Genomic DNA, 54879 nt, shown 5'->3' on the forward strand with positions numbered 1-54879 from the left:
CTGCAGCAACGATCGTCGAATCGAAGTCGCTCAAATTGTTTCTCGGCTCGTTCCGCAATCATCAGGCCTTTCACGAAGATTGCACGGTCGAGATCGGCGAACGACTGTTTGCGGAAATGCAGCCGCAATGGCTGCGAATCGGTGGTTATTGGTATCCGCGCGGTGGCATTCCGATCGACGTGTTCTGGCAATCCGGCGCCCCGCCCGAGGGATTGTGGCTGCCCGACCAAGGCGTGCCGGGTTATCGCGGGCGCGGTTGAGCGGGCATTTCGTTCATCCTGCCGCAAGGTTGATTTGTATCAACGCGATTCCCCACGTTGCAATGCAACATCGGTGCAACCATATTGAAACTTGGCCGTTCGTGGGAGGTACTTCGGGGGGTAGCCCGGTTTTGTTTTGAGGATTGCGAACATGATGCATCAGGCGGATGGCGTAACCCCAATCGATCACCTTGCGTTGATCGGCAATTTTCTGCCGCGAAAATGCGGCCTTGCGACTTATACTACCGATACATTCACCGCGCTCAAAGGCCGATTCCCGGATTTGCAGATCGACGTCTATGCGATGGACGATCATCCCGGGCGGTATGACTATCCGCCGGAGGTGACGCGCAGCATTCCCGACCAAGATCGCATGGCCTATCTCGATGCCGCCCGCGCGATCGAAACGAGTGGTGCGCAGGCGCTGTGGCTGCAGCACGAATATGGCATTTTCGGCGGCCCGGCGGGCGAACACATCCTCGCCCTGCTCGATCGTGTGTCGATTCCGGTCATCGTCACGCTGCATACCATTCTTGAAAAACCCGATGTCGATCAGCGCCGCGTGATGGAAGGCCTGTTGCGCCGCGCCGCGCGCGTGATCGTGATGGCGGAGCGTGGCCGCGAAATTCTCGAGCGCGTTTATGGCGCGAGCGGTCGCACTATCGTGATGATCCCGCACGGCGTGCCCGATCGCAATTTTGTCGATCCCGATTCGCTAAAGGCGCGGTTTGGTTGGGCCGGGCGTGAGGTCGTGCTGACTTTCGGCTTGCTCGCGCCGGGCAAAGGGATCGAAGTGATGATCGAGGCCTTGCCGACGATTGTGGCCGAGCATCCGAAGGTCCTCTACACCGTGCTTGGCGCGACGCATCCCAATCTCGTCGCCCATGAAGGCGAGAAGTATCGCGATGGATTGAAGGCGCTCGCCGCCGAATTGGGGGTTAGCCAGAATATCGAGTTCATCGATGCCTTTCTCGAGCATGATAAGCTGATCGATTATCTGCAGGCGGCGGATATTTACGCGACTCCGTATCTCAATCCCGCGCAAATCACCTCGGGTACGCTCAGTTATGCGGTCGGTGTTGGCAAGGCGGTGGTTTCAACCCCCTATGTCCACGCCACCGAAATTCTTGGCGACGGGCACGGCGTGCTGGTGGATTTTGGCGACTCCACGGCCTTTGCGCGTGAGATCAACGCACTGCTCGGCAGCGATCGCAATCGCCTCAAACTGTCGGAGCGCGCGTATGCGCGGGGCCGCACGATGATCTGGCCGCGCTTGGCCGAACTGGCGATGGGGGAAATCACGCAGATGGTGGCGGCCAAGCCGCGACGTCTGCTCAGCAGTGCTATGCCGCTCACCCCGCTGACGCCCGATTTCTCGGCAGTCGAGCGGATGAGTGATTCGACCGGCATGTTGCAGCATTCGATCTATTCGGTGCCCGATCGCCGTCATGGCTATTGCATCGACGACAATGCGCGCGCGCTGATGCTGGTGAGCCAGATGCCGGCGATGGAGGAAGGCGAGCGCGACAAGTGGATGACGGTCTATGCGTCGTTTCTGCAATATGCCTGGAATCCCGAGGCGCGGCGCTTTCGCAACTTCATGAATTTTGACCGGACGTGGTGCGAGGATTTCGGCTCGGAGGATTCGAACGGGCGCACGCTCTGGGCATTGGGCGTGACGGCGCGTGACGCGCAACTCGCCAAGCATCGCGCCTGGGCGGTGTCGATGTTCGACACGACCGCCTCGCTTTCGCTCGAATTAGGGTCACCGCGCGCCCATGCCTTTGCGATGCTGGGGGCGGCTGCGATCCTGGACGCGTTTCCGGGTCATGCGCTGGCGCGCACGATCCTGGCGCGCTTCGGCGAGGAATTATGCGGTTTGCTGGCAGAAGCACGGCGCCCGGAATGGGAATGGTTCGAAATCGTGCTGGCCTATGACAATGCTCGCCTGCCCGAGGCATTGATTCGGGCAGGACAGGCGCTTGGACGGGATGACATGGTTGCCTGTGGCCTGAGCACGCTCGACTGGATCGTCGGCAAGCAAACCTCGCCCGATGGCCGTTTTCGCGCGGTTGGCAGCGAAAGTTTCGGGCGCATCTATGCCGAACCCTTGCAGTTCGACCAGCAACCGCTGGAGGCACAAGCCACGATCGATGCGTGCAGTGCGGCCTTCGATGCTTCGCACAATGCCCGCTGGGTCGAGGAGGCGCACCGTGCCTATCGCTGGTATTTGGGGCAGAATGATCTCGATCTACCGCTGGCCACCGCGCAGGACGGAGGATGTTTTGACGGACTGACGCCAACCGGCCTGAACCGAAATCAGGGTGCCGAGTCGATTTTGGCACTGCAATTGGCCGGATGCACCATTTCTGGGCTGGCAAAGCGGGCGGAAAGCGTGGCAGGACCACAGAGCGCCGTCGCGTAGCCTCGCTCGTGACGCCGCCAAGGCGTTGCGCGAGGCTTTAGACCGTGATCGATTTGTTCCAACATGCCCTGCGGCTCCATGCCGACCCGTCGCGCGTTGTGGTGCGGCCGTTCCATCTCGCCTGGGGCGGCAATGGCGGCAACCGGACCGAACGGATCGTCAGCGCGGTGCTCGCGCTGGATGCCGCCGAGACACGCGCCGAGCTTGAGCTGGTGCTCAAGGATTTCGAGGCGCGCCATTGGCAGACGCGCCGCGTGTTCATGACGCGCTATGACGAGATCGAGGACATGCTCGGCATCGACGGCAGCGAGATTGGCGACGAGAAGCGCCAGTTGATCGGTGCCTATTTTTGCCATGAATATAGCTATGCCGCCGCGGCGTTGATGAACCCGAGCGCGGTGCCGCATTTCGACCAGTCGGGGATGCCCGCCGGATCGCAGCGCATCCTGATGAGCCTGCGCGCGGTGGGGGAGGGGCACATCTCCTCGGTCGCCTTCCGCGAAGGCATCATCACCGACGACAATCAATTGAAGCTCGCGCCAGAGCCGCCCTTTGCCACCGCGACCGATGCGGTCGGGCTGGATGAGGAAACGCTGCCCGAGGGGCCGATCACGGTCTATCGCCATCGCGATTCGACCCTGTCGGGCACGGTGATCTTCCCGATCACCGCCGCGCAGTCCAAGGGGCTGGAGGATCTGCGCCTCGTTCAGTTCCATCATGACAATGGCGATGTCGAATGGCTGGGCACGTACACCGCCTATAACGGCTCGACGATCCAGTCCGAGCTGCTGCGCACGCGCGATTTCCGTGCATTCGATCTGGTGCCGATGACCGGCCCTGCCGCGCGCAACAAGGGCATGGCGCTGTTTCCGCGCAAAGTCGGCGGGCAGTATATGATGATCGGGCGGCAGGACGGCGAGAATCTGTTCCTGCTCAAATCCGATACGCTGACGCATTGGGACGAGGGGCAGAAGCTGCTGGTGCCCGAATTTCCGTGGGAGCTGGTGCAGATCGGCAATTGCGGGCCGCCGATTGAGCTCGATGAAGGCTGGTTGCTGCTTACCCACGGCGTCGGCGCGATGCGCAAATATGCGATTGGCGCGGTGCTGCTCGACAAGCGCGATCCGTCCAAGGTGCTGGGGCGCACGCCCGAACCGATCCTGGCGGCGGCGGACCAGGACCGCGAGGGCTATGTGCCCAACGTCGTCTATACCTGCGGCGCGATTCGGCATGGCGAAACGCTGTTCGTGCCGTATGGCGTGGCGGATAGCTCGGTCGCGTTTGCTTTCATCAAGATCAGCACGCTGCTCGCGGCGATGTGACCCACTTGTCCCTCTCCCAATGGGAGAGGGAGTCTGTTACCGCGAGACCGTGATAGTCCGGCGGTACAGGGCCGCCGCAATCGCGAGGAACAACACCGTCCCGCCGATCAACGCCGCCGTCTCATGGCCCGCACCGATCAGCGCAAGCGGCGCATCGCTGCCACTGGCCCATACGATCAGCGCGAACAGCACGCCCCACAGGCTTTCGCCGACGATCAGCCCCGTTGCGGTCAGCGTGCCCATGCGCTCGGCCACTTCGGGGTTGGCGGTGGTGCGCGCCCAGCGGTCGTAGAACCAGCCGATCACCGAGCCCAGCACCGTCGGCAGGATCACCGACATCGGCAGGTAAATGCCCAGCGCCACGCCGAGCGGGGGCAGACGCAACAGCTTCAACCGCCCGAGCACTTCGTCGAGGACGATCAGCACCACGCCCGCCGCCACGCCATAGCTCAGCATCCGCCAATTGGCGTCGCCCGACAGCACACCCTTGGCCAGCGCCGAGATCAGCCCGGCTTGCGGCGCGGCGAGTGCATTGGGGCCGGCACCGGGCACGCCGACAAAGCCCAGGCCGCTGTTGAGCACGTTGAGCACGGGCGGGATGATGAGCGAACCGAACACCACGCCGATCACCAGCGCGACCTGCTGCTTCCACGGCGTCGCGCCGACCAATTGGCCGGTCTTGAGGTCCTGCAGATTGTCGTTGGAAATGGTGGCGACGCCGAACACGATGCCGGTGACGATCAGCGCATACGCGATCAGCGCGCGCGTGGTGTCGGCACCCGGATGCTGCCCGAACAGGCCGACTAGCATCAGCGAAGACCCGATCACCGCGAGGATGCCGATGCCCGAAACGGGCGAATTGGACGCGCCGATCAGCCCCGCCATATAGCCGCACACCGCCGCGATCATGAGGCCTGCGACAAGCACGAACACCAGCGCCCCCGCGATCAGCAGCGCCGCCGATCCGACCAGCGCGCCACCCGCGATCACATCCCACAACAGCCAGGCGATCGGTAGCAGCGTGAGCAACGCGACCCCTGCCACCCACACGATTGGCAAATCCTGCTCTTCCAGCGCCAGCGCCTCGCCCTTGCCGCGCGCGGTGCTTGCCGCCAGCGCCGAGCGCACGCCGCCGATGACGGGCCCGGCGATCTTCACCAGCGTCCAGATCGCCGAAATGCCGATTACGCCAGCGCCGAAAAAGCGCACGTCGCCCTTCCAGATCGTGTTGACCCAGGCGGCCATGTCGCCGGGCATGGGGTGGGCGGCAGTGAGCAGCGGCACCAGCACGAACCAGCCGATCACTAGCCCCAGGCCCATCGCGGCGCCGACCGAAATGCCGACGAGATGGCCGACGCCGAGCAAGGCGAAGGACAGGCTGCCGGAAATGCCGGTCGCGCCCGCGCCGACGCGAAAGGTGGTGGCCGCGGTGTCGGTGATGATTTTGGTCTGGGTAACAATCGCGAAGCCCGCCGAGGCAATGCTGTTCCAGATCAGCACGAACAGCCCGGTACGTGCTTCGGCTTCGCCCTCGCGCGAGCCCGCGCCGATTTGCAGCACTTCGGCGGCGGCGACGCCCTCGGGATAGGGCAGATCGGTATCGACCACCAGTGCGCGGCGCAGCGGGACCGAGAACATCACGCCCAATATGCCGCCGGTCGCGGTGATCATCGCGGTCTGGACATAAGGGAAGCCGTGCCACCAGCCGATCATCACCAGCCCCGGCAGCACGAAGATGATCGCCGCCAGCGTTCCCGCAGCACTCGCCACTGTCTGCACGATGTTGTTTTCGAGGATCGTCGCGCCCTTGAACAGCCGCAGCACCGCCATCGAGATGACGGCGGCGGGGATCGAGGTGGCGAACGTCAACCCGACCTTGAGCCCGAGATAGACGTTGGCGGCGGTGAACAGCAGCGTGATGAGTCCGCCAAGCAACACGCCCCGCAGGGTCAGTTCGGCGATCGGGCTGGGGCGTGTGGTGGTCATGCGGCTATCTGGCACAGCGCCGGGCCTCCGTGACAGAGATTTTTGCAGCGGAACCAATTCAGCCGCAGCGGCATTTTGCGGTGCAGCAAATCAGGCTATAGATAATCTAAGCATACTTATTATATGGGCACTATGCAGGATTCGATCGGATTTTTGATTAGCGACGTCTCGCGCCTGATGCGGCGGCGGTTCGATGAGCGCGCGCGGCTGATCGGCGTGACGCGCACGCAGTGGCGCGTGCTCAAGTTTCTTCAGCGCGACGAGGGCATCAATCAGGGCGGGCTGGCCGATTTGCTCGAGGTCGAACCCATCACCTTGTGCCGGATGATCGACCGGCTCGAAGAGGCCGATCTGGTCGAGCGGCGGCGGGATCCGTCCGATCGGCGCGCGTGGCAAATTTTCCTGACCGAGCGCGCCCGCCCTTTACTCGAAGAATTGGGGCATCTTGGCGAGGTGGTGCTGGGCAGCGCGTTGGCGGGTGTCACTCCCGCTGAGCATGATGCCGTGATGGCCACGCTCCAGCGGATCCGCAGCAATCTGTCTTCCCCGGATAAAACCCATGAGGCCGCAAATGGCTGATGCCGATCCCAAGATTGCCCATGCGGCGGCGACCGACACCGTGGTCATCTCTCCGCCGCCCGGCGCGATGATCGAAACGCCGGTCAAACGGCGCGCGTGGCTGCGGCCTTTGCTGATGCTCAGCGTGCCGCTGTTGCTCATCGCGATCGCGGGCTATTTCTGGCTGACGGCGGGGCGCTTCGTCTCGACCGACAATGCCTATGTCCAGCAGGACAAGGTGTCGGTCTCGTCAGACATTGGCGGGCGTATCGTGAAAATCAACGCGCGCGAGAACCAGCCGGTCAAGGCGGGCGACCTGTTGTTCCAGATCGACCCCGATCCCTATCGTATCGCTTTGGCGCAAGCCAATGCCGCGATCGCAACCGCGCGGGTGCAAGTAAGCACGCTGGCGACCGACAGTGGCGGCGCGGCGGCGGACATTGCCAGCGCCAAGGCCGATATTGCGCTCGCGCAGGCGACCTATGATCGCCAGGCGGCGCTGATGAAGCAGGGCTTCACCACGCGCGCCAGCTTCGACGCGGCGGCGCAGCAAGTCGCGGCGGCGAAGGCGCGGCTGGCGACGGCCAATGCCAGCGCGGCCAAGGCGCGCACGCAAGTCGGCAGCGGCACCGACGCATCGGGTGTGCCCGCTGCCGTGCAGGCGGCGATGGTCCAGCGCGACAAGGCCGTGCTCGATTTGCGGCACACCTCGGTCTATGCGCCGGTATCGGGCACGATCAGCCAGTCCGATCGGCTCCAGGTTGGGCAGATGATGATCGTTGGCTTGCCCGCCGTCAGCATCGTGTCGAACCATCCGGCGTGGATCGAAGCCAATTTCAAGGAAACCGAGCTCAATAAGATGTGCGTCGGGCAACCCGCCGAAGTCGCGTTCGACGCCTATGACGGCCTGAAATTGAAGGGCCATGTTCAGTCGATTGGGGCAGGGACAGGTTCCGAATTTTCGGTGCTGCCGGCGCAGAATGCGACGGGCAACTGGGTCAAGGTGACGCAGCGTGTGCCCGTGCGCATCGCGATCGACCAGCCAAGCAAACGCCCGCTGATCGCGGGGCTGAGCGCCAACGTCACCGTGGATGTGCGCAGTGGCCACTGCTAATCCCGATGCGGGCGAGGCCGATCGCCTCGCCCGCATCCCCTCGACCGAGGAGGCGGTGCCGCTGGAAGAGCGCGCCTCGCTCCACACCCGCAACCGCCCGTTGCTGACGATCGGGGTGATGGCGGCGACGATCATGCAGATCCTCGATTCGACCATCGCCAATGTGGCGTTGCCGCACATGCAGGCGTCGCTCGGTGCGACGTCGGACACGGTCACCTGGGTGCTGACCAGCTATATCGTGGCGTCGGCGGTGGCGATTCCGTTGACCGGCTGGCTCGCCGACCGGCTCGGCTCGCGCAATCTGTTCCTCGGCGCGGTGGTCGGGTTCGTGATCGCTTCGATGCTGTGCGGTCTTGCGTCCAGCCTGCCCGAAATGGTGCTCTTCCGCGTGCTGCAAGGCGTTGCGGCGGCGTTCATGAATCCGCTGAGCCAAACCGTGATGATGGACATCAACCCCCGCTCCAAACAGGCAGCGGCAATGTCGATCTGGGGCATGGGCATCATGGTCGGGCCGATCCTGGGACCGGTGATCGGCGGCTGGCTGACCGACAATTATGATTGGCGCTGGTGCTTCTACGTCAACGTGCCGATCGGCATTGCCTGCTTCCTGATTCTGTGGGCGCTGCTACCGTCACGCGAAATCAAGCAGCGGGGCTTCGACATTTTCGGTTTCTCGATGTTGGCGGTGGCGATCAGCGCGTTCCAGTTGATGCTCGACCGGGGGCAGACGCAGGACTGGTTCAGTTCGTGGGAAGTGTGGACCGAGGGGATGGTCGCGCTGGGCGCGGCGTGGATGTTCCTTGTGCAATTGTTCACCGCGAAGAGCGCGATGTTCGACCGCGCGCTGTTCCTCAACCGCAATCTGTTGACGGGCGTGGGCTTCATGCTGGTGATCGGCGTGCTGATGACCGCGACGCTGGCGCTCCTCCCGCCGATGCTGCAGCAGCTTTACGGCTACCCTGTGCTGACGGCGGGGATTTTGCTGATGCCGCGTGGCATCGGCATTGTCGGCTCGATGTATATTGCCGGGCAGTTGATGAAGCGCCAGGTCGATCCACGGCTGATGGTCGGGGCCGGACTGCTCATCGCCGCCTGGTCGCTCTATGAGATGACCGGCTGGACGATCGAAATGGGGCAGCAGCCCTTCATCGTCACCGGCTTCGTGCAGGGGATCGGCCTTGGGCTGGTGTTCATCCCGCTCAACATCACTGCGTTCGGGACGCTCGATCCGCGCTATCGTACCGAGGCGTCGAGCCTGATGAACCTGGCGCGCAACATTGGCGGTTCGGCGGGCATTTCGGTGGTGACGGCGCAGCTTGCCCGTAACATCCAGACCGCGCATTCCGAGATCGGCCAACACATTCCTGACCCCGGCCTGGTGGCGAAGGACCCGGTAGTAAGTTCGATCACGGGCGGTGCGAGCGACACGGTGCTGGCGATGGCAGACGCGATCGTCAACAAACAGGCGGCGATGATCGCCTATCTCGACGACTTCAAACTGATGATGATCCTGACGCTGGCGTCGATCCCCTTGGTGTTCCTGTTACAACGCTCGGCTCCGCCCAAGGTTGGCGACGAGCCGGTGCATGTGGCGGTGGACTGAACCAAGTGCCGATGGCGCGCCACCTTTGCCCGCGCTGTGCGTTGGCCACGCCATGAAGACACTTTGGTTCATTACAAATCCCAAATCGGGCACGGCCACCCCGGCCAAGGCCGAGGCTCTGGCCACGCTGTTCGCCGATCGCGGACTGGTTCTGGCCGGACGCACGGCCTTTCCCGACGATGCATTGCCAACGCCGCAATCGCTGGAGGCAGCGGGGGTCGATACCGCCGTGCTGTTTGCCGGGGACGGCACTATCAACGCTGCCGTATGTGCGCTGGCCGAATGGCGCGGTGCGATCCTGATCTTGCCCGGCGGCACGATGAACATGCTGGCAAAGCATCTGCACGGGGCCACCGACCCGGCGGCGATCGTCGCAGCGGCGGTCGAGCACGGGCGGATGACGGGTCTGCCTTATGTCGATGTCGCGGGACAACGCGCACTTGTCGGCTTGATCCTCGGGCCCGCCGCCACATGGGTGCGGGCGCGCGAAATGGTCCGCGCGGGGCGGTTGCGTGGCCTCGGCCGGGCGATGAAACATGCCTGGCAGCGGACTTTCGGTCGTGGCATCCGCCTGGAGGGTGTGCCCGCGCTAAAGCATGGCGCGCAGGCGGTGTTCGTCCGACCGGAAGCGGACCATCTCGACATAGCGGCGATCGATGCGCGTGATTTCCGGGCGATCGCACGGCTCGGTTGGGAATGGGTGACGGGGGATTGGGTTGCCTCGGGCGAGGTGACGCATTGCCATGTCCGGGCGTTCCGCACCTGCGGCGACAAACCCGCGTTGGCGCTGGTTGATGGCGAGCCGATCATGCTCGAACCCGGCTCCACAGTCAGCGTCGGCATGATGCGCGGGATCTTTATTACGACCAGGGCCACTGCATGACGCGGCTGTTCCATGTCAGCGATGTTCATTTCGGGCGTGAGGATGCGGCGGCGGTCGCGTGGTTCGATGCGCTGGTAAAGGCCGAAAAGCCCGATGCGGTGGTGATGACCGGTGACTTGACCATGCGCGCGCGGCGACGGGAGTTCGCGGCGGGGCTCGCCTGGTTGCAGGGGCTTGGCGTGCCGGTAACGGTCGAAGTCGGCAATCATGATTTGCCGTACTTCAATCCGATCGACCGCTTCTTCCGGCCCTATCGGCGGATGGCGGCGGTGGAGCGCATCGTCGAGCAACCGCTCGATTTGCCGGGCATTGCGATCATCCCGCTGGTGACGACAGTGCGTGCGCAGTGGCGGCTCAACTGGTCGAAGGGCAAGGTTAGTCGCACCGCGCTGGAGCAGGCGTTGGCGTTGGTTGCGGCGGTGCCCGCAGGGCGGCTGATCTTCATCGCGTGCCATCATCCTTTGGCGGAGCCCGAGACGCGGATGTCGGCGCGCACCCACAATGGCGCGCAGGCGCTGGTTGCGCTGGCGCGGGCGGGTGCCGATGCCGTGCTGACCGGCCATGTCCACGACCCGTTCGATATCGCGCACGAGATTGAGGGGCGGACGATGCGGATGATCGGGGCGGGCACCTTGTCCGAACGTATCCGCATTACGCCACCCTCGTTCAATGAGATTCGCATCGCGGATGGCCGGTTCGATGTGCTTCAGCGCACGATGGACCTCGCCCCCGCCGTCCCCTTGCTGCGCGAACGGGCCGAATAGCTGCCGACTTGTCGCGCCGCGCAGCATCGATATGCTGGCGTCATGAAACCAGCCCTTTTGCTCGCCCCGCTCTTCCTCCTCGCGGCTGTTCCGGTCAGCGCGGCGCCATCCGATGTGGATGCCCGTGTCGCGCGCGTGCTGAAGGCGTCACCGCTGATCGATGGGCACAATGACTGGGCCGAAACCCTGGTCGGGCGCGTGGGGGAGGCACGCTGGACGCTCGACCTCACCAAGCTCGATCCTGCGAAATTCAATACCGACATCACGCGGCTGCGCCAGGGTGGGGTCGGCGGGCAGTTCTGGTCGGTCTATGTCCCGGCAAATCTACCGGGCCCCGAACAGGTCGAGGCGACGCTCAATCAGATTGGTCTGATGCAGCAAATCTTCCAGCGGTATCCGAGCGTGTTCGAACCTGCCGTCACTGCCGCCGATGTACGGCGGATCCATCGCCAGGGGCGGATCGCGTCGATGCTCGGCGTCGAGGGCGGCGGGCAAATCGACAGCAGCTTCGCGGTGTTGCGTGCCTATCGTCGGCTCGGCGCGTCCTATCTGACGCTCACGCATTCGCGGACGATCGCCTGGGCGGATTCGGCCACCGACGACCCCCAGCATGGCGGCCTGACCAAATTCGGCGAGGCGGTGGTGACCGAGCTCAACCGTCTGGGAATGCTGGTCGATCTCAGCCATGTCAGCGAGGCGGCGATGCGCGATGCGTTGCGGGTGAGCAAGGCGCCGGTGATCTTTTCGCATTCGAGCGCGCGCGCTTTGTGTGACCATCCGCGCAACGTGTCCGATGCGGTGCTCAAGCTGGTCGCGGCCAATGGCGGGGTGGTGATGGTCAATTTCGCACCGAGCTACGTCTCCGAGGAGCGGCGCCGCTGGGAAGCCGCGCGCAATGGCGAGATTGCCAGCTATAACGCGCCGCCCTTTGGCGGGCTGTATATCGGCCAGCCCGACAAGGCCAAGGCCGCGCTGGCCGCCTGGGAACAGGCGCATCCCAAGCCGGTGGTGACGCTTAGCCAGGTTGCCGATCACATCGACCATATCGCCAAGGTGGCAGGCGTGGATCATGTCGGGATTGGCTCCGATTTCGACGGCCTTGGTGAGTTGCCGCAGGGCCTTTCCGGTGTCGAAACCTATCCGGCGCTGCTGGCCGAACTGGCGCGGCGGGGGTGGAGCGATGCCGATCTTGCCAAGCTCGCTGGCGGCAATGTGCTGCGGGTGATGGAGGGGGCGGAACGCGTTGCGGTGGCGATGAAGGATCAGCCAATGGCAACCGGAACGGTCGCGGCGCTTGATCGCAAGGAGCCCTGAGGCGACAACACGTTGCTTTTGAAACGAGTTTGCGGATTGTTTGTTGCTGCTTTGACGGCATTTTCGTTGTAAAAATGCAACAAGTTCGACAATTTTTGCTGCGATGCAATAATTGATCGTTGCATGACATTGCCATGACAGCCCGGGTCGATCAGCTTTTACCACAGGGTAAAAGGGGAAGACCGATTATGAAAATGTATCTTCGCTGTACGGTTGCGGTGGCGGCGCTGGCGTTTTGCGATTTCGGCATGGCGCAGGCGCAAACCGCTGAACCGAGCGCACCTGCGGCGGCGGAAAGCGGCGGGGACATCATCGTTACCGGATCACGTATTCGACGCGACCCGCTCGATCAGGATTCGCCGGTGGTAACCGTCGACCAGGCGTCGCTCGCGCGTACCGGCCTGTCCTCGCTCGCCGACGTCTTGCAGCGCTTGCCGAGCGCGAGCGGCGGGTTGAACAGCAAGGTCAACAATAGCGGCAATATCGGTAACCCGCCCGACGGCGGCGGCGTCGGCGCGGGGTCGGCGGAAATCGATCTGCGCTATCTGACCGCCAAGCGCACACTGGTGCTGGTGGACGGCTTGCGCTTCGTCAACGGCGCATCGGCCAGCGGGATTCCCTCGACGGTCGACCTCAACACCATCGCGCTCAGCTCGATTGACCGGATCGAAGTGCTGCAGTCAGGCCAGTCCCCGCTTTATGGGTCGGATGCACTCGCGGGTGTCGTCAACGTCATCACCAAGGTGAAGCAGAAGGGGCTGCAGGCGACCGCGCAGTTCGGCACCTTCCGCCAGGGCGACGGGCACACGCAAGACTATAACATCAGCTACGGCATTCAGGCGCCGACGACGAGCATCGTGTTCGGCGGCAGCTATGTGAAGCAGGAAGCCGTCAGCACGCGCAACCGCTCCATTTCGCAATATCCCAACCCTGGCCAAACGAGCTGCACCGATCCGGTCGGCGGGTGCAGCAGCGCGACGCTCAACGGCTTTTACTCGGTGCTTGGGCTGCCGACGCTGACCGTAAAGAACCCGGTGACCGGGCGGCCACGTTTCTCGGCGGCTGACCCCACCGGGGCGAACAGCGACTATCGTTTGTTCACTACGGCGGATCGCTTCAATTTCTCGCCCTATAACTATTTCCTGACGCCATCGGAGCGTTATGGCTTCTTCGTCAGCGCAAAGCAGGAGCTTAGCTCCACCGTCAATCTGCGCGTGAAGGCGAATTACACGCGGCGCAATTCGCAGAACCAGGCGGCGTTCCTGCCGCTGTTCATCGGCCCCGATGCCGGAAATGGCAATTTGCTCGACACGATCTCGATCGATGCGACCAACCCCTATAACCCGTTCGGCGTCACGCTGTCTGCGGGCGGTGCGGGCAATCCGCCGGCCAATTACTCGACCATCCGTCGCCGCCTGATCGAAGCCGGGCAGCGCACCTATACGCAGCACGTCGACACGCTGTCGGTAACGGGCACGCTCGATGGTTCGTTCAATGTCGGCAGCCATAAATTCTACTGGGATGTGAACGCCGTATTCGGGTTCAACGATGCCAAGCAGACCTTTACCGGCAATATCAATGCGGCAAGGCTGGCGCAGGCGTTGGGCCCGGTCGCCAATTGCACGGGCGCGTGCGTGCCGTTCAACATCTTCGGCGGCGCAGGGAGCATCACCCCGGCGATGCTCGCCTTTGTCGGCTTCACCGAAAAGGACCGCAGCTCGCAAAGCGTGAACGACTATACCGCCAATTTGAGCGGTAATGTGTTCGATTTGCCTGCGGGTCCGGTCGGGATCGCGGTCGGCTATGAGCATCGCTATCAAGTCGGCGACTTCGCTCCCGATCCGGTGATCGCCGCAGGATTGGGCGCGGATATTCCCGCGCAACCCGCGCATGGCAGCTACAATTCCGACGAAGTTTATGGCGAATTGCGGGTGCCGTTGATCCACAATACGCCGTTCATTCAGTCGCTCGAACTCGATGGTGCGGTTCGCCACGCCGATTATTCGACCAGCGGCGGCAACACCACCTTCACCGGCAGCGGCCTGTGGAAGCCGGTTTCCGACCTGTTGCTGCGTGGGTCCTATGCGCAGGGGTTCCGCGCACCGAGCATCGGCGAGCTGTTCGGCGCGCAATCGCGGGCGGATGCGCCGATCGACGATCCCTGCACCAACGTCGCCGGATCGCCTTTCCAGACCTCGGCGACGGTGCGGGCGAACTGCATCGCCACCGGGGTTCCCGCCAATGGCAGTTATCAGGAACCGAACGGTGGCCAGATTGGCGTGTTGACCGGGGGCAATACCGCGCTGAAACCGGAAACCTCGCGGACATGGCTGTTCGGCGGCGTCTATTCACCGGCTTGGGCACGTTCGAGCAGCTTTGCGAGCGCGCTCAATCTTGAGGTCAATTATTATGACATTCAAGTTTCGAACGCGATCGCTCCGGTTGATGCACAGCTAACGTTGACTCGATGCGCCCAAACCGCGGATGCGCTAAGCTGCGCTGCGGTCATACGGTCGCAAAGCGGCCGGGTGTCGCGGATCAACGCGCAGTTGCAGAATATCGGCAGCATCAAGACCAAGGGCATCGACGTTACCGCCAATTACCGCACGCCGCGCACCACGGCTGGCGTGTTCGGGCTCTCGCTCAGCGGCAATTTCCTGCTGAAATATACCGAGACCTTCCCGGCGGCGACCGGCTTCACCACGACGGACTATCGCGGTACGACCCGTGGTTTCCCCGATCAGTCCTATCCGCGCTTCAAGGGGACAGGCGTGCTGGATTGGCAGTATCACGGCCTCGCGGCGTCATTCACCGGTCGGTATATCGACAGCGTGGTCGAAGGGAATGGCAACAAGCTGAACAGCCGCTTCTATAGCGACATCCAAGTGTCCTTCTCACCGCCGGTCCTGTCGAACCGCGTTTCGATGACGGTGGGCGTCAACAATGTGTTCAACGTGAATCCGCCTGCTTGCAGTAGCTGCACCGGGCCGAATTATGATCCGACCACCTACGACGTACCCGGCCAATTCGGCTATTTGCGGCTGTCGTACAAGATGTGAGGGAGGCCGGGCGCGGTGGTCATCGCCGCGCCCGGTTGCTTCACCGGAGCCAGCGCGTCATTGCCGGATAGGTTTCGGTCGTCGTCAGGCCATACCACGCCAATAATGGCAGGCCGATATAGTGGCCGCCCGCGAAACTCTCCGCGAGCCACGCACCCGCGCCACGATAGCCGTCGTCATGAAATACGATCGCTGGATCGAGATCGATCGCGCAGGCAGCGGCATAGGACCAGCAGATTGCGGCAATTTCCTCACCGGCATCGCTCGGAATTGCATCGAGCGTATCGCGCAGTGCCGGATCGGTCACCGCGATATGGCCTGCCTCGTGGAGCAGGTCGCCCGGATAGCGGAGCCGCACCGCGTCAACCAGCAACTTTCCACGCACCACCGTCATCGCGGGTAACAGCGAGTCCTCGGGAACGGAACTGGCGATGACCGGGATGCCGATCTCCGCCAGGAAAGCGGTAATCCGCGCGGCGACAGGATCGGCGAAGAGGGCGGCGTTGGACATTGCCAAAACCTAGCCGGTTTCGCTCCAACGAAAAAGGGCGGCCCGTTGCCGGACCACCCCTTCGCGACTGGGTACAATAAGGACTTAGCGCTTCGAGAACTGGAAGCTGCGACGTGCCTTGGCGCGCCCGTACTTCTTGCGCTCGACCGTGCGGCTGTCGCGGGTCAGGAAGCCAGCCGCCTTGACGGGGGCGCGCAGGATCGGCTCGAACTTGGTCAGCGCCTGGCTGATGCCATGCTTGACCGCGCCGGCCTGGCCCGAAAGGCCACCGCCCTTGACGGTGCAGACGACGTCATAGGCACCTTCGCGCTCGGTCACGCCGAACGGCTGGTTGATGACGAGACGCAGCGTCGGACGTGCGAAATACACTTCCTGGTCACGACCGTTGATGGTGATCTTGCCCGAACCGGGCTTGATCCACACGCGGGCAACAGCGTCCTTGCGGCGACCGGTTGCATAAGCGCGGCCCTGCTTGTCGAGGATCTGCTCGCGCAGCGGCATCGTCGGAGCAGCGGGCTCGGCAATGTGGCCGGCCAGATAGTCTTCGGCCTTGCGGTCGGACGCAGCCGATTCGGCCGGAACGACGGGGGCAGGGGTGTTGGTCAGGCCGGCGAGATCGGCGAGGGACTGGCGGTTGTCGGACATTAGTTGCCCACCTTGTTCTTGCGGTTCATGCTGCCGATGTCGAGGACTTCGGGGTTCTGCGCCTCATGCGGATGCTCGGTGCCGGCGAAGACGCGCAGGTTGCGCAACTGCTGACGGCCAAGCGGGCCGCGCGGGATCATCCGCTCGATCGCCTTTTCAATCACGCGCTCGGGGAAACGACCTTCGAGCACCTTGCCCGCGGTGATGCCCTTGATGCCGCCGGCATAGCCGGTGTGCTTGTAATAGACCTTGTCCTTCAGCTTGTTGCCAGTGAACTTGACCTTGTCCGCGTTGATGATGATGACATTGTCACCACAATCGACGTGCGGGGTGAAGCTTGGCTTGTGCTTGCCGCGCAGGATATTGGCGACGATCGAGGCCATGCGGCCAACGACCAGACCATCGGCATCGATGATCAGCCACTTTTTTTCCACCTCATGCGGCAACGCCGGCTTGGTGGTCTTCATCAGCGCCTTCATGGGGCTTGTGACCTTTATGTATGAACGGGTGTAAAACGACAGGTGCCGCCCCGAGGGACGGCACCGATGAGCGGCCTATTGCTGCGAAGGCGTACAAAAGTCAAGCAATGGGCGGGTTTGCTGACGGGTATCTGAATACCGCATAACAGTCAGCGGGGCGGTATGACGGTAATGGCGGTAACGATCCGCGTGCGGTGGACGGTATGGCCGTCGGACACGATCACGTCACTGACATCGTTGCTCTCGACCAGCAGGCCCGACGCCGTATCGAACGTGCGGGTGGAGCGGGTTGTGACGGAGGGAGTGGAGACGGCGCGTGCAGCAATTTGCCCGGGGGCGTTGGCCAGCGGGGTCGCGTCGACGTTGCCCGCGGCCTCTGTTTCAATGGTGATCTGGCCATTTGCGGCACGGCGCACGGTCTCGGTGCCGGACAGGGCCATCGCCGGTGCGAGAGGCGGGCGGCTGGGAAGGGTCACCGCGACTTGCCCCGGTGCACGGTCGGTCAGGCGACCCGCGAGCAGTGGGGAAACGATCGAGGCCAGCATCGCCACCTTCCGTTCGGGCGGCATGGCCCGCAGCGGCGCGGCGAGCGCGGTGGAGACACCCGGACGGTGGATGCCGATCGCCATCTGCTCGATCGCGGTGGCGATTTGGGCGACGGCGGCGTCGGCATCCTCCACGCCCTCGATCGATCCATCGACCCCAAGCGTAAAGCGCAACGGGCGGTTGAGCAGCGCGTCGGTCGCGGTTGTAAACATACGCGCCACGTCGGCGGCATTTTGCGGACCACCGGACTCGAGCGTAACGGTAGCGGTGAACCCGTGGTCGGTTTGGTGGAACACCACCGTGCGGGTCGAATGAAAGCGTCGCTCAATGCCGTCAACCGTGCGGGTTTCGGCTGATTCGTAGCGGTAGGGGCGATCCTGAATCGGATGGAATGCCGCATGGGCCGCGCTCGCCAACAGCGTTAGCGGCAGCATCCACAGCCAGCGCATCACGCGGAACGATGGCCTACGGCATGGGCGGTGGCGGTCGCCGCGATCAAGGTGAGCGCGGCATTCGCCTGGTGCGCGACCGCGACGACGATTTCGACACCACTCAGCAACGTGGCGATTCCGAGCAGGATCTGACATGTCATCAGCCCAATCAACACCGCTGCGGCGCGCGGCGCCCCCGCACGCTTCGCCCGAAGCGCGAGCAGAACAAGCCCCGCCGCCGCCACGAAGGCGAACCAGCGGTGGATGAACTGCACCACCACCGGATTGTCCACGGCATTACGCCACAGCGGATCGGTCAGCGGCGTCGCGGCGGGGAAAATTTCGTCACCCATCAAGGGCCAGCTCGAAAAGGCATAACCGGCGTCGAGCCCGGCGGTGAACGCCCCGAACAGGATCTGCCCAAACAGCAGACCAAGCGCGGTTACCGCGACCAGTCGCAAGCGCGCAGGCCGGGCGTGGCCGTCTTGCGCCAAAGTGCGCAGATCGAGCGCGGTCCATATCGTTCCGGCGAGCAGGGTGAGCGCGGTAACGAGATGGACCGCCAGGCGGACATGGCTGACGTCGGTACGCTTAACGAGGCCGGACGACACCATCCACCAGCCGATCGCCCCCTGGAAGCAAACCAGCGCGACCAGCGCGAACAAGCGCGGCACATACCCGCGCGGCACGCGACCGCGCGCCCAGAACCACAGCAGCGGCAGCAAATACGCCGCCCCGACCACGCGCCCGAGCAAGCGATGCAGATATTCCCAGAAGAAGATCGCCTGGAAGCCGGCCATCGACATACCGCGATTGAGTTGCTGATATTCCGGGATTTTCTTGTAATTATCGAACTCCGCCTGCCACTGCGCGGTGGTGAGCGGCGGGATTACGCCGCTAATCGGCTTCCACTGCGTGATCGAAAGCCCGGATTCGGTGAGGCGGGTAATGCCCCCGATCACCACCATCGCGACGACGAGCGCCGCGACACCAAACAACCAGTGGGACAAGGTGCGCGGGCGGACTTGTGACGGGGGCGAGGACGCTTGAAGCATAAGCCTGCCTTACGCGCCCGTCATCCGCGCGTCGATTGTGGAATGGTGCTCCTTCAAAATATCCCCGACAAAAAACCTGGCGATGATATGTTGTAACTTTGCGGATGACGTGCCACATGGCACAGCAGAATGACGACTCTGACCCTCTCTCCCGCGATGCGGTGGATCGAACAGCGATTCGACAATATGGCGATCGGCCTGTCGGGGCTGTGCGTCGTGCATTGCATTGCGAGCTCGGTGTTCATTGCGCTGGCTTCGACGGCGGGCGGGCTGCTGCTCAATCCCTTGTTCCATGAGGCTGGACTGACGATTGCAATCGGCTTTGGCGTGGTGGCGCTGGGGCGTGGCATCTTTACGCACGGCTATATGATGCCGGCGGTGGTGGGCTCAGCCGGGCTCGGCACGATGGCGGGCGCGATTTCGCTGCCGCATGACGGATCGGGCATGGAGACGGTGTGGACGCTGATCGGCGTTGCCATTCTTGCGCTCGGCCATGATTTGAACCGGCGCGCCGCCAACTGACCGTCTGAGTCGTGCCGTTGCGGCTTGGGTCGACAAGGCTTATCTGATCGGCATGTCAACGCATCAACACACCGAACCACAAGGCGCGGACCTTGCCGTCGCGGCACAGGCGACGCTCGAGCGTTCGGGCGAGCAGTGGACCGCGATGCGCGCCAACATCTTTCGCGCGCTTGCCGGGTTCGACAAACCGGCCTCCGCTTATGACATTGCCGAGGCGGTCTCCAAGGCCGAAGGGCGACGCATTGCCGCCAACAGCGTGTACCGCATCCTCGATTTGTTCGTCGGCAAGAATCTGGCGCGGCGGGTGGAAAGCTCCAACGCCTATGTCGCCAATGCGCATCCCGGCTGCTTGCACGACTGCATCTTCCTGGTGTGTGACAGTTGCGGGCAGACGGTGCATCTCGATGATGACCGGATCACCAATGGCGTGCGCTCCGCCGCCGAAGCCGCCGGTTTTTCGCCGGTGCGCCCGGTTATTGAAGTGCGCGGCAAATGCGCGGATTGCGATTAGGCGCGGTCACGCGACTTTCGGTATAAAGTCGGGGTTCACCCGGCACCGTCAGGCCAAATCCTTGCCCATCCGTACCCCCGGCACCGGCGGATCGGTGTCCGCCATCGCAGGCACGCGCTCGATTTCGCGGTAGCCGCACGCGCGGTAGAGCGGTTCACCGCCCAGCGTCGCCATCATTTCCAGCCGGTGGAACCCGGCGGTGCGGGCGGCTTCTTCGCATAAGGCCAGCACCATCCGGCCAATGCCGCGCCGGATAAAGTCTGGGTCGGTATACATCGCGCGAATCCGCGCAGGCTCGGTTGCGGGGTCGAGCATACGGGCATCGCGCCGGATTGCACTGGCATCGCCGCCATAAAGCGTCGCGCGGTAACTCCAGCCACCGCACCCCGCGATCGCGTCGCCGTCGGCGACGACGAAATAGGTACGATCGGCGATCAACTGCGTGTCCAACCCCATGCTGACTCGGCTTGCCGCAACCTGCGCCGGGGTCAAAAACGCGGTCTGCAGCGCTTCGATCGCGCGGTCCATCACCGCGCGAATTGCCGGAATATCGGCTTCGGTCGCAAGGCGATGGGTGAGGTGTGGCATGGGCGCACTGTGATGCGCGGATGCACCGCTCGTCAAGAATTTGCGCGGCGCGATCCAGGCAATCGACACGAACCGGCCTCGACGCTAAACAGGGCGGATGGTTGATGCTCTCCAAACGCCGTTGCTCGATACGGTTCATTATCCCGCCGATCTCCGGGCGCTTGCTCCCACCCAGCTTCGCCAGCTCGCCGACGAACTCCGCCAGGAGACGATTGCGGCGGTCGGCGTGACCGGTGGTCATCTCGGTTCCGGGCTCGGCGTGGTCGAGCTGACGGTTGCGATTCACTATGTGTTCGACACGCCCAACGATCGACTCGTGTGGGACGTTGGCCACCAATGCTACCCGCACAAGATCCTGACCGGTCGTCGCGATCGTATCCGCACGCTGCGCACCGGCGGTGGGTTGTCGGGCTTCACCAAGCGCAGCGAGAGCGAATATGATCCGTTCGGCGCGGCGCACAGCTCGACCTCGATTTCGGCTTCGCTCGGCTTTGCGGTTGCCAACAAGATTGCGGGCAGGCCCGGCAAGGGCATTGCGGTCATCGGCGACGGCGCGATGTCGGCGGGCATGGCCTATGAGGCGATGAACAATGCGGCGCAGGCGGGCAATCGGCTGGTCGTGATCCTCAACGACAATGACATGTCGATCGCGCCGCCGGTCGGCGGGCTGTCGGCCTATCTCAGCCGTATCGTGTCGAGCCGCGAATTTCTCGGCCTGCGCGATCTCGCGCGCAAGCTGGCCAAGCGGCTGCCCAAGCCGATCGCCGACGGGATGCGCAAGACCGAGGAATTCGCGCGCGGCATGGCGATGGGCGGCACGCTGTTCGAGGAACTGGGCCTGTATTATGTCGGCCCGATCGACGGACACAATCTCGACCAGCTCATCCCCGTGCTCGAAAATGTCCGTGATGCCGAAGAAGGGCCGATCCTCGTCCATGTCGTGACCAAGAAGGGCAAGGGCTATGCCCCCGCAGAGGCCGCGGCGGACAAATATCACGGCGTCCAGAAATTCGACGTCATCACCGGCACGCAGGCGAAAGCCCCGCCGGGGCCGCCGCAATATCAGAATGTGTTCGGAGCCCAACTGAGCAAGGAAGCCGAGAACGATCCGCTGATCTGTGCGATTACCGCGGCAATGCCCTCGGGCACCGGGCTCGATGGCTTCTCCAAGGCGCACCCGGAACGCTTCTTCGACGTCGGCATTGCCGAGCAGCACGCGGTTACCTTCGCCGCCGGCCTCGCCGCGCAGGGGATGCGGCCGTTTTGCGCGATCTATTCGACCTTCCTGCAGCGCGCTTATGACCAGGTTGTGCATGACGTGTGCATCCAGAACCTGCCGGTGCGCTTTGCGATCGATCGTGCCGGGCTGGTCGGGGCCGATGGCGCGACCCATGCCGGGTCGTTCGACGTGACCTATATGGCGTCGCTGCCCAATATGGTGGTGATGGCCCCGGCCGACGAAGCCGAACTGGTCCACATGACGCACACCGCCGTGTTGCACGACAGCGGCCCGATCGCGCTGCGCTATCCGCGCGGCAACGGCACCGGCGTGGCACTGCCCGAGGTGGCCGAACGGCTAGAGATCGGCAAGGGCCGCATCGTGCGCCAGGGGCACAAGGTCGCGATCCTCTCGCTCGGCACGCGGCTGGGCGAGGCATTGCGCGCGGCCGAGGCGCTGGAGGCCAAGGGCCTGTCGACCACCGTCGCCGATCTGCGCTTCGCCAAGCCGCTCGACGAGGATTTGATCCGCAAGCTGCTGACCACGCATGAAGTGGCGGTGACGATCGAGGAAGCCTCGGTCGGCGGACTCGGCGCGCATGTGCTGACCTTCGCCAGCGACGCAGGGCTGATCGACGCAGGGCTCAAGCTGCGCACGATGCGCTTGCCCGACATTTTCCAGGATCAGGACAAGCCCGAAGTGCAATATGCCCAGGCCGGGCTCGACGCCGATGCGATCGTCGAGACGGTGCTGAAGGCGCTGCGCCACAATTCGGGCGGCGTGGTGATTGAAGGCGCGCGGGCCTGAGGGTTGGGGGATGGGAAGAATATGAGCTCCCCTTACCCCCACCGTTCGTCCAGAGTAGCGACCGAGTAGGCGAAGCCGTAGCGAGGGCGCGTTGGGGCGACTCGATTGCTCCTCGGCACGAACCGATATGGAGAGGAACGGGTTAGGGAAGCCGGGCGCGCGCTGCCGCACCCGCCGGCGCCCGAACATCCCGCTGGCCATGCGCCGCGATCCCCGCCACACCGGTGGCTCGCTCCGTTCTTGAAGGACCCGCGCATGTGCTTTTCCGCGACCGCCAGCTTTACCGCTGCGGGGGTGCTGGCGACGATCGGGGTGGCGACGCTGCGCCATGTGCGCGAGCCCCGCGCGCTGGTGTTCGCCTGCGTGCCGTTGCTGTTCGCCGCGCACCAGTTTTCCGAAGGCATGGTCTGGCTCGCGCTGGAGGGGCGGTTGGGGCCTTATGCGATCGATCATGCCGTGTTCCTGTTCACGCTCTATGCGATCGGCATCCTGCCGCTGCTGATGCCGGTCGCGGTGCTGCTGCTGGAGCCGCCGGGGTGGCGGCGCATCGCCATTCTGGGCATGGTTGCGGTCGGCGCCGTGGTGTTCGCGTGGGACATGGCGGGCCTCGTCGTCGCGCCGACGTGCGCGGTGATCGAGCAGCATTCGATCCGCTACAGCAACCCGATCACCAGCCAATTGTGGGTGTCTTTGCTCTACATTCTGGCGACGTGCGGCGCGCTGCTGCTGTCGTCGCACCGCGTGGTGCGCAGCTATGGCGCACTCAACGTGATCGGGTTGACGATCGTGCATCTGGTGAAGGGCTATGCCTTCGCCTCGGTGTGGTGCTTCTATGCGGCGGTGCTGAGCGTGATGCTGTACCGCCAGTTCAACCGGCAGGACATCGACATCAAGACCCCCAATGGCACCACGCCGGGGTTACGGCCGTTCGTGCTGTCGTGGCTGCGCGGACGGGCTCGGCGCGGGGAAGGTTAGGGGAAAGTTTGGGGTAAGCGCGGTTATGGGGTGAGCGGGCTTTTCCGAAAGTTACGACGGCGATCAAGGGGGTAAGGGTGGCAGACCGGCTGTGTTAAAGAGCCGGGCCGACATAGAGCAGGGGCGGTGTGTAGGAGATAGGTTGGCTAATCGATATGGCCCGCCGCTTTCAGCGCATGATAGTCATCATCGGATTTAGCCCGGACCGACAGGAACTCGCGAAACCCGAATTGCAAGCCCAGTTGGTGCATCAAGGCTCGATCGGTTTCCGAATATAAAATCGCAATGCCCTTGGGTGCGAGGATGTCACGGGCACCGCCATTGCGACGAATGCGCTTCATGAAGTCGTCTTGCTGTGCAACAGCGGCAATCTGAACCCGTGAAATGGCGATTTCCTGATAACGTTCGAACAACACTGCCAGTCGCTGGGTGCCGCCTTTCAACGCCATGATCTCGTTGCGGTCCTCGGCTGAGACAACCGACCAGAAATTGCGCGTGTAAGCAAAATCTTGAACCAACCACCAGATATGAGCGCGGTTGGCTGCGGTGATGGTTTTTTTGGCATCGCGATTATCGCCGACGCTGAGATAGTCGACGCGAGCGCACACCAGGCCGACCGCGCATTTGGCATCCTGCTCGTTGACGCGCAGCAGGATGCAGAACTGATCGATAGCCTCGGGTGGAATCATCCAGCCGTGACCGATCGTAGTCGATTTCACATCGACTTCGCGGCCGCCAATTAGCAAATCCAGTCGCAGGCCGCGCGGCACTTGTAGCCAATCCCTGAGCAGGATTTCAAACTTGGTGCCGAGATAGGTCTTTTCGGTTTTTTCGAGATCCGAGAAGAAGAAACGTCCGCTACGCGCAGTGTCGATCACCTCGTCAATTGCTGAGCGAAAGAAGCTTCTCAGCTTCTCCTCAAGCAAGCCCTGCCCACCGACGGCCAGCAGCAAGTCTGCCTCCAGCGCCGCCAATTCGGTGAAATCCGGGTGGCTTGGATCAAGTGGCCTGCGTGTCGATCCCGTCAATCCTGTCATGCGGCGTGAGCAGCGAAAATCTTCTGAACGGAAAGAGCAACCTTCAGATTATGCGCAACTGCGCGCGCTACAGGCGCGGGGAAAGCATTACCCACTTGGCGGTAAGAAGTTGTCTTACCTCCATAAAACTGCCAACTGTCGGGAAAGCCCTGTAGGCGGGCGACCATGCGTACGGTGAGGCGTGGCATCCCGACGAAATCGGGCTCCGGCGCAGCCTCGGCCAGGCTCTTGCCTTCGACACCAAGTGATGCCCACGCCTTGCGTGCCCGCGTCGGCCCCAGATCCGGGCCACCATGTTTTTTGGATCCGCCTACGATCGTTGGTGCGATTTCATTGGCGCGATCGGCCCATGCGGCGGCACCGCGCCAGCCATTCGCGCCCATAAGGTCGCGCAGTGTTTGCCCGACTGTTGGCGGATTGTGCGGCTGCACCGTTGGCCAATCGAAAAGATCGGTCAGATCTTTGCGGATCGCGACGATCACCACCCGGGGGCGCAACTGCGGAACACCGAAGTCCGATGCGTTGAGTAAGCGCCAATCCGTATGATACCCTAGCAGATCGAGCTGCCTTTTGAGAAAAGCACGATAGTCATCGAAGACGGCTGATAGAAAACCGCGAACGTTTTCGATCATCACCGCCTTTGGGCGTATTTCGTCGATCAGGCGCAGTGCAGCGGGAAAGAGATTGCGCTCATCCAGATCGCCCAATTGCTTACCGGCCACGGAAAAGGGCGGGCAGGGCAGCCCGGCTGCAAACAGATCGATTCCCTTGTAAGGACGCCCATCAAATTTCTGCATGTCGCGGGCAAACACGTTCCAGCCCGGGCGGTTAAGCTCCAGCGTTTTGGCGAAATCTCGCTCGATCTCAACCAGCGCCTCATGCCGAAATCCGGCTTGTTCCAACCCGATGGCTTGGCCGCCGGCACCGGCGCAAAATTCGATAGAATGCATGTTGGGTGGCTCTTACTTGGCAAAGGCTGACGAAAGCTTATGTTCTTCGTATGTTCTGGTCAACATGGATAAGCGTTATCCAGCCGTCTGCAGGTTGATGCGGGATTGGCACTGAGCCGACCCCGCATCTAAGTCACTCCGCCGCCACGCCAGCGCGCGAGAACATATCCCCGCCCTCGGCATCCTCATTCGCCACGGCGGCACCCGTCCCGACCTTCGCCTTCTGGCGCTTGTCGAAGCCGTCCCACACTTCGTTCCAATTGCCGCGCGTCGCGGCCTTGGAATATTCGGTGGCGCGCTGTTCGAAGAAGTTGGCGTGCTCGACGCCGTTGAGCATCGGCGCAAGCCAGGGCAGGGGGTGTTCGTCGATCATGTAAATCGGCTTCATGCCCAATTGCCCCAGCCGCCAATCGGCGATGTAGCGGATGTACTTCTTGATCTCCTTGGGCGTCATGCCGTTGACCGGCCCCATTTCGAAGGCGAGATCGATGAAGCTGTCCTCCAGCCGCACGGTGTGCTGGCACATGTCCATAATGTCGCTGCGCACCGCTTTGGTCAGGCAATCGCGCTCTTTGGTGAAGGTGTGGAACAGCTTGATGATGCCCTCGCAATGCAGCGATTCATCGCGGATCGACCAGGTGACGATTTGCCCCATGCCCTTCATCTTGTTGAAGCGCGGGAAGTTCATCAGCATGGCGAAGCTGGCGAAGAGCTGCAGCCCCTCGGTAAAGCCGCCGAACATGGCGAGCGTCTTGGCGATGTCCTCATCGGTGTCGACGCCGAAGGTCTGCAGATAATCGTGCTTGTCCTTCATCTCGCTATATTCGAGGAAGGCGCCATATTCGCTCTCGGGCATACCGATCGTGTCGAGCAGGTGGCTGTAGGCTGCGATATGGATCGTTTCCATGTTCGAAAACGACGCGAGCATCATCTTGATTTCGGTCGGCTTGAAGATGCGGCCATATTTCTCGTGATAGCAATCCTGCACCTCGACATCGGCCTGGGTGAAGAAGCGGAAGATCTGCGTCAGCAAATTGCGTTCATGGTCGCTGAGCTTCTGTGCCCAGTCGCGGCAATCCTCGCCCAGCGGCACCTCCTCGGGCATCCAATGGACTTGCTGTTGACGCTTCCAGAATTCGAAGGCCCAGGGGTATTCGAACGGCTTATACTGCTTGCGGGCTTCGGTGAGGGACATGGGGTTACGCCTTTGCAAAAAACGAATAGAATTCAGAAACAACGATGAGCAAGCCGACTGCCGCTACTGCGCCGCCGAGGACACGCTCGAGTAAATGGCTACCAAGGTTGGCTGAGGTGGGACTGACGAGCAGGCTGAGTCCCCACAATGGCATCCAGATCGTAGAGATGTGATCCGACCACTGTGGAACCTTGGCACCCAATAAGGGTGGCCCGATCCATTTGGTGGCTATCAGGCCGAGAAAGAACACGAAGGCAGCGGCCAATGCAATGTCATACCAACGCTTAGGTCGACTTGGCGGCACTGACGATGCTTCCGCCAATGCGCTTTCGATCGAACGCTTTTCCTCGAAATAGCGATCGGTTCCGCGCTCGAGTCGCGCCGCGAGGCGTCGCTCAAGCCGGACTTGCCGGTTTTCCGGTACCCTGCTCCCAATGATGCGCGTAAGAATATGTCCAAACGTCACCAACAGCCCAGCGACTAGCGCCGACCAAGCGAGATACGCTGCGCTACTCACGCCGCCAGACTCCACCGCCACATCGCGGTCGCCGACATGGCGAGCGCGGCGCCGAGCGCCAGGCCCATCGTGCCGATCATGCGGAAGGCATAGACGCGGCCCTCGCTGCCGGTGCGCAGCAGCGCAAGCAGCAGCGCAAGGCCGATCGCGGTGAACAGTGCCGAGACGGCATACATGATGGCGATCGATGCGGTCACCGGCGGGTCCGCCGCTCGACATAGACGGTGCGTGAGCGGTTCGCGCCCACGCCTAAGAACACCACGCCGATGAAATAGCCGAAATCATACCAGCCGCCAGTGTTGGGCACGGCGTAGATCGCAACCTCGGGCAGGAACAGCGACAGCACCCAGGCGACGGGGAAGATGAAGCCGTGCCACACGCCCAGCAGGAAGCCCGGCGTCTCGGGCGTGTGCTGCACCGCGCTCGCCACCCGGTGTGCGCAGGCGGCGAGCAGCAGCGCGGCGGTGAGGACGGAAAAAGTGCGTGCGTGGGATGACCGGATCATACAATCCTCCTTGCATCCAAAGCGCCAGACGCGCGTTGGAGACTCGCAACCGTAACGAAGGAGCTACCCACATGGTCGACGCATCGCAGATTAAGGAACATGCCGAAGTCATCGGCGCCGATGGCGTCCATGTCGGCACGGTCGACCACGTCCAGGGTGGCCGCATCAAGCTGAGCAAGAAGGATTCGGGCGCGCTGATCAACGAAGGGCACGGGAGCCATGAAGGGCACCATCACTTCATCTCGCTCGGCCTGGTCGCCGATGTCGAGAATGGCGTGGTGCGCCTGAGCGCGAACGCCGACGTCGCCGTGACGTTCGAAGAAGAGAAGTAAGTCCAACTCCCTCTCCCCTTGTGGGAGAGGAGTTTCGGGTCGGTCATGCCCCCGGCATAACCTGAACAGCGCGGGGCGCTGTTCCCCCGAAACTGGGCCCGCGCCGCAGGCGTGGGAAGGGTGAGGGGGCTGCTCAGGCATGAGTGGCCCCTTTGCACATCTCCGGCAGATGCCCCGCGATCGTCTGGATCACGCCGTCGATATTGGTCATGACGTCATTGTTCCAGAAACGCAGCACGCGGTAGCCCTCGGCTTCGATGAAGCGCGTGCGTGCCTCGTCCGAGGTCGCGCTGTGCGCATGGGTGGCGCCGTCAATCTCGATCACCAGCCGTGCGGCGTGCGAACAGAAATCGGTATGATACGGGCCGAGCGGCACCTGGAAGCGGAACTTCGCCTCCGGGAAAGCAGAGCGAAGCGCGCGGCGCATGTGCTTTTCGGGCTCGGTTGCGTTGCGGCGAAGTTCGCGTGAACGGAATGGCGTGAGCGCGGGCAACAACTGGCGCTTAGTCAGGCCGTCCGCATTCCCCCTCACCCTTCCCACCCGCTTTGCGGGCGGGCCCCTTCCCTCTCCCACAAGGGGAGAGGGAGTTGGACTCTCATTTCCCTCTCCCCTTGTGGGAGAGGGAGGGAGGCCCGCAGGGCCGGAAGGGTGAGGGGGATTTACGCGAGACACCTCACTGGCATGCCAGGCATTCATCGTAATCGGTCGTCGCAAATTCATATTGCGGTTTTTCGATCGTGTTGTCGGCCTCGACGCCGCCTGCAAAACCGGCGCGCTGCACCGATTTGGAGCGCAGATAGTAAAGCGACTTGATGCCCAATTCCCACGCGCGGAAGTGCAGCATCAGCAGGTCCCACTTCTCGACATCGGCCGGGATGAACAGGTTGAGGCTGGTCGACTGGTCGATGAACGGCGTGCGATCGGCCTGGAGTTCGATCAGCCAGCGCTGGTCGATCTCGAAGCTGGTCTTGAAACAGTCCTTCTCCTCTTGCGTGAGGAAATCGAGATGCTGCACCGAACCGCCTTGTTCGAGGATCGAATTCCACACCGCATCGCTGTTCTTCGATTTCTCGTTGAGCAGCTTTTCGAGATAGGGGTTCTTGATCGAGAACGAGCCCGACAGCGTCTTGTGGGTATAGATATTGGCCGGGATTGGCTCGATGCACGCACTGGTGCCGCCGCAGATGATGCTGATCGACGCGGTCGGCGCGATCGCCATCTTGCACGAAAAACGCTCCATCACGCCCATGTCGGCGGCGTCGGGGCACGGCCCGCGCTCGGTCGCCAGATGCATCGAGGCTTCGTCGACCTGCGCCTTGATGTGCTTGAACATGCGCAGGTTCCACGACTTGGCCATCGCCCCTTCAAACGGCAGCCCGCGCGCCTGCAGGAAGGAGTGGAAGCCCATCACGCCGAGCCCGACCGAACGCTCGCGCATCGCCGAATAGGCTGCACGCTCCATGCCCGGCTCGGCGCGGTCGATGAAATCCTGCAGCACATTGTCGAGGAAGCGCATCACGTCCTCGATAAAGCCCTTCTCGTCCTTCCACTGGTCCCAGGTTTCCAGGTTGAGCGAGGACAGGCAGCACACGGCGGTGCGTTCGTGCCCAAGATGGTCCTTGCCCGTCGGCAGCGTGATTTCGCTGCACAAATTCGAGGTCGAAACCTTGAGCCCCAGATCGCGGTGATGCTTGGGCATCGCCTTGTTCACATGGTCGGCGAAGACGATGTACGGCTCGCCGGTGGCAAGCCGCGTCTCGACCAGCTTCTGGAACAGGCTGCGCGCATCGACCTTGGCGCGGGCGGAACCATCCTTGGGGCTGGTGAGCGTCCATTCGCTGCCGCTGCGCACCGCCTCCATAAAGGCGTCGGTAATCAGTACGCCGTGGTGCAGGTTGAGCGCCTTGCGGTTGAAATCGCCCGAGGGTTTGCGGATTTCGAGAAATTCCTCGATCTCGGGGTGCGACACGTCGAGATAGCAGGCCGCCGAGCCACGCCGCAGCGAGCCTTGGCTGATGGCGAGCGTCAGCGAATCCATCACGCGCACGAACGGGATGATCCCGCTGGTCTTGCCGTTCAGGCCGACCGGCTCGCCAATGCCGCGGACATTGCCCCAATAGGTGCCGATGCCGCCGCCGCGCGACGCCAGCCAGACATTCTCGTTCCAGGTGTCGACGATGCCGCCCAGGCTGTCGGGCACCGAATTGAGGAAGCACGAGATCGGCAAGCCGCGCCCGGTGCCGCCATTGGAGAGCACGGGCGTGGCCGGCATGAACCACAGCCGCGAGATATAGCCGTACAGCCGCTGCGCGTGCCCCGCATCATCGGCATAAGCCGAGGCGACGCGGACGAACAGATCCTGGAAATTTTCGCCGGGCAGCAGATAGCGGTCGCGCAGCGTATCCTTGCCGAAATCGGTCAGCAGCGCATCGCGCGAATGGTCGACCTCGACCGGATAAAGCTGCGCCTTCACTTCCTTGGAATCGCCGCGCGCGGAGAGCTTGCGCTGCGCACCGCTGGTGTCTTCGACTGGAGCGCTCGCCAGTGCCTCGATTGCGTCGGTAGCCATGTCCGTACTCGCTTCCCCGGTATTCCGAAAATCCATCTGCCGCGTCCCTGCCAACTCGTTCAAAACTCTGCGATCGGGGCGGTCGCGTTCCCGATCTGTTCGAATCGGCGGGCGAACCCCCATACTACCATGTCGCGGGCGATCAGCGAGAACAAAAATAGACCGCCCCCGTGTCGGCAACACGGGTTGTACCGTCTCCGCAATATGGGGTTGCGGGCTTCGTTCTACCAGCTCTTGGGTTCGCCCCCGAACTCAACCCCTACAGATTGTGCCGGATCGCGCGAGCACGCAAGACGGTAAATGACGCTTTAGCGACTCCGTTCGTCGCTATTTTGAGTCGGTTCGCAGCAGGACCGCTCCGGTCCTATCGCGCGACGCGCGGTCAAAGCTGGCCTTGCCGAAAGGCAAGAGACCGAAGCGGGAACGTGACAATTTTTTCACGCGTTGGATGAAGGCGACATCGGCAGCGTAACGATCGCCGCGAGGCCACCGAGCGATGCCGATTCGAGCGTCAGCGTCCCCCCATAGAGTGTTGCCAGCTCGCTGGCGATCGACAGGCCGAAGCCGTGGCCGTCGCCGCGTTCGTCGAGTCGCTGGCCTGCCGTCAGCGCGGCGGCGCGCGCGTCGGGCGGGATGCCCGCGCCATCGTCTTCCACGTTCAGCCGCACGAATCGGCCATCGACGGTGCGCGCGGCGGTGACGGCGATGCGGCTGGCGGCCCAGCGCCAGCCATTGTCGAGCAGATTGCCGAGCAGCTCGTCCAGATCCTGCCGATCGACCGCGACGTTCAATGCCGGGTCGATGGCGAGGGCCGCGCTCACCGGACGATCGGCATGAATGCGCGCGAGCGCGTCGGCAAGATCGGCCAGCACCGGGGCGAGCGGGGTCGCCACGCGCATCGCCCCGCCCGGCGTGGCGGCGCGCGCGCGGCCGAGATGATGGCGGACCGCGCGATCGATGCGGGCGACTTGCGCACGCAGCGCGCCATCGGGGTCATGCGGCGGCAGTGCGAGCGCGAGCGTGGCGAGCGGCGTCTTCAACCCATGCGCGAGGTTGGCGACATGGCCGCGCGCATTGGCGAGCGCGGCGGCATTTTCGGCGAGCAGCGCGTTGATCTCGCGGGCAAGCGGGGCGAGCTCGGTCGGCTGCGTGTCGGGCAGTGCGGTGGCGGCACCGCTGCGGATCGCGGCGAGGCTTTCGCGCATCCGGGCGAGCGGGCGCAGGCCGATGCGGAGCTGAACCAGCGTGGCGAGGGTGAGCGCGCCACCAAGCAACAGCAGCGAAGCGAGCAGGGGCACCATCGCGGCGCGCAGCGGACGATCGACGATCGCGCGCGGGGCGGAGGCGGTGATGCGCACGGGGCCGCCGGGCGTGGACAGCGTCAGGCTGCGTGCGTGGCGTGGCCCGTCCCGATCACGCCAGTCGAGCGCGCGGGCATGATCGTCGCGATGACGGGCAAAGGGGGGCGGGTCAAAGCGCGGACCGGGTGGCGGGTGCATCGCGTCGAGATCGGGCGGGGTGGGGGAGGCGATGGTCTGGCCCCGCGTATCGATCCGCCAGCCCCAGCCGCCTTGCGGGTCGTCATAGGGCGCGGCCAGTACCAGGCGAGCGCGGTCGACCGAACCGTCCGGCCGTACCGCCTGCGCCAGCACCGCGATTTGCGCGTCGAGCCGTTGGTCGAGCCCGTGCATCACGAAGCGATCGAGCACGGCACCGATGCTGAGCGCGGCAAAGGCGAGCGCGGCGAGCGTGGCAAGCAGCGCGGTGACGAGCAAGCGGCCGTAGAGCGAGCGGGGGAGGAGGGTTCGCATTACCAAGCCTTTATCCTTCCCCGGCGAAGGCCGGGGCCCCGTTGCGGGCGGCTGATGGCGAGCGCTGCGCCCAATGGCTTGTCAGCCACGACTGGGCCCCGGCCTTCGCCGGGGAAGCAAGCAGCAGGAAACAGGAAATGCTCATCCCTCCACCACCCGATACCCGCGCCCGCGCACGGTTTCGATCAGTTCGGCTCCGATCTTCTTGCGCAGGCGGCCGACGATCACCTCGAGCGAGTTGGAATCGGGATCGGCATCGCTTTCATAGACATGGTCGAGCAAGTCGAGCCGGTCGACCACCACGCCCTTGCGCAGCATCAGCGTCGACAGCACGCGCCATTCGAGCGCGGTCAGCCGTAGTGGCAGACCATCGCGTTCCACTTGCCCGGTCTGCGCATCGAAGGTCACGGGTCCGCAGATGATGCGCGCGGCGGCATGGCCACTCGCGCGGCGCACCAGCGCGCGCAGTCGCATGACGAGTTCCTCGACGCGGAAGGGTTTGGTCAGATAGTCATCGGCTCCTGCGCGGAAACCGGCGACCTTTTCCGACCAGCCATCGCGCGCGGTCAGGATCAGCACCGGCAGCGCGCGCCCGGCGGCGCGCCATTCCTCGAGCACGGTAATGCCCGATTTGATCGGCAAGCCGAGATCGAGCACCGCCACGTCATAGCTGCCGGTGTCGCCAAGATGCGCGCCATCCTCGCCATTGGTGGCGATATCGACCGCGAAATGTTCGGTGCGCAGCGCTTTGGCGATGCCCTCGGCCAGCGCGGTGTCGTCTTCGACCAGCAGGATGCGCATATCTGTGTCCTTTGCCCGGCGGCTAGGCCCAGTCGCTAAACCCAGGCTGAACCGGCGGGTTCAGCGCGGTGGTGGGGCGCATCGCTAGAAAGCGCAACACCACCCCAAGCAGGAGCAAGCACAATGACCGACCAAAGCGAAGGACCCGCCCCGCAACCCGATTTCAGCGCGCTGGAGCAACGCGCCCCGCGCCGTACGCTGCCGCTGCGCACCTCGTTGATCGCCGCCGCCTTCCTTGCCATCGGGCTCGGCGGCGGGGCGACGGTTGCGTGCATGAATGGCCCGACGATCGAGCTCGCGCCGGTCAAACCGATGGCGATCAAGACGTTGACCGACGATGGCGGCGTCATCAGCGTGCGCGGCACCGTTGCCGAGGTGTTCGGCCCGATGGTCGTGCTCGCCGATGCAAGCGGGCGTGCCTTGGTCGAGATTGGGCGCCAGGGCGATGGTACGGGCTTGCTCGCCCCCGGCCAAACGGTGACGGTGCAGGGCCATTATCGCCACGGCATGATCCACGCGTCCTTCCTCGTCGGAGCCGATGGCAAGGTGACGGCACTGCGGCCAATGGGTCCGCCGCGCGGCGGGCCAGGCGGGCCCGAGGGCTTCCGCCACGGGCCGCGTGGCCCCGAGGGGCGCGAGCCGGACCGCGATGACGCGCCGCCACCCCCGCCGCCGGCGACGGCTCCCGCTGCCGCGGGAAATAGCGCGGGCTGACCCCGATCCACACCGTTCCAGCCGCGCAAGGCGGGCGATCAGCCTGCCTTGCGCGCTGCGAGCGCGGGTGTCGGGGGGGTAAGACACTCAAGGTTGAAGGCCTCGGTAAATTCGAGGCCGACCTTACCATCCGCCGCCCAGCACAATCGTGCCGGGATCATCTGGCCTTCCGTCAATTCGATCATAACGTTGATTTCGCCCGCACCCTCTTCGACATCGATCCCGTCGATCATCGCGCCGCTGGCGGAAATGTTGCGGATGCGCACTTCGCCGACGACGTCGCCCGATCGGATTCGCGCCTTGCGCAACAGCGAGGTCCGTGGCGAGCGGCTGGTGCGGAAGCCGCTGGCGGTGGGGATGTCGCCTGCCAGCGCCAGATGTTCCCGCACATCGGCGGCGCAGGCGGGCTTGCCATAGACATATCCCTGGATGTGGCTGCAGCCGAGTTCGACGATCAGCGCGATCTCGTCATGCGTTTCCACTCCCTCGGCGGTGGTTTCCATGCCGAGCGTATCGGCCAGCGTGACGATCGCCTTGATGATCGCGGCATTGCGATTGCCCGCGATCGCCGCCCCGCGCACGAAGCTCTGGTCGATCTTGATCTTGTCGAACGGGGCCTTGCGCAAATAGCCAAGCGAGGAATAGCCGGTGCCGAAATCGTCGAGCGCCAGCCGCACGCCGCACCCCTTCAGCGCCTTGAACATCTGTTCGGTGGCGGGGCTTTCATCGACGAATACGCCTTCGGTAATTTCGAGTTCGAGCCGGTCGGGCTTGATCCCCGATTTCGCGAGCGCCGAGGTGACGACGGTGGACAATGCGGGATTGGCGAACTGAATCGGCGAGACGTTGACCGCGACACGGATGTCATGCGGCCATTCCGCCGCTTCCATGCAGGCGGTGCGCAACACCCATTCCCCGATCGTTTCGATCAACCCGCACTCTTCGGCAACCGGGATGAATTCACTCGGGCTGACCAGCCCGCGCGTGGGGTGTTGCCAGCGCAGCAGCGCCTCGAAGCCGACAATGCGCCCGGTGCGGGTGCTGACGACGGGTTGATATGCGACGAAGAACTGGTCGGCGGCGAGGGCTTCGCGCAGATCGTCCTCAAGCTGTTTGCGGCTTTGCGCGCCGATCAGCAACTCGCTGCGAAAGAAGCGGTGGACACCGCGCCCGTCACCCTTGGCGGCATAGAGCGCGAGATCGGCATTGCGGACGAGCGTCTCGGCATCGGTGCCGTCGGTTGGCGCGATCGCCACGCCGATCGAACAGCCGATGCTGATCGCCGAACCGTTGATGCTATAGGGTTGCGAGAGTTCGGCGATGACGCGCCGCGCGAGTTCGGCCAGCGCTTCGCGTTCGGGCGCGAAGGGGATGATGACCTTGAACTCATCGCCGCCCAGCCGCCCGACCAACCCGGTTTCGCCGATCGTGCGTTGGAGCCGCAAGGCGACTTTCTTCAGCAACGCGTCGCCGGTCTGGTGGCCCAGCGTATCGTTGACGCTCTTGAACCGGTCGAGATCGAGCAGGAAAAGCGCGGTCGGGCGCGGCAGCGAGCCTGGCTGATTCAGCGTCTGTTCCAGCGAGAGCCGCAACCGTTGGCGGTTGGCCAGTCCGGTCAGCCCGTCGAACAGGGCAAGCCGGGTGATTTCCGCGTCGATGCGGCGTCGCTCTGTCAAATCGCTGCCGCTGCCGACAAAACCGAGGAAGCAACCATTGTCATCGCTGACCGGTCGCCCGGAAATCGACCACCAGCGATCGCGCGTGGCATCGTTTGCTGGGCGTACCGAATAATTGGAAAAGGCGGTGTGCGAGGCGAGGTGAAAGGCAAGCGTCCGCTCGGTCTCGGGCGAGGCGCTATCGATGCGGAACAGCTTGTTCAAGACTTGCCCAATGGCGGGGGCGTCGGGCTGGTCAAGATCGCGCGCCACCTTGTCCGACAGATAGGTCACCTGCCCATCGGCGTCGGTTTGCCAGAACCAGCCGTTGGTATGTGCTTCAAATTCCTCGACCAGCAGGTGCGCGCGTTGATTGCCGGAATCGGGCACCGCGGCGTCGAGCACGCGCTGCCGACGCTGGACAAAGGCGTAAGCAGCCGCGGCGAGGCCGATCGACATGAAACACGCGCAGGCAATCAGGGTAAGGATATTCCCGAGAATCATGGGCCATAGGTAAAGTCGCAACCTTTCTGAATCCCTTGCATGGCGGCCAATTCATCCAAAATAGTCCAAAATGAGTAGGGGCCGCAGGATCGCCGCAGATGCCACCCTGCGCTTGGCGCGCGCGCAACATCGGCTTAAGGCGCGGCGCAAGACAGGAGCCCAACATGACCACCATCATCCGTGAAGCCGATCTGATCGAGAGCGTGGCCGACGCGCTGCAGTTCATCTCTTTCTATCACCCGATGGACTATATCCGTGCGTTGGGCGAAGCGTATGAGGCCGAGCAAGGCCCCGCCGCCAAGGACGCGATCGCGCAGATCCTGACCAACAGCCGGATGTGCGCCGAGGGGCATCGCCCGATTTGCCAGGATACCGGCATCGTCAACGTCTTCATCAAATGGGGCATGGATTGCCGGTTTGATGACACCAGCCGGTCGCTGCAGGAGATTGTCGATGAAGGTGTGCGGCTGGCGTACCTGAACCCCGACAACAAATTGCGCGCCTCGGTGCTGACCGACCCCGCTTTCACGCGCCGCAACACCAAGGACAATACGCCGTGCGTGCTGCACGTCGAGATGGTGCCGGGGAGCCGCGTTTCGGTCGATGTCGCGGCCAAGGGCGGTGGCAGCGAGAACAAGTCCAAGTTCAAGATGATGAACCCCTCCGACTCGATCGTCGATTGGGTGCTGGAGATGCTCCCGCAAATGGGTGCCGGCTGGTGCCCGCCGGGGATGCTCGGCATCGGCATTGGCGGCACCGCCGAGCATTGCGTGCTGCTCGCCAAGCAAGCGCTGATGGAGCCGATCGATATGGGCCCGCTGAAGGCGCGTGGGGCCAAGACCGATATCGAGGCCTTGCGCATCGAGATTTTCGACAAGGTCAATGCACTTGGCATCGGTGCGCAGGGGCTGGGCGGTTTGTCGACCATCCTCGACGTCAAGATCCTCGACGCGCCGTGCCATGCCGCTGGCAAGCCCGTTGCGATGATCCCCAATTGCGCCGCGACGCGCCACGCGCATTTCGTGCTCGACGGATCGGGCCCAGCCTTCCTCGAAGCGCCCAAGCTCGACGAATGGCCCAAGGTCGACTGGAAGCCCGACAGCGCCGCGATCTGCGTCGATCTCGATACGCTGACGCCCGAGGTGGTGCAGGGCTGGAAGCAGGGCGACCGGCTGCTGCTCAACGGCAAGATGCTCACTGGCCGCGATGCCGCGCACAAGCGGATCAAGGACATGCTCGATGCGGGCGAGCCGCTGCCGGTCGAATTCAAGGGCCGCGTGATCTATTATGTCGGGCCGGTCGATCCGGTCGGCGAGGAAGTGGTCGGCCCGGCTGGCCCCACCACCGCGACGCGGATGGACAAGTTCACGCGCATGATGCTCGATCAGGGCCTGCTCGCGATGGTCGGCAAGGCCGAGCGCGGGCCCGATGCGACCAAGGCGATTGCCGAGGGCAAAAGCGCCTATCTGATGGCGGTCGGTGGGGCTGCCTATCTGGTTGCGCGCGCGATCAAGGGATCGAAGGTCGTCGGCTTCGCGGACCTCGGCATGGAAGCGATCTACGAATTCGAAGTGGTCGATTTCCCGGTGACGGTGGCGGTCGATTCGACCGGCGCCAACGTCCACCAGCTCGCGCCCCTGGTGTGGAAGGAAAAGATCGCGCGCGAGGGGTTGCTGGTTTCCTGATTGTCGCCCCGGCGCAGGCCGGAGCCGCCCGATTGGCGCTAGGCGTCGTCCTCGTCGTCAATCGGGCGGGTTGCCCAGCTCGCATGGAGCGTCGGGAGGCCGGACCATATCGCCATGAGATAGATGGCGGCTGATGGAAGAGCGCGGACGAAGTCGGTCGTCGTCCATGCCTGGGAGAGGGCAAGCCAGCAGAGCAGCCAAATTCCCAGCACGGCGACACCACTGATCGTCGCGAAGGTCACGAAATAGGCGTTGTGCCGAACCTGGCGGTCCCACTCATCGACGCGCGCGACGCCGCCCCAGGGTTTGACCGGGCCGAAGATCGGCAGGAAATTGCCCAGAGAAAAGCCGACCATCAGCAGCGTGTAGCCAAGCCAGTAATTATGGCGATTGGTGAGCACGAGCACCATGCCGACGCTGGCCAGGGCAAGCGTGATGATCGGCAGGATGCGCAGATGGTAGCGCGGCTGCCGCCCCTGCGACATCGCATCGGCCAGTTTGGGAATGCCGGTCCAGCGGACGCTGTCATCGGCATAATCTGCGATCGTCTTCCGGGTCATACGGCGTCTCCCGCGCGGCGCAGCACCTCTGCGACGCTTTCAAAGGGGGTGAAGGAAAACAGATGTTCGACCGCGACGCCGAAAAAGGCCGCGATCTTCATCGCCAGTTCCAGGCTCGGTTTGTAATCGCCGCGTTCGAGATAGCCGATTGTCTGCGGGTTGACCCCGACCGCGTCGGCGAGCGCGCGGCGCGATGTGCCGCGTTCTGCCCGAAAGACCGAAATGCGATTATGTAGCTGCACGAACACTGCCTGAACATGACGATATGTTGTCTATACACAACGGATTTGCGCATATCAAGCGCGAGACTGCGCGTCGGATGGCGAGTATTGCTGAGGCGCACGCGATTGATCGCGAGGGCGATGCGCCATATAGTACCAAGTATCACCTGATCCGACCGGACACATCATGGCAACCTCGCTCAAGATCGACGACGAGATGAAAGCGCGGATTCAGGCGCTGGCGGTGTCGCGCGACCGGTCTCCGCATTGGGTGATGCGCGAGGCGATCCGTCAATATGTCGATCGCGAGGAAGCGCGCGAGGGATTCCGGCGCGAGGCGATCGAGTCCTGGACCGCCTATCAGGAGACCGGGCGCCATCTGACCGGTGCCGAAACGCTGACCTGGCTGGAGAGCTGGGGGTCGGAAAGCGAGTCGGGGCGGCCCGAGTGCCACGACTGATCGTAACCGAGGGCGCTGCCCTCGGCATCGCGCGTTGTCGTACTTTTCTGGCCGAGCGCAATGCCGATGCGGCGCGGCGCGCTGGCCGGGCGATAGCGCAGAAATTGTCGCTGCTGGAAACCAACCCCGGAATCGGGCGACCGCTTGATGCTGATTACCTGCTCCGTGAGTTGGTGATCGCATTTGGCGATAGCGGCTATGTTGCGCTCTACCGCCATGAGGTGGCGGACGATGCAGTCTATGTCCTGGCCTTCAGACATCAGCGAGAGGCAGGATATCCGGGGTGAAACATGTGGTAAAAACGATCGGCGCGGCGCTGCTCTGGCTGGCGGTCGTCTTGTGCCTAGCGGTCACAATTGTCCCGCGCTTTCTCGACGCGCGCTATTACGCCGGCACCGCGCCGGGTGACCATTTCGATGGCGCGCGCTTCTTCAATCCGGACGGGACCGACGATGATCTTTCGCCGCCATCGGGTGGCAGCCGCGGCGGGTTTATCTGGCGCTATCTCACCAATAGCGACGGCCGGCCGAAATGGCCCGATCATGTTGCGGTCCACCCGGTTGCGCCGCCTGCGCGGGTCGAAGGCGCGCGGATGGTTGCCACCTGGGTTGGCCATGCCACGGTGCTGGTGCAGACGCAGGATCTCAACATCCTGACCGATCCGGTGTGGAGCCGCACCGCCGGGCCGCTTGGCGTCGGCCCCGCGCGCGTCGCGGAGCCTGGGATCGCGTTCGACGCGCTCCCCAAGATCGACGTCGTGCTCGTCAGCCACGATCATTACGACCACATGGACCTGACCACGCTGAAACGGCTGTGGGAGCGCGACCGTCCGCTGATCGTCACCAGCCTCGGCAATGATAGCGTCATCGGCCAAGCGGGCGTGCCGTCGCGCGCGCTCGACTGGGGCGGGCGCTCGGCTATCAAGCCCGGCGTCGACATCATCGTTACGCGCAACCACCATTGGGGCAGCCGCTGGTTCGCCGATCGTAACCGCGCCTTGTGGTCGAGCTTCGTCGTGCGTTTGCCCGGCGGGAATTTGTTCTTCGCGGGTGATACTGGCCCCGGCGATCTTGCTTGGGCGAACGAGGCGGCGGCTTATGGTCCAGTGCGCCTCGCGCTGCTCCCGATCGGGGCGTTCCGCTTCGCGCCGGGGCAAATGGTTGCGGGTAGCCATATCGGACCGATCGACGCCGCCGAGGCCTATCGACGGTTGGGCGCGTCTAGCGGGATCGGCGTGCATTGGGGCACCTTCCGTCTGTCCTATGAAGGCTATGACACGCCGCCGCGGTTGCTTGCGGCGGTGACGCAGGCGGCGGGGTTGCGCGGTTTCGAGACGGTTGGGCTTGGGCAACCGACCCAAGTTGCCCCCTACCACCCCGCGCCACCCGTCGCGCCGATCGAGCGCGGGGCGATGGAGCGCGCGTTGCCCAAGGCGGCGCTGGCGCTGCCATAAGGCGATCGGCAGGGCATCGCGCCCCGGTCCGCCGCTCGAACGGCGGACTTGGGAGGTCAGCCGCGCGATGCTAAGACGCCGGCGGGGGAGAATCGGGACGTGGCGTCGAGGGGGAGTATGTACGGCTACGAAACGACGCTGGACCGCGCCGGGCTGGCGCTGGCCGCGGGCGGGCTGGTCGGCGGCGTGTTTGCCGCTGTGCTGGTGTTGATCGGCAGCGGCGCGGCACCGCTTGAGCTGCTGGTCGGCTTCGTCGTGGGTGCGGTGATTACGGCGATGGCGGCGGTGGCGATCGGTGGCCCGGTCTGGCTGCTATGCCACGCCTTTGGCCAACGCGGACCGTGGATGGCGATTCTGGTCGGCGCACTGGCCGGGTTCGCTTTGTTTCTTGGTGGGCAAACCTATGGCTTTGGCCTGTTCGCGATGCCGGTCACCGATACGCAAACGCTGCTGTTCCGCTGGATCAGCGCGGTCGCGACGAGCCTGATCCTGTCGCTGGTCTCTGCGTTGATCGGGTGGACGATGTGGCGCGTGGCGTATCGGCGGGTGGCGTAGGACGCATTATTATATGTCGCGAACTACAAAGTAATCGTAGCCCTTGCGTAATGATATGAGTCGGGCCATTCTTCTGGCAGCAGGAGGATCGGATGCCGAATAAAGCCGGACGAGTTACCGAATCAGAAGTTGCACTGGCAGTAATGCAATATTTGAGAGGGATCGCAAATAATGAGGATTCAATCGATCAAATCGTGAAAGAGTTGCCTAATTTTTTGCAACTTCATGCGAGCGATCGTGCCACTTCTCCCACTCGCCCGAACGAAGAATTGTGGGAGCAACAAGTCCGCAATATCGTAAGTCACAAAGCGACAGCCGGGAATGCCATCCACGACGGATATCTAGAGCATCGCCCGGTTGCCAAATTATATGTAACGAACGCTGGCCGTGCTCACCTGACGGCCAATGGCATCTAACTGTAACGAGCTTTATACCCCGGCTTTAGCCACTTAAGCTCGGTTGAACCGAGGGCCTGCTTATCCCACACAAACCAGGCGTATGCGGTTGTTCCCGTGCCCTTCTGGACAGCGCCAGCCGGGTAAAATGTAATGCGCTCACTGAAGACCCAGACGCGTGACGGCGGAGCGCTTGTGAAAATTGTTCGCTGACGATTTGCCCCCTCAAGGAAAGCCAGCCTTAGAAGTAAGGCGAACTTGTGGTCGGCTTTGCGAAGCCCCGCCTCCACGAAGCCTTCAGCGGCATTGTAGGGAGGGTTCGTGACGATATTCGCTGCGCGGCGATTGCTGAGCAGAAAATCGACGCCGCCTTCGCCATAGCCGCGATCGTGCAAATCGCTGCTGATGACTGGTTGTTCAGTTAGATCAAGGACATCGGACATCGCGCCATTACCGCATGCACTTTCCCAAATATCTCCCTTGAACGTTTCATTGTCGATCAAAGCGTGAGTTGCCCAAGCAGGTGTCGGGAAGAAATCAGGTCCATCGAGATCGGCGAACCGCTTCATTGTCGGCTTAAATCCGCCGTTGAGATTGTATGTCGCATCCATCGTAAAAGTATAGCAGAATCATATGCTTACGCAATGGCGACTAAGTGACTCAAACGACTCGATTTTAGAAAATAGATGTTCGGCGGGCTAGGGTGGATCGCTGGCGCGCGCCACTGCACCGGATCGCGCCGCGCGCAATCCGGTGCGTCGCCGCGTTTACGGCTTGGCCGGTGCCGCCGGTGCCGGGCCGGTCGCGGGCGCCTCGGGCGGGGTGACGTCGCTGGGCTTGCACTCGCCGTTGCGCGTCGATTTGACGTGCATTTCCATCGTGCCTTCCCGTGTGCCGTTGGCGGCGAAGCCCTCGCTCTTCATCGTCATGTCCTGTACGGTCGCGCCGGTGCTGCCGTTCATCGTCATCTTGACGGTGCCGCCATTGGGCTGTTTGCAGGTTGCGTCGATGGCGATCGTCGCGCCGGTCGCCTCCTTCTTGGCGAAGGTGCAATTCTGGCCGCGCGCCGACATTTGCTCCATCGCCTTGCCAATGTCTTCCTTCGCCGCCGCCGCCGGGGTGAGGCAGACCGACAGGGTACTCATCGCGTCGAACATCTTCTGCATTTGCGTCTTGGTCTCGGGCGTCGCGCCCTTGCCCTCGAATTTGACGATCTCGATCTTTTGCGACCAGCTACCCGGCTGGCGCTTGGTCGGCGCTTCGGGCGAACAGGCGGAGGCCACCAGCGGCAGCGCGAGCAGCGCCACAATACGGAAAGTCATGATGATCGGTCCCCCGGAGATGTGCGCTTTGCGCGCTGATGTGTGATTGTCTGTCGCCCGTTCCTTCCCATATTGGCGCACTATGGCAATCCAGATTCGCACCACGCTCGACGAACCCGAAACCGGCGTCAGCTTCGTGCCGCACCGCCCGGCGCGCCCGCCCAAGGCGGAAGGGGGCAAGCCGTTCAAGCTCGTCTCCGAATATCAGGCGGCGGGCGACCAGCCGACCGCCATCGCCGAGCTGGTCGCGCAAACGCAAGCGGGTGAGCGCGACCAGGTGCTGCTCGGCGTTACCGGCTCGGGCAAAACCTTCACGATGGCCAAGGTGATCGAAGCGGTGCAGCGCCCCGCGCTGATCCTCGCCCCCAACAAGATCCTGGCGGCGCAGCTTTATGGCGAGATGAAGTCGTTTTTCCCGGAAAATGCGGTCGAATATTTCGTCAGTTATTACGATTACTATCAGCCCGAGGCCTATGTCGCGCGCTCGGACACGTACATCGAGAAGGAAAGCTCGACCAACGAGGCGATCGACCGGATGCGCCACGCCGCCACCCGCTCGCTGCTCGAACGCGACGATGTCATCATCGTGGCGTCGGTGTCGTGCCTCTACGGTATCGGCTCGGTCGAAACCTATTCGGCGATGATCTTCGATTTGAAGAAGGGCCAAACGGTCGACCAGCGCGAGATCGTGCGCAAGCTCGTCGCGCTGCAGTACAAACGCAACGACGCGGCGTTCCAGCGCGGCAATTTCCGCGTGCGCGGCGATGCGCTGGAGGTGTTCCCGTCGCATTATGACGACACCGCCTGGCGCGTGTCGTTCTTCGGCGACGAGATCGAGGAGATCGTCGAGTTCGATCCGCTCACCGGCAAGAAGGTGGCGAGCCTCGATTATATCCGCATCTACGCCAATTCGCATTATGTCACGCCGGGGCCGACGCTCAAGCAAGCGATGGAGGCGATCAAATTCGAGCTGCAGGAGCGGCTCAAGGAACTGGTGCCTGAGGGCAAATTGTTAGAGGCGCAGCGGCTGGAGCAGCGCACCAATTTCGACCTGGAGATGATCGCCGCGACCGGTTCGTGCGCGGGGATCGAGAATTATTCGCGCTTCCTCACTGGCCGGATGCCGGGTGAACCGCCGCCCACTTTGTTCGAATATCTGCCCGAAAATGCGTTGCTGTTCGTCGATGAGAGCCACCAGACGATCGGCCAGATCAACGGCATGTCGCGCGGCGATCACCGCCGCAAGCTGACGCTTGCCGAATATGGCTTTCGGCTGCCCTCGGCGATCGACAACCGACCGCTTCGCTTCAACGAATGGGACGCGATGCGCCCGCAGACGACCTATGTCTCGGCGACGCCGGGTGCGTGGGAGATGGAGCGAACCGGTGGCGTGTTCGCCGAACAGGTCATTCGCCCGACTGGCCTGATCGACCCGCCGATCGAGATCAAGCCGGTCGAGGAGCAAGTGCAGGACCTGATCGTCGAGGCGCGCAAGACCGCCGAGCTTGGCTATCGCACGCTGGTGACGACGCTGACCAAGCGCATGGCCGAGGATCTGACCGAGTTCATGCACGAGGCGGGGCTCAAGGTCCGCTATATGCACAGCGACGTCGAGACGCTGGAGCGCATCGAGCTGATCCGCGATTTGCGGCTTGGCGTGTACGATGTGCTGATCGGCATCAACCTGTTGCGCGAGGGATTGGATATTCCCGAATGCGGGCTGGTCGCGATCCTCGATGCCGACAAGGAAGGGTTCCTGCGCTCGGAAACCTCGCTGATCCAGACGATCGGTCGCGCCGCGCGCAACGTCGACGGGCGCGTGATCCTCTATGCAGACCGCATCACGGGTTCGATGGAGCGCGCGATGAACGAAACCAACCGTCGCCGCGAAAAGCAACGCGCCTATAATGAGGCGAACGGCATCACCCCGACGACGATCAAGCGCAACATCGGCGACATCATCCAGGACGTGTCGCAGCGCGATCAGGTGACGGTGGAGATCGATGAGGACCGGCCGCACATGGTCGGCCACAATCTGCGCGCGTACATTGAGGACCTCGAAAAGAAGATGCGCGCAGCAGCCGCGGATCTGGAGTTCGAGACCGCCGGGCGCTTGCGCGATGAAATCCGGCAATTGGAGCAGGAAGAACTGGGCCTGCCGGTCGATCAGCAGAAAGCCCCGGTCATGGGGCGTTCGAACGAGGGGAAGCCTGGCACGCGCAAGACGCGCTACGGCAAGAGCCAGAAGATGCGCGCGGGCATGGCGGGGAGTTCGCGGCGGGCAAGATAAAGCCCGGAAAAACATAAATTGAGCCCTGCGGTTTTGCCAGTTAATCAATCCGTACGTCGATCAGCGACCTCCGGCTGCAACGGGAGAGTATCCGACGTCTGTCTGATATTCCTGCGGAGCTTTTATGGCCGATGATTTTGACAAACAGCCCACTGTCCTATATAAAGGACAGATACATGAGGTTCGGCAGACGGTCGAATTTCGCGATTGGCTTGCCTCTTTGCGCGACCTTCGAGGCCGTGCGCGCATTTTTGATCGATTGCTGCGCGTTGCCGATGGCAATTTCGGTGATGCGAAGTCGGTCGGCGAGGGCGTCGAGGAGTTGCGGATGCATTTTGGCCCAGGGTATCGGGTCTATTTCAAACGGCAGGGTAGCGCGATTGTTCTATTGTTGGCAGGCGGCGACAAAAGCGGTCAACGGCGCGACATTACAACGGCGATCGAACTGGCGAGGCGAGAGGAGTATGGCGCTGAAAACGACGATCTTTGATCCAGCCGAATATCTCGATACCGAAGAGGAAGTAATCGCCTTTCTGGACGCATCGATGGATGGCGGCGATGCTCAGCATATCGCACGCGCCCTTGGTATCGTTGCCCGCTCCAAAGGCATGACCGAGATCGCCCGTAAGACAGGCGTGGGGCGACAGGCGCTGTATGCGGCGCTCTCCGAAAACGGAAACCCGACGCTGGAAACGTTGACCGCCGTGTTGGGTGCTATGGGCTTGCGGCTCAGCGTTGCGCGCGACGCCGCTTAACCCAGCGACAAATCCTCGCCCGCCACATCATAATATTTCGACACCCGATCGGCATAGGCCTGGTCGAATTCAGGCGGGTTCGCCGCCCAGCTTGGGCCGCCTTCCAGCACGCGGCGGTCGATCGTCACGATATAGGTGTCGTTGACCGGGTCGAACTGCAGCAGCGAAAAGGGCAGCGGATAATAAGCGCGGCCCATGCCGAGAAACCCGCCGATCGTCAGCACGACGTACAGCGTGTGCCCGGTGCGCTTGTTGACCATCATCGCATACACGCTGCCGATCTTGTCGCCGTCGCGGCTCCGCACCTGCATCGTATCGGTCTTGTTCGATTGCAGTAGCAATTGCGTCGGTTCGGTCTGGGACATGGTGGTTTCCTTGATGCGCAACCGAAACGGCGCAACCGGCCTGGGGGTTCCCTCAATCCTCCACGATCAGGCTGGTCCGCCGTGTTTCTGGCAGCAGCCAGAAACACACGCTGGTCAGCGCCAGCATTACGCTGACATACCAGTAAAACGCGCTTTCGACGTGCCAACCCTTCAGGCTCAGCGCGACATATTCGGCGGTGCCGCCAAAGGCCGCATTGCCGATCGCATAGGGAAAGGCGACGCCGAGCGCGCGGATGTGCGCGGGGAACAGCTCGGCTTTCACCAGCGCGCTGATCGAGGTGTAGGCCGCGAGCAGCAGCAGCGGCACCAGCACGATCGCAAACGCCGCCCCCGGCGTGCGCACACTTTCCAGGGCGCTGAACACCGGCACCGAGACGATCGCCCCGCCAAGGCCGAACACCAACAGCATCGGCCTGCGCCCGACGCGATCGGCCAGTGCGCCGAACAGCGGCTGCACCAGCATGAACACCACCAAGGCGGCGGTCATGATCGCGGTCGCGGTCTGCACCGAAAAGCCGACCGTGTTGGCGAGGAACTTCTGCATGTACGTGGTGTAGGCATAGAAAGCGAGGCCACCGCCCGCGCTGATCGCACCGACCAGCAGGAATTCGCGCGGATGCGCGCGCCACAACGCCGCCATGCCCGAGGCCGGACGATCCGCCGACAGCGCCTGGAAGGAAGCGGTCTCGGCCAACCCGCGCCGCAACAGATAGACGCCAAGCGCCAGCGCCGCGCCCAGCAGGAAGGCGATACGCCAGCCGAAACTGTCCATTTGCGCCTTGGTGAAGACCGCCTGCAGCAGCAATGTCACCGCCAGCGCGCTCAGCATTCCACCGATCAGCGTGACATATTGGAAGCTCGACCAAAAACCGCGGTGCCGCCGCGTCGCCATTTCGGAAAGATAGGTCGCGCTCGCGCCATATTCACCGCCGACCGACAGCCCCTGCAACAGCCGCGCGACCAGCAGGAGGATCGGCGCGGCAATGCCGATCGTGGCATAATTCGGCGTGAAGGCGATCATCAATGAGCCCGCGCACATCAACGCGACCGACACCGCCAGTCCGGCCTTGCGCCCATGCCGATCAGCATAGCGGCCCATCACATAAGCGCCGATCGGCCGCATGAAAAAGCCCACTGCGAACACCGCCGAGGTGTTCAGCAATTGCGCGGTGGGGTCGCCCTTGGGGAAAAAGGAGGCCGAGAAATACAGCGACAATGCGGAATAGGCGTACCAGTCATACCATTCGACCAGATTGCCGGCCGATCCACCAATGATCGCGCGCAATCGTTTCGCCTCAAGTGCCATGCGTCTCTCCCTGCCGGGCACCAGAGGCGAAATCGCGACGGGGTGCAAGACCGGCGGTTGAGCGCAGCCGCCGCTTCGCGCATACAGTACGCCATGCGCATTTTTCCCGCCCGCTCCGCTGGCCTTGCGGCATTGCTCGTGGTTGGCGGCTGCGTAAGCCCGCCCGCGCCCCAACGGCCATCGCGGCCGCAACCCGTGCCGGTGTCCCGCCCGGTGCCGCCACCCGCGCCGCCGGTGCCGCAATCGGCTGATTGGCGGGATTGGCCGGTGACGCCGGGCGACTGGACGTATCGCAGCGATGCGCAAGGATCGATCGCGCTGTTCGGGCGGCCCGGTGCCGAGGCGCTGCTGACGCTGCGCTGCGACCGGGGCAGCAACGCGGTGTACCTCTCGCGGCGGGGCGCGGTGGCGGCACCCTTCACGTTGCGCACCACCAGCCTTGCGCGGACGCTACCGGTGCGGTTGAGCTCGGGCGAGCCTGTTTATGCAGTGGCCGCGCTGGCGCCGCGCGATTCGCTGCTCGACGCGATGGCGTTCAGCCGTGGCCGCTTTCTGGTTGAGCAAGCGGGTGTTGCCACGCTGGTGGTGCCCGCCTGGGCTGAAGTCGCGCGCGTGACCGAGGATTGCCGTCGCTGAACGCCCGCTTGGAGCGGGCCACGCGGCGCGGCGATTGCGCGGCGGTTGCACAGCGTTGCCGCGCGCCGCTATCGTGCTCGGCATGATCCGCCCGTTCCACCTCGCTTTCCCGGTCCACGATCTCGCCGCCGCGCGCGCTTTTTATGGGGGGACGCTGGGCTGTGGCGAGGGGCGCAGTTCGGACGTGTGGATCGATTTCGATCTGTACGGCCATCAAATCGTCGCGCATCTCGATCCTGCCGCCAAGCCCGTTGCGGTGTCCAATGCGGTTGATGGCCAAGATGTGCCCGTGCCGCATTTCGGCGTGGTGCTGACCATGCCCGACTGGCAAGCGCTCGCCGATCGGCTGACGGCTGCGGGCACGCGCTTCGGCATCGCCCCGCATATCCGCTTCGTCGGGCAACCGGGCGAACAGGCGACGATGTTCTTTTATGATCCCAGCGGCAACGCGCTTGAGTTCAAGGCGTTTGCCGATGACGCGATGCTGTTCGCGACGTAAAGGACGGCCACGTAAAGGACTGGGCATGAGCGAACCGATTGTCGTCGAAATTCCCCACACACTCGGGCTGACGGCGGCGCGCGCGCGGGTCGATGGCGGCATCGGCAAATTGGCCGATCTGTTCCCCGGCGGCGCGGCGGTCGATCACCGCTGGGAGGGTGACACGCTGCACTTCACCGTAGCGGCGCTCGGGCAGCGCGTGGCGAGCCGGTTGACGGTCGCGGCGGACAAGGTCCGCGCCGAGGTCGATCTGCCGCCGTTCCTTGCGCTGTTCGCCGACAAGATCCGCGCGAAACTCGCCAAGGAAGCGCCGAAGCTGCTGGAATAAGCGCTCAACGCGTATCTCGCCTTCAATCCTCCCCGGAACGGGGAGGGGGACCGCTCGGCTTTTCAGCCGAGCGGTGGAGGGGGCGTGCCGCGAACGCTGCGCGTGTTGAGGCCCCCACCACCATTCGCTGAATGCTCACGGTCCCCCTCCCCGTGCCGGGGAAGATCAGGTGGGGCGGAACGCCCGCCTTACTTCACGCTCACCCGCCAGATCGTATTCCCGACATCATCCGCCACCAGCAGCGCGCCGGTCGCGTCGGTGATGACACCGACCGGACGCCCTTGCGCCTGCCCCTTGGCGTTGAGGAAGCCCGTCAGCACGTCGACCAGCCGCGCGCCCTTCTTGGGAAAGCCGAGGTCGCCGAACGGCACATAGACGACCTTATAGCCCGACACCGGCACACGGTTCCACGATCCATGCTCGCCGACGAACGCGCCATTGGCGAAGTTGGGGCCCAATTTTGCATCGTCCGCGAAGCTCAGTCCAAGCGCCGCGACATGTGGGCCCATCGCGAAATCTGGGCGTTTGGAATACTCTTGCAACGCCGGATTTTCGGGCTTTACCCGCGCATCGGGATAGCCGCCCCAATAATACCAGGGCCAGCCGAAATTGTCGCCTAGGCCAACGCGGGTGATGTAATCGGGAACGATGTCCGACCCCAGCATGTCGCGCTCATTGACCGCAACCCACAAGGCCCCCGATTTGGGTTCGAACGCCATGCCCTGCGGGTTGCGCAAGCCTGCGCCAAAGATGCGGAAGCTCTTGGTCGCAGGATCGACTTGCAGGATTGCGGCGCGGTTCTTTTCCGCATCCAGCCCGTTATCGGCGATGTTGGTCGAGGAACCAACGCCGACATACAGATATTTGCCCGCCGGATCGGCCAGCAGCGTGCGCGCCCAATGATTGCCACCGCCGCTCAGCGCGATGATCTTTTCGGGTTTGGCGGTGATCTTGGTCTCGCCCGGCGTGAACGGTACGCGCAGCAGCGCATCGGTATCGGCGATGTAGAGATAGCCGCCCATCAACGCCATGCCGGTGGGCGAGTTGAGCCCACCGATCAGCACCGTCTGCAGCTCGGCCACGCCATCGCCATTGGTATCGCGCAGCAAGCGGATGCGGTTGGGCGAGGCGCCGCCCGCCCCAGCCTTGTTCAGCAAATAACCCATGACCATGTCGGCGATGCCCGAGACGGCGCGTGGCGGGGAATTGGTCTCGGCGAGCAGAATGTCGCCATTGGGCAGCCGGTAGAGCCAGCGCGGATGATCGAGCCCATTGGCGAAGGGCACCACCTTCAGGCCCGGCGCGGCCACCGGCATCGCGCCGTCTTTCCACCCCACCGCATCGGCCACCGCGATGGTCGGGACGCTCTGGTCACGCGGGGTGGAGATGGTCGGGCGTTCGCCCTCGACCTTGGTGATCGGCAGCGTCGCCACGTCGGGCTGTACGGCCCACCAGATAACGGCCCCCGCGAGGACGATGACGATCGCGAGGATGATGAGGATGTGTTTGCGCATGGCCGCAAACTAGGGGCTGGAGCGGGGGAGGGGAAGGCGATTCTGCCAAGCGCCTTCCCGGTCGCTGTTCCGGCGCAAGCAGCAGCCCGGGGCCTCAGGCAAACCGCCTGCAACCCCGGGCTCCCCTTGCATCAGGCCACGTCGAACCGGTCGAGGTTCATCACCTTGGTCCACGCCGCCACGAAGGCGCGGACGAACGCCGCTCCCGCATCGTCGGTGGCATAAGCCTCGGCCAGCGCGCGCAATTGCGAGTTGGAGCCGAAGATCAGGTCCACGCGGGTGCCCGCCCATTGCTCGGCCCCGGTCTTGCGGTCGCGCGCGACGAACACGCCGTCCTCGCGCGCCGTCCACTTCATCGCCGTGCTGGTCTTGAGCAAATTGACGAAGAAGTCGTTGGTCAGTGTCTCGGGCCGATTGGTGAACACGCCGTGCGCGGAGCCGCCGAAGTTCGCCCCCAGCACGCGCAGGCCACCGACCAGCACCGTCATTTCCGGTGCCGACAGCGTCAGCAATTGCGCGCGGTCGACCAGCAATTCCTCGGCAGAATAAGGCGAGGGCGCGCCGACATAATTGCGGAAGCCGTCAACCTTTGGTTCCAGCGGCGCGAACGAGTGCGCGTCGGTCTGCTCGGGCGTCGCGTCGGTGCGGCCCGGCGTGAAGGATACGGTCACGTCATGCCCGGCCTTCTTCGCCGCCGCCTCGACCGCGGCATTGCCACCCAGCACGATCAGATCGGCCAGAGACACGGTCTTGCCGCCCGCGTTGAACGCCGCCTGAATTGCCTCCAGTCTGGCGAGCGTCTCGGCCAGTTCGACCGGCTCGTTGACCGTCCAATCCTTTTGCGGGGCGAGCCGGATGCGTGCGCCATTGGCGCCGCCACGCTTGTCGGTGCCACGGAAGGTGGAGGCCGAGGCCCAGGCCGTCTTCACCAGCCGCGAAATCGACAACCCCGAACCAAGGATCTGCGCCTTCAACGCCGCCGCATCGGCCTCGTCGATCAGCGGATGCGTGGGCGCGGGCACCGGGTCCTGCCAGATGCGCGGCTCGGCGGGGACTTCCGCGCCCAGCATCCGCACATGCGGCCCCATGTCGCGGTGCGTCAGCTTATACCACGCCTCGGCAAAGGCGGTCGCGAACTGGTCGGGGTTTTCATGGAAGCGCCGCGAAATCGGCCCGTAAATAGGGTCGAAGCGCAACGACAGGTCGGTCGTGAGCATCGTCGGGCGATGCTTCTCGGTCGGGTCGTGCGCGTCGGGCACGTCCTCCGCCGCATCCTTGGCGACCCACTGATGCGCGCCCGCCGGGCTCTTGCTCAGTTCCCACTCATGCTCGAACAGGTTCTGGAAGAACAGGTTGGTCCATTTGGTCGGTTCCTGCGTCCAGGTGACTTCCAGGCCGCTGGTGATCGTGTCCGCGCCATTGCCGCTGCCATAGCTGTTGGCCCAACCCAGGCCCTGCTGCTCAATACCCGCGCCCTCCGGTTCGGGGCCGACATGGCCGTCCGGGGAGGCGGCGCCATGTGCCTTGCCGAAAGTATGGCCCCCCGCAATCAGCGCGACAGTCTCTTCATCATTCATTGCCATGCGCGCGAAGGTTTCGCGAATGTCGTGTGCGGCGAGCAGTGGATCGGGGTTGCCGTCGGGGCCTTGGGGATTGACGTAGATCAGCCCCATCTGCACCGCCGCCAGCGGGTTGGCGAGCTCGCGCTCACCCGAATATCGTCCGCCCGGCTTTTCGCTGGTCTGCAGCCATTCGCGCTCGGCCCCCCAATTCACGTCGGTCGCGGGTTCCCACACATCGACACGGCCACCGGCGAAACCGGCGGTCTTGAAACCCATCGATTCGAGCGCGCAATTGCCGGTCAGGATCAGCAGATCGGCCCAGGACAAAGCCCGCCCGTATTTCTGCTTGATCGGCCACAACAGGATGCGCGCCTTGTCGAGATTGGCATTGTCGGGCCAGCTATTGAGCGGGGCGAAGCGCTGCTGCCCGCTGCCCGCGCCACCGCGCCCGTCGCCGATGCGATACGTGCCCGCGCTGTGCCACGCCATGCGAACGAAGAGCGGGCCGTAATGGCCGAAATCGGCGGGCCACCAATCCTGCGATTCGGTCATCAGCGCGAAGATGTCGGCCTTTACCGCTGCGAGATCGAGGCCCTTGAATGCCTCGGCATAATCGAAGTCGGGGTCCATCGGGTCGCCGGCGGGCGGGTTCTGGTGGAGCACCGACACATCGAGCTGGTTTGGCCACCACAAGCGGTTGGCCTGTTCGAACAGGGCGGCATTGCCGCCCATCTTGCCTGCGCCCACCGGGCATTGCGTTTCGGCATTCATGGCACTTCTCCTATGCGGCTTCTGGTTGGCTTGCGCACAGGATGGCATGGCGCGCATGATCGGAGAAATGGATTAATCCGCGTAGAGTGATCGGGTGGGTGACATTACGGGGTGGGGCAGCCCCTATGCGTTTTCCGCTTCCGCTTTGGGCGGATGCAGCCGCACGCCCAGCACGCGGCGGGTGTCGGCGGCGGTGATTTCCAGCGTCCAGCCGCTGTCATGCACCAGGCATTCGCCGACATGCGGCATGTGCCCGGCAAGCACCGCGGCGAGCCCGCCGATCGTATCGATATCGCCATCGACCTCGGCCAGGCGCGGGTCGATCGTCTCGCCGACATCCTCCAATTCAGCGCGGGCATCGGCCTCCCACGCGCCGCCGTCCAACGGAACGAGCAGCGAATGCGGTGCATCGTCATGCTCATCCTCGATGTCGCCGACGATCTCCTCGATCAGATCCTCGATCGTGACGAGGCCCTCGGTTCCGAAATACTCATCGAGCACGATCGCGAGATGCACGCGCTTCTGTCGCATGTCCGCCAGCAAATCGAGCGCACCGCGCGACATCGGCACATAGAGCGGTTCGCGGATCAGCGCGGCGATGCTCGCCGGATGCTCGGCCCCGGTGGCGAGGATCGCGAACACGTCCTTGATATGGACCATGCCGATGATCGTATCGAGCTTTTCGCGATAGACCGGCAGGCGGCTATGCCCGGCTTCGGCGAACAACCGCACGAGATCGGCGAAGCTGGTCTGCTCCTCGACCGCGACGATGTCCGCGCGCGGCACGCCGACATCGCCCGCATCACGCTCGCCGAAATGGAGCAGGTTGCGCACCATCGTGCGTTCGAGCGGGGAGAGGTCACCCTTGGCGTCAGGGGCGGGGTCCTCCTCATGCGCGTCGATCGCTTCCTCGAGCGTGGCGCGGAGCGAATCGTCGCCCGAATGACCCGAAATCCAGCTCCGGAAACTCCGCCAGATGCTGGTTTCGTTATGCGGGGCACCGCCGAGATGGCTGGCGGTGCCGGTCGTACTTTGGCCGTCGGGCATGGCGGTCGTTTAGTCCTCTTCGAGACAATAAGGGTTGGCGATCCCAAGGGCGGTGAGCGCGTCGACCTCGATCGCCTCCATCGCATCGCCCTCGCGATCGTCCAGATGATCGTACCCTAGCAAATGCAGCGTGCCATGCACGATCAAATGCGTGGCATGATCTTCGACGCTCACGCCTTTCTCACCCGCCTCGCGCACGCACGTCTCATAAGCGAGCACGATGTCGCCGAGCAGAATCTCGCCCCCCCAAGTGTCATTGGCGTCGCTATTCTGGTCGATCGTGTCGAGCAGATCGGCCTGCACCATCGGGAAGGACAGCACGTTGGTCGGCTTGTCCTTCTGGCGATACTGCGCGTTGAGCGTCTGCACCTCGGCATCGTCGGTCAGCCGGACCGAGATTTCGACCGTGGCGGTGACGGTGAGCAACGGCCCATGCGGCGTGCGCTCCATCGCCGCCGTGGCGGCACGGGTGGCGAGCGCCTCCCAATCTTGCTCGGGCCAGACGTCTTCGCGCGAAAGGGCGATTTCAAGCATCAGGCGAGATCGGTATGCGCAAAGTCATTGCCTTTGTACAAAAGGACGGCATCGTTCGCCTTGGCACAGGCATAAGCAAAACAGTCGCCCATGTTGAGGTTGGCGGGGTGGCCCGTTCCTTTGCCGTAGAGGTGATGTGCGTCAATGGCGATACGCGCCTCGATCTCCCCGATCGGCACCAGTTGAAATCCGAGGTCGTGCAGCAGCAGGTCAAGCAAATCGCGCGCGTGGCCTCCCATGCACCCGTCGCGCAGTATAGCCGATCGTAATGGCGATCGAGCGCCTGCTCAAGGTCCTCGCCATCGCTTTCACGCGTTGCCATTGCGACCAATGCGGAGGCATTGACGAAGATCGTCAATCTTCATCTTCGTCGTTGAGGCTGTCATAAAATGCCTTGTCGGCTTTCAATCCTGTGGGTTCACCCAAGGGGTG

General features: G+C 63.5%; 58 protein-coding genes (2 of these 58 only partly in view). 28 read left to right on the forward strand and 30 right to left on the reverse strand.

Annotation, left to right across the window (positions count from 1 at the left end):
* The 3 genes from queF to WC704_RS08345 form a co-directional block, all read left to right on the forward strand.
* A protein-coding gene (gene queF, locus WC704_RS08335) for a preQ(1) synthase (RefSeq protein ID WP_372889447.1) crosses the window boundary here: on the forward strand, nucleotides 1-260 show its 3' portion. The gene continues 187 nt to the left of window position 1, outside the view; the window shows 260 of its 447 coding nt (coding positions 188-447); the start codon falls outside the window, past its left edge; its stop codon occupies nucleotides 258-260.
* A gap of 151 nt (nucleotides 261-411) precedes the next feature.
* Nucleotides 412-2685, forward strand: coding sequence for a glycosyltransferase (locus tag WC704_RS08340; RefSeq protein WP_372889448.1), 2274 nt, complete (start codon nucleotides 412-414; stop codon nucleotides 2683-2685).
* A 44-nt stretch (nucleotides 2686-2729) separates the two neighbouring features.
* The gene (locus WC704_RS08345; protein WP_372889449.1) at nucleotides 2730-4007 is read left to right on the forward strand and encodes a glycoside hydrolase family 130 protein; all 1278 of its coding nucleotides are present in this window, start codon (nucleotides 2730-2732) and stop codon (nucleotides 4005-4007) included.
* A gap of 36 nt (nucleotides 4008-4043) precedes the next feature.
* Here the strand turns inward: WC704_RS08345 and WC704_RS08350 are convergent, their stop codons facing one another.
* Entirely contained in the window at nucleotides 4044-5993 is a 1950-nt protein-coding gene (locus WC704_RS08350; RefSeq protein ID WP_372889450.1) for an OPT family oligopeptide transporter, read from the reverse strand.
* A 123-nt stretch (nucleotides 5994-6116) separates the two neighbouring features.
* On the opposite strand from WC704_RS08350, the gene WC704_RS08355 reads away from it, so the two are divergent.
* The 7 genes from WC704_RS08355 (at nucleotide 6117) to WC704_RS08385 (ending at nucleotide 15288) form a co-directional block, all read left to right on the forward strand.
* Nucleotides 6117-6572, forward strand: coding sequence for a MarR family winged helix-turn-helix transcriptional regulator (locus WC704_RS08355; RefSeq protein WP_372889451.1), 456 nt, complete (start codon nucleotides 6117-6119; stop codon nucleotides 6570-6572).
* Complete coding sequence (locus WC704_RS08360; protein ID WP_372889452.1) at nucleotides 6565-7665, forward strand: HlyD family secretion protein; 1101 nt, start codon at nucleotides 6565-6567, stop codon at nucleotides 7663-7665. Before WC704_RS08355 ends, WC704_RS08360 begins: the two co-directional genes overlap by 8 nt.
* A complete protein-coding gene (locus tag WC704_RS08365; protein WP_372889453.1) occupies nucleotides 7643-9268 on the forward strand; it encodes a DHA2 family efflux MFS transporter permease subunit in 1626 nt (541 codons plus the stop codon). Before WC704_RS08360 ends, WC704_RS08365 begins: the two co-directional genes overlap by 23 nt.
* A 52-nt stretch (nucleotides 9269-9320) precedes the next feature.
* Entirely contained in the window at nucleotides 9321-10151 is an 831-nt protein-coding gene (locus tag WC704_RS08370) for a diacylglycerol kinase family protein (RefSeq protein WP_372889454.1), read from the forward strand.
* Entirely contained in the window at nucleotides 10148-10915 is a 768-nt protein-coding gene (locus WC704_RS08375) for a metallophosphoesterase (RefSeq protein WP_372889455.1), read from the forward strand. Before WC704_RS08370 ends, WC704_RS08375 begins: the two co-directional genes overlap by 4 nt.
* Nucleotides 10916-10957: 42 nt before the next feature.
* Nucleotides 10958-12229 (forward strand): dipeptidase, encoded by a 1272-nt coding sequence (locus tag WC704_RS08380; protein ID WP_372889456.1) that lies wholly within the window; start codon nucleotides 10958-10960, stop codon nucleotides 12227-12229.
* A 188-nt stretch (nucleotides 12230-12417) separates the two neighbouring features.
* Nucleotides 12418-15288, forward strand: a complete 2871-nt coding sequence (locus WC704_RS08385) for a TonB-dependent receptor plug domain-containing protein (RefSeq protein WP_372889457.1) — start codon at nucleotides 12418-12420, stop codon at nucleotides 15286-15288.
* A 40-nt stretch (nucleotides 15289-15328) separates the two neighbouring features.
* Here the strand turns inward: WC704_RS08385 and WC704_RS08390 are convergent, their stop codons facing one another.
* From WC704_RS08390 to WC704_RS08410, 5 genes are all read right to left on the reverse strand, one after another.
* Nucleotides 15329-15799, reverse strand: a complete 471-nt coding sequence (locus WC704_RS08390; RefSeq protein ID WP_372889458.1) for a hypothetical protein — start codon at nucleotides 15797-15799, stop codon at nucleotides 15329-15331.
* Between the two features lie 84 nt (nucleotides 15800-15883).
* Nucleotides 15884-16444, reverse strand: coding sequence for a 30S ribosomal protein S9 (rpsI, locus tag WC704_RS08395; protein WP_372889459.1), 561 nt, complete (start codon nucleotides 16442-16444; stop codon nucleotides 15884-15886).
* Nucleotides 16444-16923 (reverse strand): 50S ribosomal protein L13, encoded by a 480-nt coding sequence (gene rplM / locus WC704_RS08400; protein ID WP_052192118.1) that lies wholly within the window; start codon nucleotides 16921-16923, stop codon nucleotides 16444-16446. The genes rpsI and rplM overlap by 1 nt, the downstream gene beginning before the upstream one ends.
* A 149-nt stretch (nucleotides 16924-17072) precedes the next feature.
* Nucleotides 17073-17921, reverse strand: coding sequence for a hypothetical protein (locus WC704_RS08405; RefSeq protein ID WP_372889460.1), 849 nt, complete (start codon nucleotides 17919-17921; stop codon nucleotides 17073-17075).
* On the reverse strand, nucleotides 17918-18955 hold the full coding sequence (locus tag WC704_RS08410; RefSeq protein ID WP_372889461.1) for a COX15/CtaA family protein: 1038 nt from the start codon (nucleotides 18953-18955) through the stop codon (nucleotides 17918-17920). Before WC704_RS08410 ends, WC704_RS08405 begins: the two co-directional genes overlap by 4 nt.
* A 129-nt stretch (nucleotides 18956-19084) precedes the next feature.
* Between WC704_RS08410 and WC704_RS08415 the strand changes: the two genes are divergently transcribed.
* Both WC704_RS08415 and WC704_RS08420 read left to right on the forward strand, forming a co-directional pair.
* Nucleotides 19085-19477 carry a MerC domain-containing protein gene (locus tag WC704_RS08415; RefSeq protein ID WP_372889462.1) on the forward strand — a complete coding sequence of 131 codons (393 nt, stop codon included), beginning with the start codon at nucleotides 19085-19087 and terminating at the stop codon, nucleotides 19475-19477.
* Nucleotides 19478-19529: 52 nt separating this feature from the next.
* Entirely contained in the window at nucleotides 19530-19988 is a 459-nt protein-coding gene (locus WC704_RS08420; RefSeq protein WP_372889463.1) for a Fur family transcriptional regulator, read from the forward strand.
* A gap of 48 nt (nucleotides 19989-20036) precedes the next feature.
* On the opposite strand, the gene WC704_RS08425 is transcribed toward WC704_RS08420, so the two are convergent.
* A complete protein-coding gene (locus WC704_RS08425; RefSeq protein ID WP_372889464.1) occupies nucleotides 20037-20576 on the reverse strand; it encodes a GNAT family N-acetyltransferase in 540 nt (179 codons plus the stop codon).
* 97 nt (nucleotides 20577-20673) lie between these two features.
* Here WC704_RS08425 and dxs point away from each other — a divergent pair, with 97 nt between their 5' ends.
* Together dxs and WC704_RS08435 are read left to right on the forward strand one after the other, a co-directional pair.
* Nucleotides 20674-22602 carry a 1-deoxy-D-xylulose-5-phosphate synthase gene (gene dxs / locus WC704_RS08430; RefSeq protein WP_372889465.1) on the forward strand — a complete coding sequence of 643 codons (1929 nt, stop codon included), beginning with the start codon at nucleotides 20674-20676 and terminating at the stop codon, nucleotides 22600-22602.
* 255 nt (nucleotides 22603-22857) lie between these two features.
* Entirely contained in the window at nucleotides 22858-23577 is a 720-nt protein-coding gene (locus WC704_RS08435) for a DUF6629 family protein (RefSeq protein ID WP_372889466.1), read from the forward strand.
* Between the two features lie 146 nt (nucleotides 23578-23723).
* Here WC704_RS08435 and WC704_RS08440 read toward each other — a convergent pair whose 3' ends face one another.
* The 6 genes from WC704_RS08440 to WC704_RS08465 all read right to left on the reverse strand — a co-directional run bounded on the left by WC704_RS08440 (nucleotide 23724) and on the right by WC704_RS08465 (nucleotide 27781).
* Nucleotides 23724-24530: a NaeI family type II restriction endonuclease gene (locus WC704_RS08440; protein WP_372889467.1), complete on the reverse strand. Its 807-nt coding sequence runs from the start codon at nucleotides 24528-24530 to the stop codon at nucleotides 23724-23726.
* An 80-nt stretch (nucleotides 24531-24610) separates the two neighbouring features.
* The gene (locus tag WC704_RS08445; protein WP_372889468.1) at nucleotides 24611-25564 is read right to left on the reverse strand and encodes a DNA cytosine methyltransferase; all 954 of its coding nucleotides are present in this window, start codon (nucleotides 25562-25564) and stop codon (nucleotides 24611-24613) included.
* Nucleotides 25565-25697: 133 nt separating this feature from the next.
* Entirely contained in the window at nucleotides 25698-26759 is a 1062-nt protein-coding gene (locus WC704_RS08450) for a ribonucleotide-diphosphate reductase subunit beta (RefSeq protein ID WP_372889469.1), read from the reverse strand.
* 4 nt (nucleotides 26760-26763) lie between these two features.
* Complete coding sequence (locus tag WC704_RS08455) at nucleotides 26764-27276, reverse strand: hypothetical protein (protein WP_372889470.1); 513 nt, start codon at nucleotides 27274-27276, stop codon at nucleotides 26764-26766.
* The gene (locus tag WC704_RS08460) at nucleotides 27273-27473 is read right to left on the reverse strand and encodes a hypothetical protein (protein WP_372889471.1); all 201 of its coding nucleotides are present in this window, start codon (nucleotides 27471-27473) and stop codon (nucleotides 27273-27275) included. The genes WC704_RS08455 and WC704_RS08460 overlap by 4 nt, the downstream gene beginning before the upstream one ends.
* Nucleotides 27470-27781: a hypothetical protein gene (locus WC704_RS08465; RefSeq protein ID WP_372889472.1), complete on the reverse strand. Its 312-nt coding sequence runs from the start codon at nucleotides 27779-27781 to the stop codon at nucleotides 27470-27472. The genes WC704_RS08460 and WC704_RS08465 overlap by 4 nt, the downstream gene beginning before the upstream one ends.
* A gap of 71 nt (nucleotides 27782-27852) precedes the next feature.
* Between WC704_RS08465 and WC704_RS08470 the strand changes: the two genes are divergently transcribed.
* Entirely contained in the window at nucleotides 27853-28113 is a 261-nt protein-coding gene (locus WC704_RS08470) for a DUF2171 domain-containing protein (protein ID WP_372889473.1), read from the forward strand.
* Nucleotides 28114-28246: 133 nt separating this feature from the next.
* Here the strand turns inward: WC704_RS08470 and WC704_RS08475 are convergent, their stop codons facing one another.
* The 4 genes from WC704_RS08475 to WC704_RS08490 all read right to left on the reverse strand — a co-directional run bounded on the left by WC704_RS08475 (nucleotide 28247) and on the right by WC704_RS08490 (nucleotide 33295).
* Nucleotides 28247-28654, reverse strand: coding sequence for an endonuclease domain-containing protein (locus WC704_RS08475; protein ID WP_372889474.1), 408 nt, complete (start codon nucleotides 28652-28654; stop codon nucleotides 28247-28249).
* 133 nt (nucleotides 28655-28787) lie between these two features.
* Nucleotides 28788-30719, reverse strand: a complete 1932-nt coding sequence (locus WC704_RS08480; protein ID WP_372889475.1) for a ribonucleoside-diphosphate reductase subunit alpha — start codon at nucleotides 30717-30719, stop codon at nucleotides 28788-28790.
* A gap of 401 nt (nucleotides 30720-31120) precedes the next feature.
* Entirely contained in the window at nucleotides 31121-32494 is a 1374-nt protein-coding gene (locus WC704_RS08485) for a sensor histidine kinase (protein WP_372889476.1), read from the reverse strand.
* Between the two features lie 141 nt (nucleotides 32495-32635).
* Nucleotides 32636-33295: a response regulator gene (locus WC704_RS08490; RefSeq protein WP_372889477.1), complete on the reverse strand. Its 660-nt coding sequence runs from the start codon at nucleotides 33293-33295 to the stop codon at nucleotides 32636-32638.
* A 123-nt stretch (nucleotides 33296-33418) separates the two neighbouring features.
* On the opposite strand from WC704_RS08490, the gene WC704_RS08495 reads away from it, so the two are divergent.
* Nucleotides 33419-34009, forward strand: a complete 591-nt coding sequence (locus tag WC704_RS08495; RefSeq protein ID WP_372889478.1) for a hypothetical protein — start codon at nucleotides 33419-33421, stop codon at nucleotides 34007-34009.
* 38 nt (nucleotides 34010-34047) lie between these two features.
* On the opposite strand, the gene WC704_RS08500 is transcribed toward WC704_RS08495, so the two are convergent.
* A complete protein-coding gene (locus tag WC704_RS08500; protein WP_372889479.1) occupies nucleotides 34048-36123 on the reverse strand; it encodes an EAL domain-containing protein in 2076 nt (691 codons plus the stop codon).
* Nucleotides 36124-36332: 209 nt separating this feature from the next.
* Here WC704_RS08500 and WC704_RS08505 point away from each other — a divergent pair, with 209 nt between their 5' ends.
* Nucleotides 36333-37853 (forward strand): fumarate hydratase, encoded by a 1521-nt coding sequence (locus WC704_RS08505; RefSeq protein ID WP_372889480.1) that lies wholly within the window; start codon nucleotides 36333-36335, stop codon nucleotides 37851-37853.
* Nucleotides 37854-37891: 38 nt separating this feature from the next.
* On the opposite strand, the gene WC704_RS08510 is transcribed toward WC704_RS08505, so the two are convergent.
* Together WC704_RS08510 and WC704_RS08515 are read right to left on the reverse strand one after the other, a co-directional pair.
* Complete coding sequence (locus WC704_RS08510) at nucleotides 37892-38413, reverse strand: hypothetical protein (RefSeq protein ID WP_372889481.1); 522 nt, start codon at nucleotides 38411-38413, stop codon at nucleotides 37892-37894.
* Complete coding sequence (locus WC704_RS08515; RefSeq protein ID WP_372889482.1) at nucleotides 38410-38655, reverse strand: helix-turn-helix transcriptional regulator; 246 nt, start codon at nucleotides 38653-38655, stop codon at nucleotides 38410-38412. The genes WC704_RS08510 and WC704_RS08515 overlap by 4 nt, the downstream gene beginning before the upstream one ends.
* A 166-nt stretch (nucleotides 38656-38821) precedes the next feature.
* Here WC704_RS08515 and WC704_RS08520 point away from each other — a divergent pair, with 166 nt between their 5' ends.
* The 5 genes from WC704_RS08520 to WC704_RS08540 all read left to right on the forward strand — a co-directional run bounded on the left by WC704_RS08520 (nucleotide 38822) and on the right by WC704_RS08540 (nucleotide 41518).
* The gene (locus WC704_RS08520; RefSeq protein WP_372889483.1) at nucleotides 38822-39094 is read left to right on the forward strand and encodes a CopG family ribbon-helix-helix protein; all 273 of its coding nucleotides are present in this window, start codon (nucleotides 38822-38824) and stop codon (nucleotides 39092-39094) included.
* Nucleotides 39082-39381, forward strand: coding sequence for a type II toxin-antitoxin system RelE/ParE family toxin (locus tag WC704_RS08525; protein WP_372889484.1), 300 nt, complete (start codon nucleotides 39082-39084; stop codon nucleotides 39379-39381). Before WC704_RS08520 ends, WC704_RS08525 begins: the two co-directional genes overlap by 13 nt.
* Entirely contained in the window at nucleotides 39378-40547 is a 1170-nt protein-coding gene (locus WC704_RS08530) for an MBL fold metallo-hydrolase (protein WP_372889485.1), read from the forward strand. The genes WC704_RS08525 and WC704_RS08530 overlap by 4 nt, the downstream gene beginning before the upstream one ends.
* 117 nt (nucleotides 40548-40664) lie before the next feature.
* Nucleotides 40665-41102, forward strand: a complete 438-nt coding sequence (locus tag WC704_RS08535) for a hypothetical protein (protein ID WP_372889486.1) — start codon at nucleotides 40665-40667, stop codon at nucleotides 41100-41102.
* A 92-nt stretch (nucleotides 41103-41194) separates the two neighbouring features.
* Entirely contained in the window at nucleotides 41195-41518 is a 324-nt protein-coding gene (locus WC704_RS08540; RefSeq protein WP_372889487.1) for a hypothetical protein, read from the forward strand.
* Here the strand turns inward: WC704_RS08540 and WC704_RS08545 are convergent.
* Together WC704_RS08545 and WC704_RS08550 are read right to left on the reverse strand one after the other, a co-directional pair.
* Nucleotides 41515-42066, reverse strand: a complete 552-nt coding sequence (locus tag WC704_RS08545) for a hypothetical protein (RefSeq protein WP_372889488.1) — start codon at nucleotides 42064-42066, stop codon at nucleotides 41515-41517. The genes WC704_RS08540 and WC704_RS08545 overlap by 4 nt on opposite strands.
* A gap of 198 nt (nucleotides 42067-42264) precedes the next feature.
* Nucleotides 42265-42819: a DUF3617 domain-containing protein gene (locus tag WC704_RS08550; protein ID WP_372889489.1), complete on the reverse strand. Its 555-nt coding sequence runs from the start codon at nucleotides 42817-42819 to the stop codon at nucleotides 42265-42267.
* A gap of 82 nt (nucleotides 42820-42901) precedes the next feature.
* On the opposite strand from WC704_RS08550, the gene uvrB reads away from it, so the two are divergent.
* The 3 genes from uvrB to WC704_RS08565 all read left to right on the forward strand — a co-directional run bounded on the left by uvrB (nucleotide 42902) and on the right by WC704_RS08565 (nucleotide 45864).
* The gene (uvrB, locus tag WC704_RS08555) at nucleotides 42902-45109 is read left to right on the forward strand and encodes an excinuclease ABC subunit UvrB (protein ID WP_372889490.1); all 2208 of its coding nucleotides are present in this window, start codon (nucleotides 42902-42904) and stop codon (nucleotides 45107-45109) included.
* A 172-nt stretch (nucleotides 45110-45281) separates the two neighbouring features.
* A complete protein-coding gene (locus tag WC704_RS08560; protein ID WP_372889554.1) occupies nucleotides 45282-45599 on the forward strand; it encodes a type II toxin-antitoxin system RelE/ParE family toxin in 318 nt (105 codons plus the stop codon).
* Complete coding sequence (locus WC704_RS08565) at nucleotides 45574-45864, forward strand: addiction module antidote protein (protein ID WP_033965485.1); 291 nt, start codon at nucleotides 45574-45576, stop codon at nucleotides 45862-45864. The genes WC704_RS08560 and WC704_RS08565 overlap by 26 nt, the downstream gene beginning before the upstream one ends.
* Here the strand turns inward: WC704_RS08565 and WC704_RS08570 are convergent.
* Nucleotides 45861-46229, reverse strand: a complete 369-nt coding sequence (locus tag WC704_RS08570; protein WP_372889491.1) for a PRC-barrel domain-containing protein — start codon at nucleotides 46227-46229, stop codon at nucleotides 45861-45863. The two genes, WC704_RS08565 and WC704_RS08570, sit on opposite strands and share 4 nt — an antisense overlap.
* A gap of 52 nt (nucleotides 46230-46281) precedes the next feature.
* A complete protein-coding gene (locus tag WC704_RS08575) occupies nucleotides 46282-47556 on the reverse strand; it encodes an MFS transporter (protein ID WP_372889492.1) in 1275 nt (424 codons plus the stop codon).
* Nucleotides 47557-47649: 93 nt separating this feature from the next.
* On the opposite strand from WC704_RS08575, the gene WC704_RS08580 reads away from it, so the two are divergent.
* The 3 genes from WC704_RS08580 (at nucleotide 47650) to WC704_RS08590 (ending at nucleotide 49019) form a co-directional block, all read left to right on the forward strand.
* The gene (locus WC704_RS08580; protein WP_372889493.1) at nucleotides 47650-48192 is read left to right on the forward strand and encodes a hypothetical protein; all 543 of its coding nucleotides are present in this window, start codon (nucleotides 47650-47652) and stop codon (nucleotides 48190-48192) included.
* Between the two features lie 82 nt (nucleotides 48193-48274).
* On the forward strand, nucleotides 48275-48691 hold the full coding sequence (locus WC704_RS08585) for a VOC family protein (protein WP_372889555.1): 417 nt from the start codon (nucleotides 48275-48277) through the stop codon (nucleotides 48689-48691).
* Between the two features lie 25 nt (nucleotides 48692-48716).
* Nucleotides 48717-49019 (forward strand): polyhydroxyalkanoic acid system family protein, encoded by a 303-nt coding sequence (locus WC704_RS08590; protein WP_372889494.1) that lies wholly within the window; start codon nucleotides 48717-48719, stop codon nucleotides 49017-49019.
* 188 nt (nucleotides 49020-49207) lie between these two features.
* Here the strand turns inward: WC704_RS08590 and WC704_RS08595 are convergent, their stop codons facing one another.
* The 6 genes from WC704_RS08595 to WC704_RS08620 all read right to left on the reverse strand — a co-directional run.
* Nucleotides 49208-50533 (reverse strand): sorbosone dehydrogenase family protein, encoded by a 1326-nt coding sequence (locus tag WC704_RS08595; protein WP_372889495.1) that lies wholly within the window; start codon nucleotides 50531-50533, stop codon nucleotides 49208-49210.
* Between the two features lie 131 nt (nucleotides 50534-50664).
* Nucleotides 50665-52866, reverse strand: a complete 2202-nt coding sequence (katG, locus tag WC704_RS08600; protein WP_372889496.1) for a catalase/peroxidase HPI — start codon at nucleotides 52864-52866, stop codon at nucleotides 50665-50667.
* A 123-nt stretch (nucleotides 52867-52989) separates the two neighbouring features.
* On the reverse strand, nucleotides 52990-53913 hold the full coding sequence (locus WC704_RS08605) for a hemolysin family protein (protein WP_372889497.1): 924 nt from the start codon (nucleotides 53911-53913) through the stop codon (nucleotides 52990-52992).
* Nucleotides 53914-53922: 9 nt separating this feature from the next.
* A complete protein-coding gene (gene ybeY / locus WC704_RS08610) occupies nucleotides 53923-54447 on the reverse strand; it encodes an rRNA maturation RNase YbeY (protein ID WP_372889498.1) in 525 nt (174 codons plus the stop codon).
* The gene (locus WC704_RS08615) at nucleotides 54447-54665 is read right to left on the reverse strand and encodes a PIN domain-containing protein (protein ID WP_372889499.1); all 219 of its coding nucleotides are present in this window, start codon (nucleotides 54663-54665) and stop codon (nucleotides 54447-54449) included. The genes ybeY and WC704_RS08615 overlap by 1 nt, the downstream gene beginning before the upstream one ends.
* A gap of 136 nt (nucleotides 54666-54801) precedes the next feature.
* On the reverse strand, nucleotides 54802-54879 hold the end of the coding sequence (locus WC704_RS08620; protein ID WP_372889500.1) for a type II toxin-antitoxin system VapB family antitoxin. The gene runs 183 nt beyond the window's last position; the window shows 78 of its 261 coding nt (coding positions 184-261); its start codon lies beyond the right edge, outside the window — the gene reads right to left on this strand; it ends in the stop codon at nucleotides 54802-54804.

The organism is Sphingomonas sp. (assembly GCF_041661885.1).
Classification (GTDB): Bacteria; Pseudomonadota; Alphaproteobacteria; order Sphingomonadales; family Sphingomonadaceae; genus Sphingomonas.

What these genes read in the sequence shown, in the direction of transcription:
- WC704_RS08375 (WP_372889455.1), top strand. Translation starts at nt 10,148, where the DNA reads ATGACGCGGCTGTTCCATGTCAGCGATGTTCATTTCGGGCGTGAGGAT.
- WC704_RS08490 (WP_372889477.1), bottom strand. Translation starts at nt 33,295, where the DNA reads ATGCGCATCCTGCTGGTCGAAGACGACACCGCGCTGGCCGAGGGCATC.
- WC704_RS08425 (WP_372889464.1), bottom strand. Translation starts at nt 20,576, where the DNA reads ATGCCACACCTCACCCATCGCCTTGCGACCGAAGCCGATATTCCGGCA.
- WC704_RS08340 (WP_372889448.1), top strand. Translation starts at nt 412, where the DNA reads ATGATGCATCAGGCGGATGGCGTAACCCCAATCGATCACCTTGCGTTG.
- WC704_RS08540 (WP_372889487.1), top strand. Translation starts at nt 41,195, where the DNA reads ATGCCGAATAAAGCCGGACGAGTTACCGAATCAGAAGTTGCACTGGCA.
- WC704_RS08350 (WP_372889450.1), bottom strand. Translation starts at nt 5,993, where the DNA reads ATGACCACCACACGCCCCAGCCCGATCGCCGAACTGACCCTGCGGGGC.
- katG (WP_372889496.1), bottom strand. Translation starts at nt 52,866, where the DNA reads ATGAATGCCGAAACGCAATGCCCGGTGGGCGCAGGCAAGATGGGCGGC.
- WC704_RS08450 (WP_372889469.1), bottom strand. Translation starts at nt 26,759, where the DNA reads ATGTCCCTCACCGAAGCCCGCAAGCAGTATAAGCCGTTCGAATACCCC.
- WC704_RS08420 (WP_372889463.1), top strand. Translation starts at nt 19,530, where the DNA reads ATGTCAACGCATCAACACACCGAACCACAAGGCGCGGACCTTGCCGTC.
- WC704_RS08495 (WP_372889478.1), top strand. Translation starts at nt 33,419, where the DNA reads ATGACCGACCAAAGCGAAGGACCCGCCCCGCAACCCGATTTCAGCGCG.
- WC704_RS08605 (WP_372889497.1), bottom strand. Translation starts at nt 53,913, where the DNA reads ATGCCCGACGGCCAAAGTACGACCGGCACCGCCAGCCATCTCGGCGGT.
- WC704_RS08465 (WP_372889472.1), bottom strand. Translation starts at nt 27,781, where the DNA reads ATGATCCGGTCATCCCACGCACGCACTTTTTCCGTCCTCACCGCCGCG.
- dxs (WP_372889465.1), top strand. Translation starts at nt 20,674, where the DNA reads ATGGTTGATGCTCTCCAAACGCCGTTGCTCGATACGGTTCATTATCCC.
- WC704_RS08415 (WP_372889462.1), top strand. Translation starts at nt 19,085, where the DNA reads ATGACGACTCTGACCCTCTCTCCCGCGATGCGGTGGATCGAACAGCGA.
- WC704_RS08550 (WP_372889489.1), bottom strand. Translation starts at nt 42,819, where the DNA reads ATGACTTTCCGTATTGTGGCGCTGCTCGCGCTGCCGCTGGTGGCCTCC.
- WC704_RS08590 (WP_372889494.1), top strand. Translation starts at nt 48,717, where the DNA reads ATGAGCGAACCGATTGTCGTCGAAATTCCCCACACACTCGGGCTGACG.
- WC704_RS08500 (WP_372889479.1), bottom strand. Translation starts at nt 36,123, where the DNA reads ATGTCGATCGGCCTCGCCGCGGCTGCTTACGCCTTTGTCCAGCGTCGG.
- WC704_RS08535 (WP_372889486.1), top strand. Translation starts at nt 40,665, where the DNA reads ATGTACGGCTACGAAACGACGCTGGACCGCGCCGGGCTGGCGCTGGCC.
- WC704_RS08520 (WP_372889483.1), top strand. Translation starts at nt 38,822, where the DNA reads ATGGCAACCTCGCTCAAGATCGACGACGAGATGAAAGCGCGGATTCAG.
- WC704_RS08510 (WP_372889481.1), bottom strand. Translation starts at nt 38,413, where the DNA reads ATGACCCGGAAGACGATCGCAGATTATGCCGATGACAGCGTCCGCTGG.
- WC704_RS08580 (WP_372889493.1), top strand. Translation starts at nt 47,650, where the DNA reads ATGCGCATTTTTCCCGCCCGCTCCGCTGGCCTTGCGGCATTGCTCGTG.
- WC704_RS08365 (WP_372889453.1), top strand. Translation starts at nt 7,643, where the DNA reads ATGTGCGCAGTGGCCACTGCTAATCCCGATGCGGGCGAGGCCGATCGC.
- WC704_RS08595 (WP_372889495.1), bottom strand. Translation starts at nt 50,533, where the DNA reads ATGCGCAAACACATCCTCATCATCCTCGCGATCGTCATCGTCCTCGCG.
- WC704_RS08355 (WP_372889451.1), top strand. Translation starts at nt 6,117, where the DNA reads ATGGGCACTATGCAGGATTCGATCGGATTTTTGATTAGCGACGTCTCG.
- WC704_RS08370 (WP_372889454.1), top strand. Translation starts at nt 9,321, where the DNA reads ATGAAGACACTTTGGTTCATTACAAATCCCAAATCGGGCACGGCCACC.
- WC704_RS08380 (WP_372889456.1), top strand. Translation starts at nt 10,958, where the DNA reads ATGAAACCAGCCCTTTTGCTCGCCCCGCTCTTCCTCCTCGCGGCTGTT.
- uvrB (WP_372889490.1), top strand. Translation starts at nt 42,902, where the DNA reads ATGGCAATCCAGATTCGCACCACGCTCGACGAACCCGAAACCGGCGTC.
- WC704_RS08480 (WP_372889475.1), bottom strand. Translation starts at nt 30,719, where the DNA reads ATGGATTTTCGGAATACCGGGGAAGCGAGTACGGACATGGCTACCGAC.
- WC704_RS08585 (WP_372889555.1), top strand. Translation starts at nt 48,275, where the DNA reads ATGATCCGCCCGTTCCACCTCGCTTTCCCGGTCCACGATCTCGCCGCC.
- WC704_RS08445 (WP_372889468.1), bottom strand. Translation starts at nt 25,564, where the DNA reads ATGCATTCTATCGAATTTTGCGCCGGTGCCGGCGGCCAAGCCATCGGG.
- rpsI (WP_372889459.1), bottom strand. Translation starts at nt 16,444, where the DNA reads ATGTCCGACAACCGCCAGTCCCTCGCCGATCTCGCCGGCCTGACCAAC.
- ybeY (WP_372889498.1), bottom strand. Translation starts at nt 54,447, where the DNA reads ATGCTTGAAATCGCCCTTTCGCGCGAAGACGTCTGGCCCGAGCAAGAT.
- WC704_RS08505 (WP_372889480.1), top strand. Translation starts at nt 36,333, where the DNA reads ATGACCACCATCATCCGTGAAGCCGATCTGATCGAGAGCGTGGCCGAC.
- WC704_RS08390 (WP_372889458.1), bottom strand. Translation starts at nt 15,799, where the DNA reads ATGTCCAACGCCGCCCTCTTCGCCGATCCTGTCGCCGCGCGGATTACC.
- WC704_RS08470 (WP_372889473.1), top strand. Translation starts at nt 27,853, where the DNA reads ATGGTCGACGCATCGCAGATTAAGGAACATGCCGAAGTCATCGGCGCC.
- WC704_RS08575 (WP_372889492.1), bottom strand. Translation starts at nt 47,556, where the DNA reads ATGGCACTTGAGGCGAAACGATTGCGCGCGATCATTGGTGGATCGGCC.
- WC704_RS08570 (WP_372889491.1), bottom strand. Translation starts at nt 46,229, where the DNA reads ATGTCCCAGACCGAACCGACGCAATTGCTACTGCAATCGAACAAGACC.
- WC704_RS08565 (WP_033965485.1), top strand. Translation starts at nt 45,574, where the DNA reads ATGGCGCTGAAAACGACGATCTTTGATCCAGCCGAATATCTCGATACC.
- WC704_RS08435 (WP_372889466.1), top strand. Translation starts at nt 22,858, where the DNA reads ATGTGCTTTTCCGCGACCGCCAGCTTTACCGCTGCGGGGGTGCTGGCG.
- WC704_RS08385 (WP_372889457.1), top strand. Translation starts at nt 12,418, where the DNA reads ATGAAAATGTATCTTCGCTGTACGGTTGCGGTGGCGGCGCTGGCGTTT.
- WC704_RS08545 (WP_372889488.1), bottom strand. Translation starts at nt 42,066, where the DNA reads ATGAAGCGGTTCGCCGATCTCGATGGACCTGATTTCTTCCCGACACCT.
- WC704_RS08410 (WP_372889461.1), bottom strand. Translation starts at nt 18,955, where the DNA reads ATGCTTCAAGCGTCCTCGCCCCCGTCACAAGTCCGCCCGCGCACCTTG.
- WC704_RS08360 (WP_372889452.1), top strand. Translation starts at nt 6,565, where the DNA reads ATGGCTGATGCCGATCCCAAGATTGCCCATGCGGCGGCGACCGACACC.
- rplM (WP_052192118.1), bottom strand. Translation starts at nt 16,923, where the DNA reads ATGAAGGCGCTGATGAAGACCACCAAGCCGGCGTTGCCGCATGAGGTG.
- WC704_RS08485 (WP_372889476.1), bottom strand. Translation starts at nt 32,494, where the DNA reads ATGCGAACCCTCCTCCCCCGCTCGCTCTACGGCCGCTTGCTCGTCACC.